Origin of the sequence: Mobilicoccus sp., assembly GCF_032060985.1 — a bacterium.
Lineage (GTDB): Bacteria > Actinomycetota > Actinomycetes > Actinomycetales > Dermatophilaceae > Mobilicoccus.
On record NZ_DAMBGD010000002.1, the window covers coordinates 182,616 to 240,286 of the forward strand.

Genomic DNA, 57,671 nt, shown 5'->3' on the forward strand with positions numbered 1-57,671 from the left:
GGCGGCGACGGAAGCGGCTGGGGAGTCGGAAGAGGTGCCCGAGGCGCATCTTTCCGAGCATCGTCTCGATGCCCACACAGGCCACGACGACGATCGCGGTGAGGAGCACGGGGTAGAGCAGGTCGAACCACAACGAGCCGGCCGTGAGGGTCTTGACGATCGAGAGCGGTCCGAGCTCGACGGCGAAGTGCCACGCGACGATGACGGGCACGTGCATCACGTAGATGCCGAGTGTGCGGCGGCCGATCCACGAGCCCACCGTCTGCCACGGCGCCCACCGACACAGCTGGGCCGAGGCGGTGACCCCGAGGATGCTCGCGGCCAGCTGGAGAAGGAGCGACACGACGGAGTCGCCGAAGGACAACGGAGCCGGGGTCATGATCGTCATCAGGCCGAGGGCCTGGAAGAACGCGACGGTGAGGACCCCGCTCACGAGCAGCACCCACCACGAGCGCGCGTACTTCACGATGACGGGCTTCGCGTGCACCCCGACGACGAAGTACACGACGTACAGCAGGATGCGGGTCCACAACGGCGACTCGACCGTCCATGTCATCCCCGCCCAGATGCTCACGGCCGCAGACCCCGCGAGGACGATCCCGGGCGGCACCCTCCGCAGTGCGGTGAAGACGAGCGTGTAGGCCGCGAGCCCGAACACGAACCACAACGGCGTCCGTGGCTCGACGATCTGGATGACGTAGTCCTCGATGCGCGCCGGCTGGAAGGGCACCACGACCGGCCCCGAGGCGATGAACAGCAGCCCGTAGACCCCGAGCCACACGAGGTAGAGGTAGTAGCTCGTCACCGCCGAGAGGATCGCGTTGCCGTTCGTGAACCCGCGCCGGATCTTGCCCGAGGCGAGCATCCCGGAGACGACGAACAGCAGCGGCATCCGGACGACCGAGATGACCTGGTTGAGGCGATCCCACCGGGCGACGACCCAGTCCTCGGCCTGGGGGAGCCCGTAGTAGTGGCCGATGCTCACGTGCAGAAGCACGACGGTGACGATCGCGAGGCCCCGCGCCGCGTCGATCCACCCCAGGCGAGTGGCGCTCGTGGCGCCGGGGCGGGGGTTGGGGCGGCCGAAATGCTCGAGGCCGCCCGGGGCCTGGTGTCGCCGACGCCGCGACTTGAGCGCCCGCCCCCCGGCGGCCCGTGCGCGCCGCGCGGCCGCGGCGGCGCGGGCCGCGGCGTCCGGTGCGTCCGCGCCGAAGGTACCGGAGGCGACGGCAGCGCGGTCGCCCGTGGAGCCGCGGCGGCTCCGGGCTCCCCGGCCGCGATCGCCGTGCGGCGCGGCGGAGTGGGCGTCGGGCGGCATCGCAGCCTCAGAAGTACCAGGGGAAGGGCGACCAGTCGGGGTCGCGCTTCTCGAGGAACTGGTCGCGGCCCTCGACGGCTTCGTCGGTCATGTAGGCGAGGCGGGTGGCCTCCCCGGCGAACACCTGCTGGCCCATGAGCCCGTCGTCGGCGAGGTTGAACGCGAACTTGAGCATGCGCTGCGCCTGCGGCGACTTGCCCATGATCTCCCTCGCCACCTCGATGGCCGTCGTCTCGAGCTCGGCGTGGTCGGCGATGATGTTGACCGCACCCATGCGGTGCATGTCCTCGGCCGTATAGGCGCGGCCGAGGAAGAAGATCTCGCGGGCGAACTTCTGCCCGACCATCGTCGCGAGGTAGGCGCTGCCGTAGCCGGCGTCGAAGGAGCCCACATCGGCGTCGGTCTGCTTGAACCGGGCGTGTTCGCGGCTCGCGATCGTGAGGTCGCAGACGACGTGGAGGGAGTGCCCGCCACCCGCGGCCCAGCCGGGGACGACCGCGACGACGACCTTCGGCATCGTGCGGATGAGGCGCTGCACCTCGAGGATGTGGAGGCGCCCGCCCTCGGCCTTGACGCGGGCCTCGTCGACGCTGCTGCTGGACTCGTCGCCGCTGCGCTGCGCCGCCTCGCTCGCGTACTGGTAGCCGGAACGGCCACGGATGCGCTGGTCACCTCCGGTGCAGAACGCCCACCCCGCGGTGTCGGGCGACACGCCGTCCCTTGGGTGCGGACCGTTGCCGGTGAGGAGCACGACGCCGACGTCGGCCGAGCGCCGCGCGTGGTCGAGGGCCCGGTACAGCTCGTCGACGGTGTGCGGCCGGAACGCGTTGAGCACCTCCGGTCGGTCGAACGCGATGCGCACCGCGCCGAGGGTGCGTCCCGGCACCGGGCCGGGAAGGACGCACCGGTGGTACGTGATGTCGGTGAAGTCGAACCCGGCGACCTCCTCCCAGGCCTGCGGGTCGAAGGGCTGCGGGGAGCGGGCGCCGGCGTCGGTCATGGGGGAAGGGTACAAAGCCAGGACGCCCCGCACCGGGACGACCCGTGCGACGCCCCGACGCGTCCGTCGTGCGCGTTCCTCCCCGCCGCCCGGTCCCCGCGGCACACCACCCGTAGGGCGCTCGCGGTGTCGGGGCGGGCATCCGGGACGTTCGGGCCCGTCGGACGGCGACGCGACCGCGCGGGCGTACCGTTCCCGGCGACGGGGCGTCGTTCCCGCGGGGAGGGCGCGTCGCATCAGCGGATGCACAGCGAGGAGACGGCAGATGAGTCCGGTACCCACGAACGAGGACCTCCGCACCGAGGGATGGCCGCCGCCGGCGGTCGACCCGGAGATCCGTGAGGCGCACGACCGCGCCTGGCCCGTGTCGAAGATCCTCACGTGGTCGGTCGTCGCCCTCGTCGGCGGCGTCGCGTGGGTGATGCTCGCACTCGTACGCGGAGAGAGCGTCAACGCGATCTGGTTCGTCTTCGCAGCGCTCGCGACGTACGCGATCGCCTACCGCTTCTACGCGACGTACATCGAGGACACGCTCACCAGGCCCGACGACCGGCGCGCCACCCCGGCGGAGTACGCCGCCGACGGCAAGGACTTCGTCCGCACCGACCGCCGCGTCCTGTTCGGTCACCACTTCGCCGCGATCGCGGGTGCCGGGCCGCTCGTCGGCCCCATCCTCGCCGCGCAGATGGGCTACCTGCCGAGCACGTTGTGGATCATCGTCGGCGTCATCCTCGCCGGGGCCGTGCAGGACTACCTCGTCCTCTTCTTCTCCATGCGGCGCGGCGGTCGGTCCATCGGCCAGATGGCCAAGGACGAGCTCGGCACCGTCGGCGGTGCGGCCGCCCTCGTCGCGACGCTGACGATCATGCTCATCATCGTCGCGATCCTCGCGCTCGTCGTCGTCAACTCCCTCGGCGACAGCCCGTGGGGCGTGTTCAGCGTCGGCATGACGATCCCGATCGCGCTCGTCATGGGCGTCTACATGCGGTTCCTCCGCCCGGGCCACGTCGGTGAGGTCTCGGCCATCGGCGTCGTCCTCCTCCTGCTCGCGATCGTCGCGGGCGGGTGGATCAACGCGAACCCGGCGCTCGCGTCGATGTTCCACCTCTCGCGCGGCACCCTCGCGTGGGCCGTCATCGTCTACGGGTTCGTCGCGGCCGTGCTGCCGGTGTGGATCCTCCTCACCCCGCGCGACTACCTCTCGACGTTCATGAAGATCGGCACGATCGCGCTGCTCGCGGTCGGCATCGTCGTCGTCCGCCCCGAGATCCACACGCCCGCGTTCACCGAGCTCGCGTTCCGTGCCGACGGGCCGGTGTTCTCCGGGCCGCTGTTCCCGTTCCTCTTCGTGACGATCGCGTGCGGTGCGCTCTCGGGCTTCCACGCGACGATCGCCTCGGGCACGACGCCGAAGCTCCTCGAGAAGGAACGTCAGGCCAAGATGGTCGGCTACGCGGGCATGCTCGCCGAATCGTTCGTCGCCGTCATGGCCCTCGTGTGCGCCGTGTCCATCGACCGCGGCCTCTACTTCGCGATGAACTCCTCGCCCGCCGTCACACAGGGCACCGTCGAGGGCGCGGCCGCGTTCGTCAACAACCTCGGACTCGTGGGCGTCCACACGACGCCCGACGCGCTCGCCGCCACCGCGCAGGCCGTCGGGGAGTCGTCCGTCGTCTCCCGCACGGGTGGCGCACCGACGATGGCGATCGGACTCGCGCACATCATGCACCAGTTCCTCGGTGGCTCCGGCCTCATGGGCTTCTGGTACCACTTCGCGATCATGTTCGAGGCGCTGTTCATCCTCACGAGCGTCGACGCCGGCACCCGCGTCGCGCGGTTCATGCTCCAGGATGCCCTCGGCAACGTGTGGCCCAAGTTCGGCGACCTCGATTGGACCCTCGGCAAGTGGCTGTGCACCGCGGTGATGGTCGCCGGGTGGGGCTCGATCCTCCTCCTCGGCGTGCACGACCCGCTCGGCGGCATCAACACGTTCTTCCCGCTGTTCGGCATCGCGAACCAGCTCCTCGCCGCGATCGCGCTCGCCGTCTGCCTCGCCATCGCCGCGCACATGGGCCGTCGCCGGTCGCTGTGGATCATCGCCGCACCGCTCGCGTTCGTGTCCGCGGTGACGATCACCGGCTCGTTCTACAAGATCTTCAGCTCCGTCCCCGCCATCGGCTACTGGGCGCAGCACCGGGCGTTCAAGGACGCCCTCGCCGCGGGCAAGACGCAGCTCGGCACGGCGAAGACGCCCGAGGCGATGGAGGCCGTCGTCCGCAACACGTTCGTGCAGGGCAGTCTGTCGATCCTCTTCGTCGTCCTCGCGATCGTCGTCATCGTCATCGCGGTGATCCGCACCCTGCAGGCGCTGCGGGCTGCGTCGCGGGTCGACACGGAGGACCCGTACGTCGCGTCGCGGGTGTTCGCCCCGGCCGGGTTCGTCGCCACCCCGCCCGAGAAGGAGCTGGAGCGGGAGTGGGAGGCGTTCTACGAGGAGCACCCCGACATCGCCCTCGCCCACCGCACGGGGCACTGATGGCCGACGTCCCGCCCGGCACGACCCTCGCCGCCCGCACCCGGGCCCTCACCGGCCGGGCGCGGGCGGCGGGGCGTCTGGCGTGGGCGACGTGGCGATCGATCGTCGGCGCCGACCGCTACGACCGCTACCTCGCCCACCACCGCGCCGCCCACCCCGACGAGCCGCCGATGGGGGAGAAGGAGTTCTGGCGCGAGCACTACCACTCCCTCGACCGCGACACCGGTGCCCGCTGCTGCTGACCGGCGCGAGGACGGAAGACCGACCACCCCCGCCATGCGCTGATGACGGCACCTGCAGTGGAGGTGTCGTCGTGTGCACAGGGGATCGGTCCTGGTCGTCAGGGTCGTCGAGCCGAGCCCGCACGAGGGGACGCGCCCGCCGGTCAGAGCCCCGCCGAGGGGGTATCGACACCCGTCCGGACGGCTTCACGGGGGTGGCTGTCGCCGGCGTCGCATCGCCGCCGCGGCCCCGGTTCCCGTGCAGCGCGGCGTCCGCGGTGGGGACCTTGCGGGTGTCGGGGGTGGCGTCGAGGGGCCTCGGGTCGGCGCCGACGGGATCATGCTCCGCCCGGGTTCGACGCGATGGTGGTCCGTGGGGTCGGGGAGAGAGAGGAGCTCATCGTGGCCCGGCGCAGGGGCCAGGACGGGTGCGGCGGCGACGGTCCCGGCCGTCCTAGGGTGGGTCGCATGCCGATTCCCCCGCACGTCGCCGAGCTGCGCCGCCACCTCGGCCACGACCCCCTGTGGCTCACGGGGGTGACGGCGATCGTCCTCCGCGACGACCCCGAGCGTCCCGACGGCCCGCCGCAGGCGCTCCTCGTCAAGCGCAGCGACGACGGCCGCTACACGCCGGTGAGCGGCATCGTCGACCCGCGCGAGCACCCCGCCGACACGGCCGTACGCGAGGCGATGGAGGAGACGTGCGTGCAGATCGCCGTCGAGCGCCTCATCGCGGTGCGGGTCGTCGGCCCCATCACGTACCCGAACGGCGACGTGTCGGACTACGTGGACCACACGTTCCGCTGCCGGTGGGTCGCGGGCGAGCCGCGCGTCGGTGACGACGAGGCCACCGAGGCCGCCTGGTGGCCCACCGACGCCCTGCCCCCGATGGGGGACGACCACGTGCGCCTCGTGGAGCGCGCCGTCGCGGGCGAGGTCGACCCCTACCTCGGCCCGACGAGCTGAGAACCGCCGACACGGATCCCCTCCGACCGACCCTCGGGTGCGTGTCCACCTCACGGCGGCCGATCACGGTGGTCGGTGAACCTCGTGCGGCCGGGGCGGTCGACGCCCCGCCCGGCTAGCGTGACGGGGTGGATTCAGTGCCGTCGCCCGACCTGCCCGACCTTGCCACCCTGCTCGACGCCGCCCACGTAGTGCGCATCCCCATGCGCACCCGGTTCCGCGGCCTCACCGCCCGAGAGGCGGTCGTGTTCGAGGGGCCCTGCGGGTGGGGTGAGTTCGGCGCCTTCGGTGAGTACGGCGACGCGGAGGCGTCCCGCTGGCTCGCGGCGGGGATCGAGGCCGCCTGGTGGGGTCACCCCGAGCCGGTGCGGGACTCGGTACCGGTCAACGCGACCGTCCCGGCGGTCGAGGCCGCCCGCGTGCCCGAGATCGTCGCCCGCTTCGGGGGCGCGACGACGGCGAAGGTCAAGGTCGCCGAGCGTGGTCAGCGCCTCGCCGACGACGTCGACCGCGTCGCGGCCGTCCGGGACGTGCTCGGGCCCTCGGGGCGGGTGCGCGTCGACGCGAACGGCGGATGGAGCGTGGACGAGGCACTCGAGGCGCTCGCCGCCCTCGCCCCGTACGGGGTGGAGTACGTCGAACAGCCCTGCGCGACCGTCGAGGATCTCGCGCGGGTCCGGGTCGGACTCGCGCGGAGGGGCATCGACATCCCGGTCGCCGCCGACGAGTCGATCAGGCGGGCCGAGGACCCCGAACGCGTCCGGGACCTCGACGCCGCCGACGTCATGGTCGTCAAGGTCGCCCCGCTCGGCGGGGTGCGCGCGGCGATCGAGGTCATCGACCGGGTCGGCCTGCCCGCCGCCGTCTCGAGCGCGATCGACACCTCGGTCGGCATCGAGGCCGGCGTCGCTCTCGCGGCCGCACTGCCCGAGCTCCCGTTCGCGTGCGGGCTGGGCACCGTCGCCCTCCTCGCAGGGGATGTCGTCCCGACGCCGTCGGTCCCGCAGGACGGCGCGCTCCCCGTCCGCGGGGTCGCGAGCCTCGACGTCGACCCCGACCTGCTCGACCGACACCGGGCACCCGCCGACCGGGAGACCTGGTGGCTCGACCGCCTCGGCCGCTGCCACGCCCTCCTCGCCGACGGGCGGTACCCGTGAGCCGGGGCGCACGCCCCGCTGATCGCCCTTCCGATCGACGGCCGGTGGGGAGGGCTACTGTCGAGCCGTGTCCCGACGTCTCTTCGATCTCACGTCCTGGCCTGCGCCGCAGCCGTACCGGCTCCTCACGGCGCTCGTCGTGCCGCGGCCGATCGCCTGGGTCAGCACCGTCGATGCGAGCGGGGTGGCCAACCTCGCCCCGCACTCGTTCTTCACGGTCGCCTCGGCCGATCCGCCCGTCGTGCAGTTCACCTCCGTCGGCCGCAAGGACACGCTGCGCAACATCGAGGCGACGGGCGAGTTCGTCGTCAACCTCGCGACGCGCGCGCTCCTCGAGCCGATGAACGCCACGTCCGCCTCGGTCGCGCCGGAGGTCGACGAGTTCGACGTCGCCGGCCTCCGCACCGAGGCCGCGGAGCGGGTCCGACCTCCCCGGGTCGCGCAGTCGCCGGCGGCACTCGAGTGCGAACTCCACGACGTCGTCCCCGTGGGGAACTCGTTCATCGTCCTCGGCCGGGTGCTCCTCGCCGCGGTCGACGAATCGGTCCTCGACGGCGACCGCCCTGCCGAATGGCTGCTCGACCCGGTCGCGCGGCTCAGCGGCTCGCGGTACGTCACCTACGGGGAGACCGTGTCGCTGAGCCGCCCGGAGTGAGGCGCGGACGACATGCCCGATCACCTCGGGGGCGGGAAGCGGACGGATGACGGGAGAGGCCCCGGCGGGGGCGCGGCAGCACCGCGCGAATCGTCTCCGCGCACGCGCCGCCCGTCGCCAACGCCCGACTCGGACTCCGCGGGGGCGTCGGTGGTGTCCCGGTCCACGGCGATGTCGGTGAGTGCTCCTCAGACCCCGGTCGGTGAGGAGACGGGGGGCGGACGAGCGCGGGCGCCGGAGTCGGCGGAGCGGTGGTCCCGTCGGTCGGTGGCCGCCCGGATCGCCCCATGGTCGTGCCTGGTCGTGTTCGTCGCGACGGTGCTCCAACTCGGTGCCGCGGCGGTCCTGCCCGGACTGCCGCAGTTCGCGGGCAAGGCGTTCGGGGCGCGGGCGGTGCTCTATCCGGTGCTCATGCTGTCTGTGCCGGCGTGGTGGTTCCTGCGGCGGCGACGCCCGGCACCCCCGGCGACACCGAGGGACGTCCCGTGGGGTGCGTTCACCCTGGTGATGCTCCCGTTCCTCGTCGACGTCACCGGCAACACACTCGACCTGTACGACCGCGTCGGCTGGTTCGACGACGTCTGCCACCTCGCCAACTGGGCGCTCATGTGTGGCGGTCTCGGCCTCCTCACGGACCCCGAGGGGCGGGCCTCGCGCGGCCTGCGCGCGCTCGCGATCGCCGGGCTCGGAGCACTGCTCGCGATCGTGTGGGAGCTGGGGGAGTGGTGGACGTTCATGCGGTTCGGCACCGAACTCGACGGTGCCTATCTCGACACCCTCGGCGATCTCGCGCTCGGCTCGCTCGGCGGCCTCCTCGCCGCCGTCCTCGTCGTCATGTTCCCGCCCCGACACGTCCCACGGGAGGCGGAGGACCCGGCGCGTCGACCGTCCCGCCCGAGGGGCCGGTGACGTCGCCGTCCTGTCTCGATGCGACCCGCGCCGCCGCACCCATCCCTGCGTCGGGGGCGAGGATGGCCTCAAGTCGAATGGGCACGAGAGGCCCCGGAGCGGAGGCTGGTCTCATGACGGTCGAGACGAGGACGCCCGACACCGGGCGCGAGGTGTCCATCATCGGACGCGAGGTCGCCCTGCAGGCGGCGGGTTTCGTCGGCGGTGTCGTGGTCGCGCTCGGGTCGCTGCTCCTCCTGCACGCGGCCGGGCTGCGGCCCTCGCTCTCGTCGGTCATGGTCACGTTCACCCTGGTTCCGGCGCTGCTGTCGTTGACGGTGGGGGCATGGCTCCTGCGCCGACGGTCGGGGGCGGCCGACGCGGTCGGGCTGCGACGTCCCCGGCCAGGGCTCGGATGGCTGCTCCTCGCGTTCCCGGTGATGGTGCTCGGCGCCGTGGCGTTCGCCGTGGGGGTGGCGCTCGTGTTCTTCGGGGGTGAGCCACCCAAGACCGCAGGGGCCTCCGACATCGTCGGACTGCCGCCGGCCACCGCCGTCGTCACCGCCATCGGTGTCGTCGTCATCGTCCCGATGGCCGAGGAGCTGCTGTTCCGCGGGTTCCTCCTCACGTGGCTGCGCGGGCGGTTCGGCCCGGGACGGGGTCCGGGGGTGGCCGCCGCCGTCGTGTCGGCGGCGATCTTCGCGGTGTGCCACGTGGCCCCGCCGGTCATGGCGTACGTCTTCGTCGTCGGGCTCGTCCTCGCCTGGGCGCGCCTGCGCTTCGACTCCCTCCTCCCGGGGTTCCTCCTCCACGCGGCCAACAACGCCCTCGTCGTCGTCGGGGCGTTCAGCGCGCTCTGAGGCGTCGGTCCGCCATCGAGGACGCAGGCAAGGATGCGGTGTCGTGGCTGCCAGGGCGACCACCCGGCTGCGTCCTCGGCTGCGTCCTCGGGTCGAGGGCGGACATACTCGACGGCGACTGTGCCGCCGGCTGGAAGGGTGGCGTGACCGGCCGTCGGAGGCGGCCGTTACGTTGAGACCACGGGCGCGGCGGGCCGTCGTGACCCGCGTGCCGTCGTCGCGAAAGGCCGCCCATGAAGCTCACGATCCTCGGTGGCGGGGGATTCCGGGTCCCCCTCGTCCACGGAGCCCTGCTGCGCGACACCCACCCCGGGCGGGTGGAGGAGGTCGTGCTCCACGACACGTCGTCGGACCGCCTCGCGGTGATGTCGGCCGTGCTCCGCGAGCAGGCCGCGGAGGCGCGCCGGGAACACGGGGCGACCCCTCCGTCCCTCCACGCGACGACGGACCTCCGCGAGGCCGTCACGGACACCGACGTCGTCTTCTCCGCGATCAGGGTCGGCGGGGCGCAGGGTCGCACCTGCGACGAGCGGGTCGCGCTCGACCTCGGGCTCCTCGGCCAGGAGACGACCGGTCCGGGCGGCATCGCCTACGGCCTCCGCACGATTCCCGTCGTCATGGACATCGCTCGCACGGTGGCGGAGGTCGCTCCGCGGGCGTACGTCATCAACTTCACCAACCCCGCCGGCATGATCACGCAGGCGATGCAGCAGGTGCTCGGCGACCGGGTCGTCGGCATCTGTGACTCTCCGATCGGCCTCGGCCGACGTGCCGCCGCCGCGCTCGGGCTCGACCCGGCCCGCACCTCGTTCGACTACGCCGGCCTCAACCACCTCGGGTGGCTGCGGGGGCTGCGATACGACGGTCGGGACGTCCTCCCCGACCTCCTCGCCGACCCGGCCCGGCTCGTGCGCACGGAGGAGGGGCGCCTCTTCGGACCCGAGTGGCTCGCCACGATCGGGGCCATCCCCAATGAATACGTCTACTACTACGACTTCACCCGCGAGGCGATCGCGTCGATCACCGGCGCCACGCAGACGCGCGGGGAGTTCCTCCTCCGTCAGCAGTCCGCCTACTACGCGGCTGCGCTCGCCGACCCCGACGGCGCGTGGCGGCGGTGGCGTGAGGTCCGCGCCGAGCGGGAGGAGACCTACATGGCCGAGGCCCGCGCCGAGGGGGAGGAGCGCGACCTCACCGACGTCGGAGCCGAGGGGTACGAGCAGGTCGCGCTGTCGCTCATGCGGGCGATCTCCCGGGGGGAGCGGGGACTCATGATCCTCAACGTCCGCAACGGCACGACCCTGCCCGGTCTGCCCGCCGACGCGGTCGTCGAGGTGCCCTGCGCCGTCGATGCCTCCGGCCCCCGACCGCTCGCGACCGCCCCCCTCACCGGCCGGATGCTCGGCCTCACCGCCCAGGTCAAGCACGCCGAGGAACTCACGATCGAGGCAGCCCTCACCGGCTCCCGGCAGCGCGCGGTGCAAGCCTTCGCGTCCCACCCCCTCGTCGACTCGGTCGCCCTCGCCCGGCACCTGCTCGACGGCTACCGTGCCCGGATCCCCGGAGTCGCCGACGCCGTCGGCTGACGGTGTCGGGCCTGGGGTGTCAGGTCGCAGCCCGCCCCGGCGGTAGCTCGACAGGCGGCCGCACGTCGGAGCAGCGTGCCCGTGAGAGGTGCCCCGTGAGGGGCGGCCCGTGCCTGCGCCGCGTGGCGGGTGGGCGACCTCAGTACCCCGTCCGACCGTCGACGCATTCCCGCAACAGGTCCATGTGGCCGAGGTGGCGGGCGTACTCCTCGATGAGGTGGGTGAGGATCCACCGCAGACTGACGTCACGGCCGTGCCGCTGCCGCCGAGCGACGGCGTCGAGCTCCCATCGCGCGGTGGCCTCCCGGGCGCGGTCGACCTCCGCGAGGTAGGCCGCGACGTCGTCCTGTGCCCTCGCCGGGTCCGTGAGATCCCAATCCCCCTCGGGCTGCTCGCGCGTGGAGAACATGTCGGGAACGTCCTGGCCGTCGAGCACCGCCCGCAGCCAGGAGGCCTCGACCTCGGTGAGGTGGCGGACGGCGCCGAGCAGGCTCATCGTCGAGGGCGGCACCGAGCGCCGACACAGCTGCTCGGCGTCGAGCCCCTCGACCTTGAGGAGCACGGCCGCGCGGGAGGAGTCGAGCCAGTGCTCGAGCGTCTCGCGCTCGCCACCGGTCATGGGGCCGTCGGTGCGGGTGTCGGTCACACCGATGACCACGGGTGTCGTCATGAGAGGAGTCTGAGCGGAGGCGGGACGCGACCGGTAGTGGTTTTCCCGACGCCCCGGGGCGCGGCACACGGGCCGGAGGGGCGGTGCCTCGGACCGCCCACCGCCGCCGAGATCCTCCCCGGCGGTCGAGAACGGACCCGGGCGGGATCCCGAGGCGGGGTGCCTCCCTTTGCGCGAAGGCAGGATCGGGGACCTTCGGCCCGGATCGAGCCGACCCGGCCGCGCGGCGGCCCCTGTTGAGCCCGAAATCGGCCGTCATGCGCGATGATTCTGTGCACCCCGTCACATCTCACGGTTGGGGGCGGGTCAGACTGGGCCCGCCGTTCTCGGCCGAGACCACTCCTGCGACAAGAAAGCACCACCATGGCAGCGAGCCCCGCACAGGAGATCGTCGACAGTGTCGGCGGTCCATCGAACATCGTCAGCCTGACGCATTGCGCCACGCGTCTCCGATTCCAACTCCGCGACGCCTCCGCCGTCGACAACGCCCGCGTCGAGGCCGCCCCCGGCGTCATGGGCGCCGTCCCTCAGTCCGGCGACCGCTACCAGGTCGTCATCGGCGGGGCCGTGCAGAACGTCTACAACGACATCATGGCGCTGCCGTCGATGTCGTCGTCCTCCGCACCTGCGACGACCGGGCCCAAGTCCGACGACGACCTCAAGGCCGAGCTGCGCGCCGGCGGCCCGCGCGGTGGCCGCGCCTGGCTCGACAACTTCTTCGAGTTCCTCTCCGACTCCTTCCGCCCGATCCTCGGCGCGCTGCTCGGTGCCTCGCTGTTCATCACCTTCATGGCGTTGATGGCGACGCTCGGCGTCATCGGCAACTGGGCCGACCCGCGCGTCACCCTCACCGGCGGCTGGGCGTTCATCAACCTGCTGTGGCAGGGCGTGTTCTACTTCCTGCCGCTGATGGTCGCCTACAACGCCTCGAAGAAGCTCGATGCCGACCCGTGGGTCGGCTTCGCGATCATGGGCGTCCTCATGCTTCCCGGCTTCACGGGGCTCGGTGACGCCGCGACCACGACGACGGTGTTCAACTCCGAGGTCAAGATCTACGACGTGTTCGGGCTGCCGCTGACGATCTTCAACTACGGCTCGACGGTGTTCCCGCCGCTGCTCATGGCCGTCGTGCTCGGCCCGCTCTACAAGGTCCTGAAGAAGATCATCCCGTCGAACGTGCACCTCATCTTCGTGCCGTTCTTCGCGATGCTCATCATGATCCCGCTGACCGCCTTCCTCATCGGCCCCATCGGGGTGTACGTGGGCGCCGGTCTCGGGGCGTTCCTCAAGTCGATCAACGACTTCAACCCGCTCATCTTCGCCATCGTCATCCCGCTGGCCTACCCGTTCATGGTGCCTCTCGGGCTGCACTGGCCGATCAACGCGATCATGCTCGCCAACATCAGCACCCTCGGCTACGACTTCATCCAGGGCCCCATGGGTGCCTGGAACTTCGCGTGCTTCGGCGCCACGGCCGGTGTCCTCTTCCACGCGTGGAAGGACCGTGACATCGCCATGCGGCAGACCGCGACCGGCGCGCTCGCCGCGGGTCTCCTCGGCGGCATCTCCGAACCGTCCCTCTACGGTATCCACCTTCGCTTCAAGAAGATCTACCCACGGATGCTCGTCGGATGTCTCGTCGGTGGTGTGATCATCGGCCTCGGCGGCGGCGTGAACACCCGCGCCTTCGTGTTCACCTCGCTCCTCACCATCCCGGCGTTCGACAACCTCCCGCTCTACGGCGGGGCCGTGGCCGCGGCGTTCTTCACCGCGATGATCCTCGTCATCGTCAGCGACTACCGCACCCCCGAGCAGAAGCTCGCCGCGCGCGCGGCCGCCACCGCGACGACCGACACCGCCATCCCCGCCCAGGACCCCGTCGCCGACGAGGCCATCACCATGCGCACCGACGACCGCATGGCCCACGCCGCGACCCCCGTCTCCGCCGCCGGGACCTCCGGCACCCCCACGGCGACGACCGGCACGACGGGTGCGGGAGTGGGCTCGACGGGCACCGCCGGGGCCACTGCCGCCGGTGCGACCGCCGCCGGCGCAGGTGCGGGAGCGGCCGGTGCCGCCGCGGCCTCCGGGACGGACGCCGCCACGGCGGGCGTCGTGGAGATCGGCGCTCCGGTCGACGGCACCCTCGTGCCCCTCGCCGAGGTGCCGGACAAGGTGTTCAGTGCCGGTCTCGTCGGACCGGGCGTGGGCATCGACCCGGCCGACGACACCATCTGCGCCCCCGCCGCGGGCAAGGTCATGGTCGCCCAGGCCACCGGCCACGCCTTCGGTCTCGCCCTCGACGGCGGCGTGGAGCTCCTCATCCACGTCGGCATCGACACGGTCAACCTCGACGGGAAGGGCTTCGACGTGCACGTCCAGGCAGGCGACACGGTCGAGGCGGGCACCCCGCTCGTCACGGTCGACCGCCGCGTCGTCGAGGAGGCGGGCTACTCGCTCATCACCCCGGTGCTCGTGACGAACTCCTTCGCCACCGGTGCCATCGAGCCCGTCGGCTCCGGGCGCGTCGAGCGTGGCCGCACCATCCTCACCGTGGCGCCCAAGGCCTGATCCTCGGCCCGGTCTCCACGTTCTCCCCGTCGACCCCCGTCTCCACCCGGAGGCGGGGGTCGACGCCTCTCCGGCCGAGATCGCAGGCGACGTCGCAGCCAAGGATGCGGTCGGGGGGCTGCGATGACGACCTCGTCGCGGCATCGTTGGCTGCGATCTCGGGGGAGGGAGACTCCCGCGTCGTCAGGTCACCGCCTCGAGAACGAGGGCGACGGGGCCGTTCGCGGCGACGGTGAGCAGGAGGGTCGCCTGGTCGCCACCACGCGTGGGGAGTCCGAGGCGACGGCGGAGGTCCTCGGGGTCCAGGCGGCCACCACGGCGCTTGATCGTGAGCCCGGTGAGGCCCGCCCGGCGCAGCCAGGCCTTCACCGCCTTGGCGTTGGCGGGGAGGACCTCGGCGACGCGGTGACGCCGGGCGAACGGCACCTCCACCTCGGTGTCCGAGACGACATACCCCATCCCGGGCGCGATCTCGGCGCCCTCGACGGAGCGTGCGAGGGCGCCCGTGAGTCCGGCCTGCAGGACCGCGAGATCGGGCTCGTGGAGCACGCTGCCGGCGCGCACGGGGCGCGACCCCGCGGGAGGGGCGCCGTGGGCGTCGTCCTCACTGACGACGACGGGATCGGCGCCGGGGCGGAGGAGTGTCGCGGTCCGGCCGGGGTGGGCGACGAGGGGGCCCCACCACAGGGCGCACTCGACGAGATCACCGGCATGCGACACCCACTCCGCCTGCGCCCCGTGAGGGGTCTCACGCGCGGGGAACGCCGGGGAGAGCTTGGCCCCCGTCGCCGGGATCCGTGCCGCCGTGGCGAGGACGAGCGGCCACGGCGGGGTCATGTCCTCGAGGCGGAAGGTGCGGCGGGTCCGGCCGGTCGCGTCGGTCCGGCCCGGCGTCCGGCGCGCGGGGTCGAACCAGACCCCCTCGGTCGACACGGGGTCGGCATCCTCCGCCCGGCCCCGTTCTGCGCTCGACCCCGTGCCGGCGTCGAGTGTCGCGAGGTTGTGGGCCGCGAGGAGGGCCGTCGCCTCGTCCACGTCCACGCCCCGCGCGGTGATCCCGGCGCGGACCAGGCCGAGGGCGTCGGCGCCGAGGCCACATCCGAGGTCGTGGACGACGGTGAGACCGGCCGCCGCGAACCGCGCCGCGTGGTGATCGGCGACGTCGCGTCTCGTCGCCTGCTCGAGACCGTCCCTGGTGAAGAGCATGCGGTCGGCGTCGGCGCCGAACTTGACCCGTCCGCGCGCCCGCAGCTCGGCCTGGGTGAGGACGGCGGCGACGAGGTCCGGGTCCAGTCCCTCCCGCCGCAGTCGGGTCCCGACCACGAGAGCCTGCGCCTCCTCGTACTCGGGCAGGTCGTCGAGAATCTCCAGACCCCGGTCGAGCAGCAGCCTGGCGGTGTCGACGTCCATGAGCGACGACGCTACCCGCCCGGAGGGCGGCGCCACCCGCCCCCGCCCCGAGCCGCCGTGACACACGCGCTCATGCCGGAGGGTGGGTCTCGAACGGGACGCCATAGGGTCGGTCTCGGACCCACCGTGCGGTCCGAGGTGAGGGACGGCGGGGATGGGGCGAGACTGAGGTCCCGTACCCGTTGAGGAGAGTCATGCCGAAGATCCCGTTCCTCGCCACCGACACGACCGAGGCCGCCGAGCGACTGGCCGGGACGACCGTGCTCGTCACGGGCGCGTCGTCCGGCATCGGCGAAGCCCTCGCTCGGGAGGCCGCTGCCGTCGCCGGCACGATCGTCCTCTCCGCGCGCCGCCGCGAGCGCCTCGAGGAGCTGGCCGCGCGGCTGCTCACCGTCACCCGCCCCGGGCGTGACCCCCTGCGTGTCGAGGTCCTCCCCGCCGACCTGTCGAGTCCCGAGGGCGTGCAGGGTCTCGTCGACGACGTTGCCGCGGCGGGTCTCACGGTCGACGTCCTCGTCAACAACGCCGGTTTCGGTGACTACGTCCTGTTCGAGGATGAGGACCCCGACGTGATCACCCGGATGGTCGCCGTCAACGTCACCGCCCCCACCCTCCTCGCCCGCGCCTTCACCCCCGCGATGATCGAACGTGGTCACGGCGCGATCCTCATGGTCGGGTCCGGCGCCGGCCGTCACCCCAGCCCGGGCGCCGCGGTGTACGCGGCGACGAAGCACTACGTCGACGGCCTGTCCGAGAGCCTGCGCGGCGAGCTGGCCGGGACCGGGGTCACGCTCACCCAGCTCCAGCCGGGCCCGGTCGCGACCGAGTTCGACGCCGTCTCGGGCATGGGGCCGCTGACCGACGCCATCGGCCTGGCGCGCATCAGCGCCGAACAATGTGCCCGCGAGGCCTGGGACGGGCTCGTCACCGGCCAGGCCACGGTCTACCCCGGAGCGATCCTGCGCACGATGATGATGGCCTCCTCGTTCACCCCGCGGACGGCGATGCGCCCGGCGCTCGCGGCACTGGGGCGTCGCCTCCGGGAGGAGTCCCGTGCCTGAGGACGCTGCGGACCGGACGGCCCCGGCGCAGCGCGGGGCGGGGCGCTCCGAGGCGGTCGTGCGGTTCTGGCTCGACGAGGAGGGGTGGGGAGTCGTCGACTGCGCCGACACCCCCGGCGGGTGCTGGGTGCACTTCACCGTCATCCAGGCCGACGGCTACCGGTCCCCTCATCGACGGGGAGACCGTCGAGGTCGACTGGGAGCAGCCCGGATTCGACCAGGACGGATTCGCCTTCCGTGCCCTGTCGGTGTGGCTGCGCCCGCGGTGAGCCCAGGCCCGTCCGGACGCGGACCGCGGCGCGCCGACGCCGCCCTTGCGCCGCGTTGGCAGTCGAGTTGACCGAGTGCTAATCGCGGGCCTAGATTCGGATTGGCACTCGGCGGTCTCAAGTGCCAATCGCGGACTCCGCGAGGCACGAGGCCGCCCGGGAGATCACAGAACGCCAGACGCCTCGGAACACCGGGCCGACCCCCGCGACGGCGGCCCGTCGACCGGGCGTCTGCACCGAACGTCACGCGCCCACGGGCGCCTTAGCGAAAGGTCGAACCGTGTCGGTGAACATCAAGCCGCTCGAGGACCGGATCGTCGTCAAGTCCAGCGAGGCCGAGCAGACCACGGCCTCCGGTCTCGTCATCCCGGACACCGCCAAGGAGAAGCCCCAGGAGGGCGAGGTCCTGGCCATCGGTCCGGGTCGTGTCGACGACAACGGCAACCGCATCCCGCTCGACGTCGCCGTGGGCGACAAGGTCATCTACAGCAAGTACGGCGGCACCGAGGTCAAGTACGCCGGCGAGGAGTACCTCATCCTCTCCGCTCGTGACGTGCTGGCCGTCGTCACCAAGTGACTTCGACGAGCTGACGTGGGGTGAGACCGGAGGCAGGAGCGGAACGCAGTGAGCATCCTGCCGTAGGTCGAGCCCGAGGAAGCTCGTCCATCCGCACGAGCTGACGTGGGGTGAGACCGGAGGCAGGAGCGGAACGCAGTGAGCATCCTGCCGTAGGTCGAGCCCGAGGAAGCTCGTCATCGATATGCGACGCGCCCCGGCCGCCTGAGCAAGGCGCAGGCCGGGGCGTCGTCGTCCGACCTGACATACAGGAGTACGAATGGCCAAGGAGCTGGAGTTCAACGACTCCGCACGCAAGGCGCTGGAGCGCGGCGTCGATGCGCTCGCGAACACGGTCAAGGTGACGCTCGGTCCGCGCGGCCGCAACGTCGTCATCGACAAGTCGTGGGGCGCCCCCACGATCACCAACGACGGTGTCACCATCGCTCGCGAGGTCGAGCTGGAGGACGCTTACGAGAACCTCGGCGCGCAGCTCGCCAAGGAGGTCGCCACCAAGACCAACGACATCGCCGGTGACGGCACGACGACCGCGACGGTCCTCGCGCAGGCGATGGTCAAGGAGGGTCTGCGCAACGTCGCCGCGGGTGCGGCGCCGGCGGGCCTCAAGCGCGGCATGGAGAAGGCCGTCGAGGCGCTCGACGCCACGCTGCTCGAGGGCGCCCGTGAGGTCGAGGGCAAGGACGAGATCGCCCAGGTCGCGTCGCTGTCGGCGCAGGACCGCGAGATCGGCGAGCTCATCGCCGAGGCGTTCGACAAGGTCGGCAAGGACGGGGTCATCACCGTCGAGGAGAGCAACACCGCCTCCACCGACCTCGAGTTCACCGAGGGCATGCAGTTCGACAAGGGCTACCTCTCGCCGTACTTCGTCACCGACCCCGAGCGCATGGAGGCCGTCCTCGAGGACGCCTACGTGCTCGTCAACTCCGGCAAGATCAGCGCGGTCGCCGACGTCCTGCCCGTTCTCGAGAAGATCGCGCAGGCCAAGAAGCCGTTGCTCATCATCGCCGAGGATGTCGACGGGGAGGCCCTCTCGACCCTCGTCGTCAACCGGATGCGGGAGATCCTCAAGGTCGTCGCCGTCAAGGCGCCCGGCTTCGGTGACCGACGCAAGGCGATGCTGCAGGACATCGCGATCCTCACGGGCGCGACGGTCGTCTCCGAGGAGGTCGGCCTCAAGCTCGAGAACGTCGACCTCGACATGCTCGGCCAGGCCCGCCGCGTCGTCGTCACCAAGGAGAACACGACGCTCGTCGACGGTGCGGGTGCGGCCGACGAGGTCGACGGCCGGGTCGCCCAGATCAAGGCCGAGATCGAGCGCACCGACTCCGACTGGGACCGCGAGAAGCTCCAGGAGCGCCTCGCCAAGCTCGCCGGTGGTGTCTGCGTCATCAAGGTCGGCGCGCACACCGAGGTCGAGCTCAAGGAGAAGAAGCACCGCATCGAGGACGCGATCTCCGCGACCCGCGCGGCCATCGAGGAGGGCATCGTCGCCGGTGGCGGCTCCGCTCTCGTCCACGCCTCCACCGCGGTCGACTCCCTCTCGCTGGACGGTGACGAGGCCACCGGTGCGCAGATCGTGCGCAAGGCCGCGGCGGAGCCGCTGCGCTGGATCGCCGAGAACGCGGGCCTGCAGGGCTACGTCGCCGTCGCCAAGGTCGCCGAGGCCGGCCCCGGCACGGGCCTCGACGCCGCGACGGGCGAGTACGGCGACCTCGTCGGCAAGGGCATCATCGACCCCGTCAAGGTGACCCGTTCCGCGCTGCGGAACGCGGCCTCGATCGCGGCGATGGTCCTCACGACCGACACCCTCGTCGTCGAGAAGAAGGTCGAAGAGGACCCGGCGGCCGGCCACGGCCACGGGCACTGAGTCACTTCTGCGACACCGCATGACAGGACGGGCCCCGCTTCGGCGGGGCCCGTCCTGTCATGCGTGGTGGCGTCGTGCGTGAGGGGCACACGCCGCCACCCCGTGTCGTGCACCTCCGGAACACCGCAGCGCCGCAGCAGGGCGGGGCCGCCCGGGTACAGGGCAGCGCCGGTCGCCGCGCGCGGCGCGTACGGTCAGAGATCGACGTGCGGAGGCGGCACCTGGGTGGCGCGTTGCCCGGGGTCGGCCTGGGGGTCGGTCGGCGCGGGCCCACCGACGGTCGTGGCCGCACCGAAGGGCGGAGTCCCGCCCTCGGAGTCCTCGACGAGGGGACCGTAGGTGCGTTTGGCCTTCTCGAGGGCGGAGACGTAACCGGCGCGGGCGTAGGCGGTGGTCTCGACGTCGGTCGGCACGGCGAGCAGCCCCCGGACGTCCGTGACGGAGGAGAATCCCTTGCGGCTCATCCACGACGCGAGCCCGTCGACGAGCTGGTGGGCGTACCCCGGTCCACGACGCACCAGCGACGACGTCGTCATCGCGACGTCCGCCCCGGCGAGGAGGTACTTGACGACGTCGTCGGCGGTGTCGACGCCGGTCGTCCCGGCGAGGGAGATGGACATGCGGCGACGCAGCGCCGCGATCCACGTCCGCGGCAACCGGGCCTCGAAGGGGGTGCTGAGTTCGAGACCCGAGACGACCTCGAGACCTTCGATGTCGACGTCCGGCTGGACGAACCGGTTGAACATGACGAGCCCGTCCGCGCCCTCCTCCGCGAGGCGCAGCGCGAGTTCCCCGAGTGAGGAGACGAACGGGCTCAGTTTGACCGCGACCGGGACGGTGACGGCCTCCTTGACCGAGGTGAGGATCGCGACGTGGGCGTCCTCGACGTCGCGGCCGGCGTTCGTGTCGCCGGGCACGAGGTAGATGTTGAGCTCGATCGCAGCGGCGCCCGCGTCCTGCATGGCCCGCGCGGCCTCTGTCCACGTGCCGATGCTCGACCCGTTGAGGCTTGCGATGACGGGCACGTCCACCGCGGCGGCGGCGCGTTCGACGAGCGAGTAGTAGCTGCGCGAGAGCACGTCCCGCCCGCCCGGAGGCGTGGGGAAGTAGGTGAGCGACTCGGCGAAGCTCTCCTCGTGCAGCTCCTCGAGCATGACGTCGCGGGCGGCCTCGTGGCGGATCTGCTCCTCGAACAGTGAGTAGAGGACGACCGCGCCGACGCCCCCGTCGGCGAGTTCCCGCACCCCCTCGACCGTCTGCGACAAGGGTCCTGCGGAGGCGACCACGGGGTTGCGCAGGTCGAGACCGAGGTAGGAGGTGCGCAGATCGACGTCGGTGCCGGTCGCCGACCGCTCGTGCGCAGCGGCGACACCCGACGTCCCGATACCCGAGGTCCCGAGATCGGCGCCTGCTGCTCGTCCTCCGACGGTGCCGACTCCGCCGCCGGCCCATCCGGCACCGGCACCCGTGGGGGTGAACGACGTCGTCATCTCAGGCATCCCTTCGTGCGTCGGCGGCGAAGTACTCCGCGGCGCGGGTCGCCATCTGTTCGTAGTCCTGCCACCGGCGCAGCACCTGTTCCTGGCCGAGTTCGAGGAGGCGTTCGGCCTCCGCGGGGTCCGCCCCGGCGAGCATCCTGAACCGCAGCTCGTTCTGGTGGTAGTCCTTGAGCGCGATGCGGGGCCGCGGGCTGTCGAGGAGGAACGGGTTCTGCCCGCGCATCCGCAGGATCGGGTTGAACCGCATGAGCGGCCAGTGCCCGGAGTTCACGGCCCGGTACTGCTGGTCGAGACCCTTGCGCATGTCGATGCCATGGGCGATGCAGTGGCTGTAGGCGATGATGAGGCTCGGTCCCTCGTACCGCTCGGCCTCGCGGAAGGCCTTGAGCGTCTGCTGCGGGTCGGCTCCCATCGCGATGCGGGCGACGTACACGTGCCCGTAGGCCGTGGCCTGCAGGGCGAGGTCCTTCTTGTTCGTTGTCTTGCCCGCGGCGGCGAACTTGGCCACGGCCCCGAGCGGGGTCGACTTGCTCGACTGTCCTCCGGTGTTGGAGTAGACCTCGGTGTCCATGACGAGGACGTTGACGTCGCGTCCGCTCGCGAGGACGTGGTCGAGGCCGCCGGAGCCGATGTCGTAGGCCCAGCCGTCGCCGCCGACGATCCACACCGAGCGCCGCACGAGGTGGTCGACGACGTTGCGCATGTCGTCCAGCGTCGCGGCCTCGACCTGTCCGTCGAGCTCGTCGAGGCGAGCGCGCAGGGACGTGACCCGGGCCTGCTGGGCCTGGATCTCCGACTCCCGCGCCTGTGGCGCCTCGAGGATCGCGTCGACGAGGTCGGGCCCGATGACGTCACGCAGGCCGGTGAGACGGGTGCGGGCGAGCTCGGCCTGGAGATCGGCCGCCAGCCGCATGCCGAGGCCGAACTCCGCGTTGTCCTCGAAGAGGGAGTTGCTCCACGCCGGTCCTCGCCCGTCGGCGTTCTTGGTCCACGGCGTCGTGGGCAGGTTGCCGCCGTAGATCGAGCTGCAGCCCGTCGCATTGGCGATCATCGCGCGGTCGCCGAACAACTGGGTGAGCAGCTTGAGGTACGGGGTCTCGCCGCACCCGGCGCAAGCGCCGGAGAACTCGAACAGCGGCTCGAGGTACTGGATGCCGCGCACCGTGCCGAAGTCGACCTTGGTGCGGTTGTTGACCGGGATCGTCTCGAAGAACGCGACGTTGCGCTTCGGCTCCTCCCGTTCCCGGACCGGTTCCAGGTTGATGGCCTTGCGGTGCGGCTGGCCGACCGGGTGCACCGGGCAGGCCTCGACGCACAGACCGCAGCCCGTGCAGTCCTCGGCGTAGATCTGGAGCGTGTACTTCTCCCCGGGGATGCCGGCGGCATTGAGGGGCATGTGCTCGAAGCCCTCCGGCGCCCCCTCGAGCCGAGGGCTGCGGTAGCGCTTGGTGCGGATGACGGCGTGCGGGCACACCATCGAGCAGTTGCCGCACTGGATGCAGGAGTCGGGGTCCCAGACGGCGATGATCTCGGAGATGTTGCGCTTCTCGTAGCTCGTCGTGCCGCTGGGGTACGTGCCGTCGTCCGGCAGGGCGCTCACGGGCAGCGCGTCGCCCCGACCTGCGAGCATCTCGGCGGTGACGGCGCGGACGAATTCCGGCGCGTGGTCCGGGACCGGGGCGAGCAGGTCCGTCGTGGCGTCGGCGACGCCGGGGATCTCGACCTCGTGGAGGCGGGAGACCGACGCGTCGACGGCGGCCTCGTTCTTCTGGACGACCTCGGCGCCGCGACGGCCGTACGTCTTGCGGATCGCCTCCTTGACCGCCGTGATCGCCTCGTCGCGCGGCATGACCCCGGAGATCGCGAAGAAGCACGTCTGCAGGATGGTGTTCGTGCGGTTGCCGAGACCGACGACGCGGGCGACGGCGGTCGCGTCGATCGTGTAGAGGCGCAGCCCCTTGTCGAGGATGCCCTGCTGGAGGGAGCGCGGCAGGTGCGCCCACAGTTCGTCCGGGCCGTAGGGGCTGTTGAGCAACAGCGTCGCTCCCGGCGCGGCGAACTCGAGCACGTCGACGCGTTCGAGGATCGACATGTGGTGGCATCCGACGAAGGTCGCCGCCGAGATGAGGTAGGGCGCCTCGATCGGCCCCGGACCGAACCTCAGGTGCGACACCGTACGTGAGCCGGACTTCTTGGAGTCGTAGACGAAGTAGCCCTGCGCGAAGGTGTCGGGGCGATGGCCGATGATCTTGATCGTGTTCTTGTTGGCGCCGACCGTGCCGTCGGAGCCCAGGCCGTAGAACACCGCGCCGACCGTGCCCTCGGGAAGCACGGAGAACTCCTCGCCGACCGGCAGCGACAGGTGCGTGACGTCGTCGGTGATGCCGACGGTGAACCGGGGTCGTGGGGATTCCCCGGCGAGTTCGGTGAACACGGCCTTGGCCTGTGCGGGCGTGAAGTTCTTGCTCGAGAGGCCGTAGCGACCGCCGATGACGACGGGCATGCGGGGCCGGGTGCCGCGGGCGTAGGCCTCACCGAGCGCGGAGGACACGTCGAGGAACAGTGGTTCGCCCCCGGCCCCGGGTTCCTTCGTGCGATCGAGGACGGCGACGTGCGTGACGCTCTCGGGCAGCGCCGCGAGGAGTTCCTCGGCGGGGAAGGGGCGGTACAGGCGCACCTGGAGCATCCCGATCTTCGCGCCCTGGGCGACCTCGTGGTCGACGACTCCGCCGACGACCTCGGCGCCCGAGCCCATGACGACGACGACGTGGGTCGCGTCGGGTGCGCCGCGGTAGTCGACGAGGTGGTAGCCGCGTCCGGTGAGGTCGGCGAAGGAGTCCATCGCCTCCTGGACGACGCCGGGCACCGCGAGGTAGTACCGGTTGGAGGTCTCGCGGGACTGGAAGTAGGTGTCGGGGTTCTGCGCCGTGCCACGGATGAACGGGTTGGCGGGGGAGAGGGCCCGGTCGCGGTGGGCGCGCACGAGCTCGGCGGGCACGAAGGCCCGCAGGTCGTCGTCGGAGAGCATCTCGAGGGTGTTGAGCTCGTGGCTCGTGCGGAACCCGTCGAAGAAGTGGACGAACGGGATGCGGGAGGTGAGCGAGGCGAGCTGGGAGATCGCCGCCATGTCGTGCGCCTCCTGCACCGAGGCGCTCGCGAGCAGGGCCCACCCCGTCTGCCGCACGGCCATGACGTCCTGGTGGTCTCCGAAGATCGACAGCCCTTGGGTGGCGAGGGAGCGGGCGGCGACGTGGATCGTCGCGCTCGTGAGCTCACCGGCGATCTTGTACATGTTGGGGATCATGAGGAGCAGGCCTTGGCTGGCCGTGAACGTCGTGCTGAGGGCCCCGGCCTGGAGGGCGCCGTGCGTGGCGCCCGCGGCGCCGCCCTCGGACTGCATCTCCATGACCGAGGGCACCGTGCCCCACACGTTCGGGCGTCCGTGGGCGGCCCACTCGTCGGCGAGTTCGGCCATCGTCGAGCTCGGGGTGATGGGGTAGATGCTGCAGAGTTCGTTGAGGCGGTACGCGACCGAGGCGGCGGCTTCGTTGCCGTCGATGATGGCCTTCATCAGAGGAGCCCTCCCAGGCGGACGTCGTCGGCCTTCTCCGAGCCCTGGGCCGGGCCGGTGAGCGGAATGTCGGGTCGCCCCTCGGCCACCATGTCGATGGCGTGGACGGGGCACTGGTCGTAGCACGTGCCGCAGCCCGTGCACTTGGCGTAGTCGAAGCGGTACCGGTGGCCGCGGCCGAGCTTGATGACCGCGTCCTCCGGGCAGGAACCGAGGCAGCCGTCGCACTCGAAGCAGTTGCCGCACGAGAGGCACCGGGCGGCCTCGACCATCGCCGCCTCGGCGTCGAGGCCGCTGACGACCTCCTCGAACGCGGCGATGCGCTCCTCCGGGTCGAGCTCGACGTGCTGGCGGCGGGCGTAGTCGCCGAAGTACCACAGGTGGAGGTCGTCGAACCCGACGACCGGGTGCTTGGGCGGCCGCATGTCGACGCCGGAGTTGAGCCAGGCGTCGATGTTGCGGGCCGCCCGCTTGCCGTGGCCGACGCCGACCGTGACGGTGCGTTCGCTGGGCACGGCGTCGCCGCCCGCGAACAGGCCGGGCACGTCGGTCATGAGGGTCGAGGGGTCGACGCGCACGACGTCGCCGTCGAAGTTCAACCCCGGGACGCCGTGGAGGAAGGCGGTGTCGGCCTCCTGCCCGAGGGCGAGGATGACGGTGTCGGCGGCGAGCTTCTCGAACCGGCCGGTGCCGCGCGGGCGTCCGGCCTCGTCGAGTTCCATGATCTCGACGGTGAGCTCGTCGTCGACCTCGGTGATCGTCCGCAGCCAGTTCATCGTGACGCCCTCGCGCTCGGCGTCCTCCCGTTCCTCCAGATGCGCCGGCATCTGGGCGGCGGTGCGGCGGTACACGACCATCGCCTCGTCGACGCCGAGACGCCGGGCGACGCGCGCGGCGTCCATGGCGGTGTTGCCGCCGCCGTAGACCGCGACCCGACGCCCGAGCACGGGGCGCCCGCCGCCGGCGACGTCGCGGAGGAAACTGACGGCGTCGACGATCTTGCCCGCGTCGCGCGCAGGGATGTCGACGCGCTTCGACAGGTGGGCGCCGATGGCGACGAACACCGCGTCGAATCCCTCGGCCCGCTGCTCGGCGACGAGGTCGGTGACCGTGTAGTCGGTGACGATGCGGACCCCGAGGTCGACGAGGCGCGCGATCTCGGCGTCGAGGATGTTGCGGGGAAGTCGGTACTCGGGGATGCCGTAGCGCATCATGCCGCCGGGTTCGCTGCCACCGTCACGGATCTCGACGTCGTGCCCGAGGCGGGCGAGGTGGTAGGCGGCCGACAGGCCGGAGGGGCCGGCGCCGACGACGAGGACCCGGCGACCCGTGCGGAGCCGGGGCTTCTCGAAGGCCCAGCCGTGTTCGAGGGCGAGGTCCCCGAGGTGCCGTTCGACGCTGTGGATCGAGACCGCGGAATCGAGTTCGGCGCGGTTGCAGCTCGTCTCGCACGGGTGGTAGCAGACCCGGCCGTGGATGGCCGGGAACGGGTTGTCGGCGGTGAGCTGACGCCACGCGGACTCGGCGTCACCGGCCTTGATGAGGCGCAGCCACTCCTGGATGTTCTCCCCGGCCGGACACGCCGCGTTGCACGGCGGGAGGAGGTCGACGTAGACGGGCATCCGCGAGCGGACGGGTCCCACACGTCCCGTCCCCTCGGCGAGATCGGGAAGGCTTGTCATGTCCCTGCGGTCGCTGTTCACGGCAGCTCCCTCTCGTCCGACAACGGTGTCCCGTTCAGGTTAGGCGGATCGGGTGCTCCAGGCGTCGACTCCGGCCCATACCGTTTTCCGCGCCCTGCGCCGACACAAATGTCACCGCCCCTCGGCGGACCGCCGAACGTCCGAAGCAGACGGCGGGCGTGGCGGTGAGGGTGCGGCGATCGGTGCGGGTCGGCGACCCGCAGGTGGCGCAGAGGCGCGGCGCAGCGCCTCGCAGAGTCCAGGTGCGAGAGGGGCACGTGCCCGGTGCACGCCGACGTGGGCCCTCGGACCGCGTGTCTCACGTCCGGTCGTGACACCTCTCGTCGTGACACCTCTCGTCGTCACACGTCACGCCTGGCACGTCACCCATGACACCTCTCGTGCCGGCGCCACGATAGGCCGCCGGTGGGCACCGCCGCTGCGAGCCTGACGCGGTGAGCCCGGCGCGGGAGCCCAGTGCAGCGGGAGATCACGCAGCGGCCGGATCAGGGCCCCGCACGAGGCCGTCGGTGACCGGTGCGGTTCAGCAGGCGAGTTCGGCCGCGGCGTAGTGGGCTTCGCGCTCGTCCTCGGTCATTCCGCCCCACACGCCGTACGGTTCGCGGACGGCGAGGGCGTGCTCACGGCACTCCAGCAGGACGGGGCAGCCGGCGCACACGAGCTTGGCGGCGGCGTCGCGGGACCGACGACGCGACCCGCGCTCGCCCTCGGGGTGGAAGAACGTCTCCGGGCCGGTGTCACGGCAGGCGCCCTGGTACTGCCATTCCCAGAGGTCGGCCTGCGGGCCGGGGAGGCGGGAGATCTCCGCCATGAGGTCCTCCTGGTGTGCCGAGGGTCAGCCCTCCGGGTTGCCGCATCGTCGTCGATGGGGCACTCTCGGGACGGGGTGTCGTGTCGAAACCCCGATGGGCGCGTCACACCCCGATACCCGTTACTCCGGGGTTCAAACCGCCGATGTGTCCGAGTCGTCCGATTGCTCGGGTCTTCCCACTCCGACAGGGCCCGGGGTGGACGATGATGGGGGAGGGGCCCGCCGTACACCCATGGGTCCGGGCCTGACGAGGAGGAGCTGGAATGACCGTTCCGATGCGGCCCGTGACGTCTGCGAATGCGGGCGTCGGCGACGTAACGAACGACCGTTCCGAGGCGATGTCCTCCATGAACGCCGCATCACCCCTGGCGGATCTGGCCCAGTCGGCCATGGCCGGGGACACCGCGGCGTTGGAGGGACTCATGCTCGCCGTGCGCGAGCGGGCCTTCCGCTATGCCCGAGCCCGGTTGGGGCGGTTCTCGCACGCAGCGGGCGCCGCCGAGGATGCAGCGCAGGAGGTGTGTATTGCGGTGCTCACATCGTTGTCGCGGTACGACGAGCGCGGCGTCCCGTTCGAGGCGTACGTGTATTCGATCTGTGCCCGCAAGGTGGCCGACGTGCAGCGGGCGATGTTCCGCCAGCCGGTACCCACCGACGGGATGCCCGACCGCCCCGATCTCGAGGCGGGGCCGGAAGAACTCGTCGTGGCCGGTTCCCAGGCCGACGAGGCGTGGGCGCTGATGCAGCAGTTGCCCGACCACCAGCGCGAGCTCCTCACGCTCCGCGTCGCGGTCGGGCTGTCCGCCGAGGAGACGGCCACGTCCCTCGGCATGACGGCGGGGGCCGTCCGGGTCGCGCAGCACCGCGCGCTGACCCGGCTTCGGGAGATGTTCAACAAGCGCCAGGGGGATTCGTGATGTCCGCGGGACTCGATTTCGGGCCGATCCGCGACGACGACGAGCTGCTCGACCGATTGGGGTCGAGGCGGGTCGTCGACGACGCCTCCGTCGAGAACGACTCGGTGACGGCCATGCTCGCCGCCTGGACCGCCGAGATCGACGCCGACGAGCGTGAGCACGCCGCCGACGTCGGTCCCCTCGGGCTGCGTCGCGTCCCCGGTCTGGGTGAGGCGACTCCGCGCGTCAAGGTGGTCCAGGTGCGTCGCGCTCGCGCGGTCGGTGTGCTCGGCGCGCTCGCGCTCACCGTCTCCGGCGGTGGCGTCGCCGCCGCACTCACCAACGGTGACATCGTCCCGGTCCGCGAGGCCGTGGCCAAGGTGGCCGCCAAGATGGTGCGGGTCGAGCCCACCGTCACACAGACCGCGGCGGCCGCCCCGGCCGCGGCCCTCCCCCAGGTCGTGGACAGCATCGAGGAGGCCGTGGACAACCGCGACTACCCCCGTGCGCGGGGGATGATCGACGTGCTGCGCCGGGTCATGCCGAGCGATCCTGCCAGCCCGCAGATCACGCAGCAGGTGGAGGCGCTCGCCGAGCGCATCGACGTCGAGGAGCCGCGCACGGGCGTGGCCTCCCCGATCAAGAAGGAGGTCACCGCGACCACGGCGACCGCCAAGATCGACCCGACCTCACCGTCGACGACCCTGCCGGCGCCGGCCACGACCGGACCCACGGCGAGCGCGCCCGTCTCCACGGCGCCCACGACGCCCGACAAGACCGGCGACAAGACCACGGACAAGCCCACCGCCAAGCCCGCGCCCGACACGGATCACCCCACGACGCCGGAGACGGCGCAGCCGGTGCCCACCACGACGCCCGGGGTCGGGAACGCCGGTGGCGGGCAGTCGGCCGGAACGGGCACGAGCACCAGCACGTCACCGGCCAAGAGCCCGCACATCAGCCCCTCGGCCACCGGTGGTTCCGCCGGTGCCACCGCGGGGACGCCGACGTCGACACGCACGGCGTCTGCGACGTCCTCGGCGACGAGTCACGCCGGCGCCACCGCCTCCTCGGCGCGCTGACCTGCGGCGCGGCCTCGCGCCGCGGTCGGCGACCGGACCCCGCAAGGCCGCCGCGTACACTTCGGCCATGAGCGACGCGCATCAGGACGGACCCTTCCACTCCGGCGAGGTGCCGGCCCCGTTCGCCCGGCTCGGGCTGACCTTCGACGACGTCCTCCTCCTTCCGGGAGAGACCGAGGTCATCCCCAGCGAGGCCGACACGAGCAGTCGCGTCAGTCGTCGCATCGAGGTCGCCATGCCGATGCTGTCGGCGGCGATGGACACGGTCACCGAGGCGCGGATGGCGATCGCCATGGCCCGTCAGGGCGGCTTGGGAATCCTGCACCGCAACCTCTCGATCGAGGATCAGGCGCACCAGGTCGACGTGGTCAAGCGCAGTGAGAACGGCATGATCTCCGACCCGATCACCACCTCCCCCGACGCCACGCTCGCCGAGGTGGACGAGGTCTGCGGCCAGTTCCGCATCTCGGGGCTGCCCGTGGTCGACGCCGACGGCACGCTCCTCGGCATCATCACCAACCGTGACCTGCGCTTCGAGTCCGACTTCTCGCGTCGGGTACGCGAGGTCATGACCCCCATGCCCCTCGTCACGGCCTCCGTGGGGGTCGACAAGGACGAGGCGCTCGCGCTGCTCGCCAAGAACAAGATCGAGAAGTTGCCGCTGGTCGACGAGCGCGGTCGTCTGCGGGGCCTGTTCACGGTCAAGGACTTCACCAAGACCGAGAAGTACCCCTACGCGACCAAGGACGACGCCGGCCGACTGCGTGTGGGCGCGGCGGTCGGGTTCTGGGGCGACTCGTTCGACCGCGCCGGCGCGCTGGCAGACGCGGGGGTCGACCTGCTCATCGTCGACACCGCGAACGGACACGCCCGCGGCGTCACCGACATGATCCGGCGGCTCAAGTCCGATCCGGCGTTCCGCGACATCGACATCGTCGGCGGCAACGTCGCCACCCGTGAGGGCGCGCAGGCCCTCGTCGACGCCGGCGCCGACGGCATCAAGGTCGGTGTGGGTCCGGGGTCGATCTGCACGACCCGGGTCGTCGCGGGCATCGGCGTCCCGCAGGTCACCGCGATCTACGACGCCGCACTCGCGGCGCGCCCGGCCGGTGTGCCGGTCATCGGCGACGGGGGTCTGCAGTACTCCGGCGACATCGCCAAGGCACTCGTCGCGGGCGCCGACACGGTCATGCTCGGGTCGCTCCTCGCCGGGTGCGAGGAGAGCCCCGGTGAGCTCGTGTTCGTCAACGGCAAGCAGTTCAAGCGCTACCGCGGGATGGGGTCGCTCGGCGCGATGCAGACGCGCGGACGGGGGAAGTCCTACAGCAAGGACCGCTATTTCCAGGGCGACGTCTCCGACGACGACAAGGTCGTCCCCGAGGGCATCGAGGGGCAGGTCGCCTACCGCGGCCCCCTCGGTGCGGTCGCCTACCAGCTCATCGGCGGTCTGCGGCAGTCGATGTTCTACGTCGGGGCCCCCACGATCCCCGAGCTGCAACGGCGCGGACGGTTCGTCCGCATCACCGCCGCGGGGCTCAAGGAGAGCCACCCGCACGACATCCAGATGACCGTCGAGGCCCCGAACTACGCCGGTCGCTCCTGAGCCGTCGCACCCGGCGTGCGCGTCTCCTCGACCGGCGCACCGGCGGTGCCGACGACCCGTCTCGTGACGGCCGGTGACGGTGCCCGGACCCGCGTCGGCGGGGCCGGGCCGGTCAGGCATCGGTGAGGTCGTGCGCCGCCTCCCTGCGTTCCCAGGCGGCGCCTCGGGCACGACTCACCCTCGCCGCGAGCGACGACGGGGCGAACGTGCCGAGGGTGAGCCGCGCCGCCGCGGCCGTGGGGTGGTGACGAAGGTCCTGGAGGAGGACCTGCCGCGCCCGTCCCGTCTCCCCGGCCCGGATGAGGCCGCGCGCCGTCCTCACGGCCACGTGGGTGCGAGCGGTGGCGAGGAGGTCGGGCCGGCGTCGAAGATCGTGTCGGGCCTCCCGTTCGGCGAGGTCGTAGGCGGCCAACGCGCCGAGACCCTGACGGACGGCGCCGGTGTTCGTGTCGCTGTCCGGGTGCAGGCGATACCGCGTCACCGCCCCCGGGGCGTACCAGCCGGGAGCGCCCCGAGCGGCGAGACGCAGCAGGAGGTGCAGGTCGTAGGCCGTGCTCACCGCGTCCGGTACCGGATCGTCGAGGATCTCGCGACGGAACACCGCGCACGCGAGGTTCATCGCTCCGGAGCCGATGACGGCGTCGAGGCCGTGCACGAGCCCCTCGGGCATGAGCGCGCGGCCGCTGTGCCGGTCGAGGGCGCTCGTGCGGGCCGCGAGGTCGTTCCCGTCGTGGTCGACGAGCCGCAACCGGCCGAACGCGACGTCGATGCGTGGATGCCGGGCGAAGGCGGCGGCGAGCAGCGCGAGCGTGCGGGGCTCCATCGCGTCGTCGTCGTCGAGCTTCGTCACGAGGGGGGAGGCGGCCGAGGCGAGTCCGAGGAGGGCGTTGCGGGCGAGCCCGAGGTCGCGGGGCCGTGGGACGTACACGACGCGGGGGTCGCCGAGCTCCGTCACGAGCCGCCTCGTCGCAGGATCGTCCGCGTTGTCGCAGACCAGGACCTCGATGTCGGTGAGCGTCTGGGCACGCACCGAGGCGAGGGCCTCGGTGAGATACCCGAGCCGGCGATACGTCGGGACCACGACGGTCAGCGTGGGCATGCGTCCTCCTGGCTGCGGCAGCCGGACTCAGGACGAGTCGGCCGCACGACCGCCCTGTCGCTGAACCCGCTCCCACACTCTCTCCCCGATCGCACGATCCTGCCACGCTGCCGGGGTTGCATACGAGGGCCACGCCCGGCGCCGCTTCGAGTTGTGCTCGCTCGCAGGCCTGCTCGGCGGCCGTGCGGTGGAGGGCGGCGGGGGCTCGTCCCCGGTCGGCCGGTCGGCGGTGTCGGACGGTTGTATAGTTGGCGCCGGGGAAGAGGCACCGCGGGGGCACGTCGAGCACATCGAACGCGGGGTGCGAGAACCGTTCGCGTTCAGCCGCAGACGAACGCGGCGCGCACCCGAGTGCCACCGCCGTCCTCTCCTCGAGCGGGGTTTCCGCCGACGACGTGCGGGGGCCGATGGAGTGGTCTGGGGGGAACGTCCTGCCGGACGCGAAGGGGCATCGAGCCAGGGGAGGGGCCCGTAGATGAAGGCAGTCATTCTTGCCGGTGGACTGGGGACGCGGTTGAGCGAGGAGACCACGCTCAAGCCGAAGCCGATGGTCGAGGTGGGCGGTCGCCCGATCCTCTGGCACATCATGAGCGAGTATGCGGCCCACGGTGTCGACGAGTTCATCGTGTGCTGCGGTTACAAGGCCGAGTACATCAAGGAGTGGTTCAGCACCTACGCGATGCGCAACTCGGACATGACGTTCGATCTCGCGACGGGGGACGTCGAGATCCACAAGCGCGACGTCGAGGACTGGAAGGTCACGCTCGTCGACACCGGCCTGAACTCGATGACCGGTGGGCGTCTGCGTCGGGTGCGCGACTACATCGGTGACGAGACGTTCTGCTTCACCTACGGTGACGGCGTCTCCGACACCGACATCACGGCGACGATCGAGTTCCACAAGGCCTCGGGTCGTCTCGCCACGATGACCGTCGTGCAGCCGCCCGGCCGCTTCGGTGCGATCAGCCTCGGCGCGAACGAGACGACGATCGAGACGTTCCAGGAGAAGCCCGACGGAGACGGCGCCTGGGTCAACGGCGGCTACTTCGTGTGCGAGCCCGGCGTCATCGACTACATCGACGGCGACGATTCCACGTGGGAGCAGGAGCCGCTGCGCAATCTCGCGCACGCCGGGCAGCTCAACGCGTACAAGCACCCCGGCTTCTGGCAGCCGATGGACACGCTCAACGACAAGAACAAGCTCGAGAAGATGTGGGCCGACGGTTCGGCCCCCTGGAAGGTGTGGAACTGATGAAGGTCCTCGTCACCGGCACCGAGGGATACCTCGGCTGCCTGCTCGCCCCGATGCTCATCGAGGCCGGCCACGACGTCGTCGCGGTCGACTCCGGGTTCTACAAGAACGGCTGGCTGTACAACGGCCTGACGAGCACGGCGCTCACCCTCGAGAAGGACATGCGGCACCTCACCGAGGCCGACTTCGAGGGTGTCGACGCCGTCGTCGCGATGGCCGAGCTGTCCAACGACCCGGTCGGTGACCTCGTCGGTCCGCTCACCTACGAGATCAACCACCTCGGCTCCTCGCACGTGGCCAAGACGGCCAAGGCCGCGGGTGTCGAGCGGTTCGTCTACATGTCGAGCTGCTCGGTGTACGGCGTCGCCGACGGCACCGTCGACGAGACGAGCCCGGTCAACCCGCAGACCGCCTACGGCAAGTGCAAGTACCTCACCGAGCAGGACCTGTGGGAGCTCGCCGACGACGACTTCCACCCGGTCGCGCTCCGCAACGCGACGGCGTTCGGCGCGAGCCCGCGTCAGCGGTTCGACATCGTGCTCAACAACCTGTGCGGCCTCGCCTACACGACGGGCGTCATCGCGATGACCTCCGACGGCACTCCGTGGCGGCCGATGGCGCACGCGCTCGACCTGTGCAAGGGCATCATGACGATGCTCGACGCGCCCGCGGAGAAGATCCACGCGCAGGCCTTCAACTCGGGCTCCAACGACAACAACTACACCGTGCGCCAGATCGCCGAGACCGTCGCCGCCGAGTTCGAGGGCTGCCAGCTCTCCTTCGGGGAGCCGGGCGCCGACAACCGCAGCTACAAGGTCAACTTCGACAAGATCACCGACACCCTCGGCTACACGGCCGACTGGGACCTCGCGATGGGCGCCAAGCAGCTGCACGAGGTGTTCGACGCGATCCAGCTCGACACCGAGACCTTCACGGGCCGCGGGCACACGCGCCTCAAGCAGATCGACTGGCTGCTCAAGACCGGTCAGGTCGACGACAAGCTCTTCTGGAAGGCGAACCACTGATGGAGTTCACGAAGACCGCCGTCGACGGCTGCTGGATCATCGACCTCACCCCCTTCGGTGACGAGCGTGGCGGGTTCGCCCGCACGTTCTGCGCCAAGGAGATGGCCGAGCACGGCATCGACACGACCGTCGCCCAGGCCAACATGAGCTGGAACGCCAAGAAGGGCACGCTGCGCGGCATGCACCGCCAGATCGCGCCCGCCGCCGAGGGCAAGCTCGTGCGGGCCACCCGCGGGACGATCGTCGATGCCTGCCTCGATCTGCGCGAGGACTCCCCGACGTTCGGCGAGCACGTCATGGTCGAGCTCAGCGCCGAGAACCGTCGCGCGCTGTGGATCCCGCCGTACTGCGGCCACGGGTACCTCACGATGACTGACGACACCGAGGTCACCTACCAGGTGTCCGGGTTCTACAGCCCCGAGCACGAGCGTGGCCAGCGCTACGACGACCCCGCGTTCGGGCTGGAGTGGCCGGGCGAGGTCACCGTCATCAGCGACAAGGACAAGGCGTGGGCCGACTGGGACGGTAAGGAGATCAAGCGTTGATCATCACCGACACCCTGCTGCAGGGGCGCGCCGAGGACCCGGTGAGGGTCGGCATCGCCGGCCCGGGGTTCATGGCCAGGGGCCTCATCAACCACATCATGAACACGACGACCGGCATGAGCGTCGCCGTCGTCTACGCGCGCACCCCCGAGAAGGGCGTCGCCGCGCTGGAGAACGCCGGCATCGCTGCGGAGCAGATCGTCGTCGTCGAGACCGCCGAGGACATCGACGCCGCGGGCGGCCGGGGCCAGGTCGCCGTCACGGCGAACCACGAGGCGATGACCGCGTGCTCCGTCGTCGAGTGCGTCGTCGACTGCACGGGTTCGGTGGAGTTCGGCGCACACCTCGCCCTTGCGACGCTCGAAGGGCGCAAGCACCTCGTCCTCATGAACGCCGAGGTCGACGCGACGATCGGCGTCATCCTCAACAAGAAGTTCACCGACGCGGGCCTCGTCTACACCGGGTGCGACGGCGACCAGCCGGGCGTGCAGATGAACCTCATCCGGTTCGTCCGCGGCCTCGGATGCACGCCGCTGGTCGCGGGCAACATCAAGGGCCTCCAGGACCCCTACCGCAACCCCACCACGCAGGAGGGGTTCGCGCGTCAGTGGGGCCAGGACCCGCACATGGTGACGAGCTTCGCGGACGGCACCAAGGTGAGCGTCGAGCAGGCGCTCGTCGCCAACGCCGCCGGGCTCTCGGTGCACCGGCGCGGCTGCCTTCAGCGCGACCACCGCGGGCACGTCGACGAGCTCACCTCGATGTACGACGTCGAGGAGCTCAAGGAGCTGGGCGGCGCGGTCGACTACGTCGTCGGCTCCAAGCCCGGCCCCGGCGTGTACGTCCTCGCGACGCACGACGACCCCAAGCAGCAGCACTACCTCAACCTCTACAAGCTGGGCGAGGGGCCGCTGTACAGCTTCTACACGCCCTACCACCTGTGCCACTTCGAGGTGCCGACGACCGTCGCCCGGGCCGTCCTACTCGGTGACGCGACGATCGCGCCGCTGCTCACGGCTCCCAAGGTCGAGGTCATCACCGTCGCCAAGAAGGACCTCAAGGCGGGCGAGAGGCTCGACGCGCTCGGCGGGTACACGTACTACGGCGAGTGTGAGAAGGCGCCGGTCGCGGCGGCCGAGCGGCTCGTGCCCGTCGGCCTCGCCGAGGGCTGCGTCCTCACCCGCGACATCGCGAAGGACGAGGCGATCTCCTACGCCGACGTCACCGTTCCCGAGGGTCGCCTGTGCGACGAGCTGCGCCGGGCGCAGGACGAGACCTTCCCGCAGGAGGTGTGAGTCGTGGCGAACGACCGTCCCCAGGACGACCCGAGCCTCGCCGGGCCCGGTCTCGACGGGTCCGCGATGGACGGCGGGGTCGAACCCGTCTCGGCGCAGGCCGGTGCGGGTGTCGGCGCGAGTGACGCGACGCCGGAGCTGTACGACTTCGCCGTCGTCGGCGGTGGCATCGTCGGTCTCGCGACCGCGATGAAGCTCCTCGTCGAGCGTCCGGGCGCGAGCCTCGTCGTCATCGAGAAGGAGGACCGCGTCGCGGCCCACCAGACCGGTCACAACAGCGGCGTCATCCACGCGGGCATCTACTACAAGCCCGGCTCGCACAAGGCGATCCTGTGCAAGGAGGGGGCGCAGCGCACGCGGCAGTTCTGCGACGAGCACGGCATCCCCTACCGCAACACGGGCAAGCTCATCGTCGCGACCAACGACGCCGAGCTCGAGCGCATGAACGCCCTCTACGAGCGTGCACTCGTCAACGAGCTCGACGTCGAACTGATCGACGCGGCCGAGCTCAAGCGGCGCGAGCCGGCGATCACCGGGATCGGCGCGATCTTCCTCAAGACCACGGGCATCGTCGACTACACGCGCGTGTGCGAGAAGATGGCCGAGGTCATCGAGTCCACCGGCGGCACGATCCGTCTGGGCACGAAGGTCACCGACATCACCGAGTCGCTCTCGGAGGTGCGGATCGACGTCGAGGGCGGGGCGCCGTCGGGGCGCCACGGCGGGGCAGGAGTGGCGCAGACCCTCTACGCCAGGCAGCTCGTCGTGTGCGGCGGCATCCAGGCCGACCGGCTCGCGCGCATGGCCGGGATCGACGTCGACTTCCAGATGGTGCCGTTCCGGGGCGAGTACTACCGGCTCGACCCCAAGCACAACGACATCGTCGACACGCTCATCTACCCGGTGCCCGACCCCGACCTGCCCTTCCTCGGTGTGCACCTCACGCTGATGATGGACGGGGGCGTCACCGTCGGCCCGAACGCCGTCATGGGCTTCTCCCGCGAGGGCTATCCCAAGTGGTCGATGAACGCGAAGGACATGCGGGACTTCGTCACGTTCCCCGGGTTCTGGCAGATCGCCAAGAGCCAGCTCAAGACGGGCATCGTCGAGCAGTGGAACAGCATGTACAAGCCGGGGTACCTCGAGCTCGTGCGCAAGTACTGCCCGCAGTTGACGACGGCCGACCTCACGCCCGAGCCCGCGGGGATCCGTGCGCAGGCGGTGCGCAAGGACGGCTCGATGGTCGAGGACTTCCTCTTCTACGAGACCCCACGCATGACCCACGTGTGCAACGCCCCGAGCCCTGCGGCCACGAGCGCCATGCCCATCGGCGACCTCATCGCCGGCAAGGTGCTGGCCCGCGCCTGACGCGCCTCGAACCGGAGGGGAGTGTTCGGACCGGAGGGAATGTCCTCAGGTCCGAACACTCCCCTCCGGTGTGAGAGACCGGAGCCCTCAGCCTCCGGTGTCGACGCCCGCCTCCGGTGCGAGGGGGTGGGCGGCGACCATGCGCAGGGCCAGGGTGGTGAGGTGGTCGGCGAGGGCCTCCGGGGTCCAGGAGCCTTCGTCGCTCCACCAACGGGCGACGTCGACGCCCAGGGAGATGAGCGCGGCGACCGTCATCCTGGGGCGGTCGGTGGCGAACTCGCCCGTGGCGACGCCGGCCGTGACGACGTCGCGGAAGACCGTCGTGATCTCACGTCGCACGACGCTCACCTCGGCGAGGTGCTCGGGGGTGAGGGCGTCGATCTCGTAGTTGACGATCCGCGACATCGTGTGGAGCTCGGCGTGGAGGCGCACCCACGTGTGCATGAGAGCGCGCAGTCGCGCGGTGGGGGAGTCGGCCGACCCCGCCGCCTCCCGGGCGAGGGCGAGCACCTGCTCGTGACCCTCGAGCGAGAGCTCGTGCAGGAGCGACTCCTTGCTCGGGTGATGCACGTAGACCGCCGCGGGGCTCATGCCGGCCGCCGCGGCGATGTCGCGCGTCGTGGTCGCGTGGAACCCCTTGTCGGCGAACGACTCCGCCGCGGCGAGCTTGAGGCGGTCGCGAGTGGTGGGTGCGACGTCCTTCGGCATCTCGACCTCCCCTGGTTGTGGTGCACCTGACAGGCACGATCGCTTGACCCCGACCACGCTCGTCGGAGAGTCTCGTCACAAGAGTGCACTGAGCAAGCGCTTAGTCAAGAGTAGTCGAGCGAGGAGACGGCATGCAGCGCAGCATCTACGACGAGGACCACGAAGCATTCCGCGAGTCGGTACGGGAGTTCGTCGAGCGCACCCTGGCCCCCCGCGCCGAGGAGATGATCCGGGAGAAGACCATCCCGCGCGACATCTGGCTCAAGGCCGGTGAGCAGGGCTTCTTCGGACTCAGCATCCCCGAGGAGTACGGCGGCGCCGGCGTCGACGACTACCGTTTCAACGCCGTCCTCGGCGAGGAGGTCGCGAAGTTCACCAACGCGGTCGCCTCCTGTTTCGGCATCCACGCCGACATCACGGCCCCCTACCTCGTGCACCTCGGCACCGAGGAGCAGAAGCAGCGGTGGCTCCCCGACGTCGCCGCCGGGCGCAAGATCATGGCCATCGGCATGACCGAGCCCTCCGGCGGGTCCGACCTCGCCGCGCTCAAGACCACCGCGGTCCGCGAGGGCGACGAGTGGGTCATCAACGGCTCCAAGACGTTCATCACCAACGGTTACCAGTGCGACCTCGCCGTCGTGGCCGTGCGCACCGACCCCACCAAGGGCGCCAAGGGCATCAGCCTCTTCGTCCTCGAGGCCGGCACGCCGGGCTTCACCAAGGGCAACAAGCTCGACAAGGTGGGCCAGGAGGAGTCCGACACCGCCGAGCTGTTCTTCGAGAACGTCCGCGTGGGCGACGACCACCTCCTCGGCGCCCCCGGTATGGGGTTCATCGAGATGATGAAGCACCTGCCGCAGGAGCGCCTCGGCGACGCCGTCGGCTGCCTCGCCAATGCTCGCCAGATCCTCGCCGAGACGCTCCAGTACACCAAGGACCGCAAGGCGTTCGGCCAGCCCATCGGCTCGTTCCAGCACAACAAGTTCAAGCTCGCGGAGATGGTCACCAAGGCCGAGGTCACCCAGGCGTTCCTCGACCAGTGCGTCGTCGCCCACGCCAAGGGCGAACTCACCGCCGTCGACGCGGCCAAGGCCAAGTGGTGGGCCGCCGAGATGCAGAGCCAGATCCTCGACGAGTGCGTCCAGCTCCACGGCGGATACGGCTTCATGAACGAGTACCGCGTCGCCCGTGCGTGGCGCGACGCCCGCGTGCACAAGATCTGGGCCGGAAGCAACGAGATCATGAAGGAACTCATCGGCCGCGACCTGGGCCTCTGACGGACACACGGGTGGGGTGGGTGCCGTGCGCACCCACCCCACACCGGCACCACCGGCGGAATCGACGACGATCCGCATTCGATCACCACATCGATGACCCTTCCCCACCCCTCACTCTCCAAGGACGCAGATGAACAGGTTCGAAGGCAAGGTCGGCATCGTCACGGGTGCCTCCCGCGGGATCGGGCTCGCGGTGGCCCGACGGCTGATCGACGAGGGGGCGAAGGTCGTCATCACGGCGCGCAAGCCCGACGCTCTCGCCGCCGCCGTGGAGCAGCTCGGCGGTGAGGAGCACGCGATCGCCGTGCCGGGCAACGCCGCCGACACGACGCACCAGGGCGAGGCCGTCCGCACTGCGATCGAGCGGTTCGGCTCCCTCGATCTGCTCGTCAACAACACGGGCATCAACCCCGCCTACGGGCCGCTCATGAAGCTCGACCTCGACATGGCCCGCAAGATCATGGACACCAACGTCGTCGCCGCCCTCTCGTGGGTGCAGCAGTCCCACGCGGCCTGGATGGGCGAGCACGGCGGTGCGATCGTCAACATCGGCTCCGTCGCCGGTCTGCGCGCCGCCCCGGGCATCGCGTTCTACGGAGCGAGCAAGGCCGCGCTCATCCACCTCACCGAGGAACTCGCCGTCGAGCTCGGCCCCGCGATCCGCGTCAACGCCGTCGCGCCCGCCGTCGTCAAGACCGACTTCGCCAAGGCGCTCTACGAGGGCCGCGAGGAGAAGGCCGCCCGCGGGTACGCGATGAAGCGCCTCGGTGTCCCCGGTGACATCGCTGGCGCGGTCGCGCACCTCCTCTCGGAGGACGCCGCCTGGACCACCGGCGTCACCATGGTGCTCGACGGCGGCGCCACTCTCGTCGACGGATCGGCGATCAGCGGGTGACGGCGTGGGCTGACACCCGCGTCGTGGTCACGGGCGCGGCCGGAGGCATCGGCCGCGCCCTCGCCGCGCGTGCGGTGGGCGAGGGGGCCCGGGTCGTGGTCAGCGATGTCGACGAGGCCCGCCTCCGCGCCACCGCGACCGAACTCGGGGCCCACCCCGTCGTCGCCGATCTCGCCACCGACGAGGGCGTCACCGCCCTCGTCGGCGCCGCGGTCGCCCATCTCGGCGACATCGACACGTGGATCGGGAACGCCGGCATCCAGGGTGGTCTCGGCCTCGAGACCCCCGATGCGACATGGCAGCTCGCCCACGAGATCAACGTCATGGCGCACGTGCGCGCCGCCCGCCTCCTCGTCCCGCGGTGGCTGGAGCGCGATCCGGGGGTGGGCGCGGGCACCGAGGCAGGACCGCACGCGGACGCGGGAACAGGCACGGACCCCGACGCCCCCCGACGGCCGCGCGGGCGGTTCGTCGTCACGGCCTCCGCGGCCGGGCTGCTCACGATGCTCGGCGCGGCACCGTACTCCGTCAGCAAGCACGGGGCCGTGGCGTTCGCCGAGTGGATCGCCGCCACGTACGGTCACCGCGGCATCGACGTCCACATCCTCGCTCCGCAGGGAGTCGAGACCGACATCTACCACTCGGCAGGACCGGTGCAGGGCCTGCTGACGATCGACGGGCTCCTCCAGCCCGAGGACGTCGCCGCCGCCCTGTTCGACGCCGTCGAGCAGGGCCTCATGCTCGTCCTACCCCACCCCCGGGTCGCCGAGTACTACCGCGCCCGCGCCGAGAACCCCGACAGGTGGGTCCGGGGCATGCAGCGACTGCAGCGTCATCTCGACGACGCCGCGTCCACCGCGACCGGGTCCGACACGACCCGTTCGACGACCGATCCGACGACCCACCCCCACCCCGACTCCGAGGAGCTGCGATGAAGGCCTGGCAGGTCACCCGACTCGGCGAACCGGCCGACGTTCTCTCCCTCGAGGAGGTCGAGGCGCCCGCGCCCGGCCCCGGCGAGGTCCGCGTCCGCGTCCGTGCCACCGCCGCGAACTTCCCCGACGTCCTCATGATCCGAGGCCAGTACCAGGTGCAGCCGCCGCTGCCCTTCGTCCCCGGCGTCGAGATCTGCGGCGACGTCGTCGCCATCGGTGAGGGCCTGACCCACCTCGAGGTGGGTCAGCGCGTCGCCGGCATGGCCTCGATGCCTCACGGGGGCTTCGCCGAGGAGGCACTGCTGCAGGGACTGTTCGCGATGCCGGTGCCCGAGAAGGTCAGCGACGAGCACGCGGCGAGCCTCACGATCGCCTACCAGACCGGCTGGTTCGGACTCCACCGTCGCGCCCACCTCCAGGAGGGGGAGTGGCTCCTCGTCCACGCCGCCGCGGGCGGGGTGGGCAGCGCAGCGGTCCAGCTCGGCAAGGCTGCGGGGGCGCGCGTCATCGGCGTCGTCGGCGGACCCGACAAGGTCGAGGTCGCCCGCCGCCTCGGCTGCGACGAGGTCGTCGACCGGCGCAGTGAGGACGTCATCGCGCGCGTCAAGGAGATCACCGGCGGCAAGGGCGTCGACGTCGTGTACGACCCGGTCGGTGGCGAGGCCTACCAGCAGTCGACCAAGTGCGTCGCGTTCGAAGGCCGCATCGTCGTCGTCGGGTTCGCCTCGGGCGAGATCCCCTCCCCGTCGCTCAATCACGCCCTCGTCAAGAACTACTCGATCCTCGGGCTCCACTGGGGCCTGTACGCCTCGAAGGACCCGATGTCGTTGCTCGAATGCCATCAGGAACTCGTGCGGATGCTCGAGGCGGGCACGATCGAGCCGCTCGTCAGCGAGACCGTTCCGCTCGAGGACCTGCCCGACGCCCTCACCCGCCTCGGCGCCGGCGAGACGACGGGCCGGGTCGTCCTCGTCCCCTGACACCGGCCCGACGCCGCCCCGACCGCCATGCGGCGGTGGGGGCGGCGTCGTCGTGGGTGGGGTGCGGCCGATCAGCCCTCGACGGTGGGGAGCTCGCGCTTGAGGATCTTGCCGGTCGCGCCCTTGGGCAGGCCCTCGACGAACCTGATGACGCGGGGGTACTTGTAGCCGGCGAGACGGTCCTTGCAGAACGCGCGGAGTTCGTCGGCGGCCTCGTCACCGGCGCTGAGCTCGGACTCGGGACGCAGCGCGACGAACGCCGCGATCTCCTCGCCGTAGTGCTCGTGCGGGACGCCGACGACGGCGGCCTCCATCACGGCGGGGTGTTCGTAGAGCACCTCCTCGACCTCGCGCGGGTACACGTTGTAGCCGCCGCGGATGATCATGTCCTTCGCACGGTCGACGATGAAGTAGTACCCGTCCTCGTCGCGGCGGGCGAGGTCGCCGGAGCGGAACCACCCGTCGGCGTCGATGGCCTCGGCGGTGGCGTCGGGGCGGTTCCAGTAGCCACGCATGATCCCCTCGCCGCGGATGACGATCTCGCCGATCTCGTCGCTGCCTTCTTCGATGTCGCGGCCGGTGGCGTCGCGCAGTCCCATCTCCACGCCACGGATCGGGGTGCCGATGGAGCCGGGCTTGCGGTCGCGGTCGGGGTGGTTGAACGAGACGACGGGGGAGGTCTCGGAGAGGCCGTAGCCCTCGAGGATCATCGCGTCGAACGTGGACTCGAAGGCACGGAGCACCTCGACGGGGAGCGACGCGCCACCGGAGACGCACACCCGCAGCGAGGACAGGTCGGGTACGGGCTCGCCGCGGCCCTCGAGCGCGCGGGCGGTCTGCAGCATCGCCGCGTACATCGTGGGGACGCCCTCGAAGACCGTCGCCCTGTCGCGCTCGATGACGCGCAGGGCCTCCTCGGCGGAGAACCGGGGCACGAGGGTGAGCGTGACGCCGGAGACGATCGCCGCGTTCATCGCCGAGGTCATGCCGAAGACGTGGAACAAGGGCAGGCAGCCGACGATCGTGTCGTCGGGGTTCAGGTGCACGAGGGTGTCGACGACGGTGGCGGCGTTGGAGCGCAGGTTGCGATGCCGCAGCTCGGCGCCCTTGGGGCGACCGGTCGTGCCGGAGGTGTAGAGGATCACCGCGGCGTCCTCGTCGTCCCGGGGCGTGACCTCGGTGAGCGGCTCGGCCGAGAGGATGCGCTCCATGAGTTCCTGTGGGGAGAGGCACGTGGCGCCGGCCTGGCGTGCGCCCTCCTCCGCCTCCGGGGTCATGCCGATGATGAGGCGGGCTCCGGAGTCGGTGAGGTAGTACTCGATCTCGCGGGGCCGGAACATCGGGTTCATGGGGACCACGACGGCCCCGGCCTTGAGGATCGCGTAGTACGCGACGACGAAGGCGCGGATGTTCGGGAGACTGAGGACGACGGTGTCGCCCGGGGCGATGCCCTCGGACCGAAGCCAACCGGCACCGAGTGCGGTGAGCCGGTCGAGGTCGGCGTAGGTGAGTTCGTCCTCGCCCTCACGCACGGCGACATGGTCGGGACGGCGGCGGGCGGACTCGGTGAGGAAATCGGCGAGGTTGGCCATGTGTGGCTCCTAGGGCGTCGTTGCACTCGGGCTGTACTGAAGAGTAGTTCCGAGAGTGCCCTGGTGGGAGCCCCTGACCGACTCGCGGACCTCCCCGCTCCGGACGGTGCGGGGCGGGCGTGCGCAAAAGACCCGACACGTGGGCAGGATCACGGTCGGGGCGGGCGAGGGCGTGGACGGTGACGTGATCCACCCCACGCATGGCCGGGATCACGGTGGGGCAGAGTACGGCCATGGATGAACAACGTGATCTGGATGTCATCGTCTTCGGTGCGACGGGCTTCGTGGGACGGCTCATCGCCGCCCACCTCGCACGGCATGCGCCCGCGGAGGTGCGGATCGGGCTCGCCGGCCGGTCCGAGGAGCGCCTGGTGGACGCTCGCCGCGAGCTCCCCGCCCGGGCGGCCGACTGGCCACTCGTCGTCGCCGACTCCTCCGACCCCTCCTCGCTCAGCGCGCTCGCCGGGCGGGCACGGGTCGTCCTCACGACCGTCGGCCCGTATGCCCGCCACGGTCTTCCGCTCGTGGGCGCCTGCGCCGAGGCCGGGACCGATTACGTCGACCTCACGGGTGAGACCCTCTTCGTCCGTGCCTCGGCCGATCAGTTCCACGAGATCGCGGGGCGAGCGGGCGCCCGCATCGTCCACTCCTGCGGATTCGACTCCGTGCCCTCCGACCTCGCGACACTGCTCACGGCGACGGCGGCCCGCGAGGACGGGGAGGGCGAACTCGCCACGACCACCCTGCACGTGCGCAAGATGCGCGGTGGCTTCAGCGGCGGCACGCTCGACTCGATGCGCGGCCAGGTCGACGAGGTGAAGGGCGACCGCGACAAGGTGCGCGTCGTCCTCGATCCCTACGGTCTGAGTCCTGCTCGCGACGCCGAGCCCGAGGCCCGCGGCCGCACCGGCCAGGTCGTGCTCGCCCGCAGCGGCGACACCCGCTCCTGGACGGCGCCCTTCTTCATGGGCGCCTACAACGGGCAGATCGTCCGCCGCAGCAACGCGCTGCAGAACTGGGCCTACGGCCGCGGGTTCCGGTACGGGGAGGTCGTCGACACCGGCCGCTCCCGCACCGCCCCACTCATGGCGCTCGCGATGGCGTCGATGATGCCCGCCCTCTCGACGGCCTTCGCCACGCCCGGGCTGCGGCGGCTCACCGACCGCGTGCTGCCCTCACCCGGCGAAGGGCCCTCGGAGAAGACCCGGCAGAAGGGCGAATTCGTCATGGAGACCCACGCGGCGACGACGTCGGGCGCCCACTACGTGACGACGGTCTCGGCACCCTTCGACCCTGGCTACGACGGCACGGCGATCATGATCGGCGAGGCCGCGCTCGCGCTCGTCCTCGACCGCGACCGCCTGCCCGAGCACGCCGGCGTCCTCACCCCCGCGACCGGAATCGGTCACGTCCTCGCCGACCGTCTCCGCGCCCAGGGCTTCACGATCGAGACCCGCAAGCGCTGAGCCGTCGGGCCTCGCCCCGACCCCGAGTGGCCGGGCTCGACGTCGCGGCCCGGGCGACGTCGCAGCCGAGGATGCCCTAGGGCGGTCGCCATGACGACCCCCTCACGGCATCCTCGCCTGCGACCCCGCGTGCCCGGTGGGGCGCCAGGACGGAGGCCGCGGCTGTGGAGGCGTCGCAGCCGGAGTCGGCGGCGTCGAGGTGCGGGTCCGGCGATCGTCGGGCGCGTCGCTCCCGCGGGCCGTTCGGTGAGGAGCCGGTTCAGCGCTTACGGTTCGACGCATGACTTCGCATCAGGTGGTGGCCGTCATGGGGCGGGGCGTGCTGGAGGCCGCCGAGCCGGTGGCGAGCGGTGACGACGTCGGACTCACCCGGGGTGACGGGTGCTTCGACGCGACCCTCGTCGCCTGGGACGGGGAGGGGTGGCTCGTCCACGACCTCGACGACCACCTCGCGCGCCTGCGGCGCTCGGCGACCGCCCTGGAGATCGAGGCACCGGACGACGAGGCATGGATCGAGCTCATCGGCGACGCGCTCGAGCGATGGACCGGCGGTAACGTCGCGCTCAAGCTCGTCCTCACCCGCGGCGAGGAGCATCGTGGCGAGGGGCCGCTCGCCTTCCTCAGCCTCACGGCACTCGACGAGAAGACCGTCGCCCAGCGCGAGGGCATCCGGGTCGTGACGCTCCCGCGCGGCTACCCCAGCGACGCGTTCGCCGCGGCGCCGTGGCTCCTCGGCGGGGTGAAGACGCTGTCGTATGCGGTGAACACGTCAGCCCGCCGCGAGGCCGCACGGCGGGGCGCGGAGGATGCGCTCTTCGTCTCCGCGGACGGGTACGCCCTCGAGGGGCCGACCTCGGCCGTGTTGTGGCTGCGCGGAGGCACCCTCGCGACGACGCCCGTGGGGGCGACGGGCATCCTCGACTCGATCAGCCGCCGGACGATCTGGGCGGCCGACCTGCCGTGGTCCCTCGCCGAGGAGCTCGTGACGATCCCCGAGCTGCTCGCCTGCGAGGGTGTGTGGTTCGTGTCCTCGGTGCGCGGGCTCGCGCCCGTCGTCGAACTCGACGGACACGCGCTCACGCCGCCCGCGGACGCGACCGCCCTGCTACGGGCGGCCATCGGCTTCTGAGCCCGGATGCCCGCTGCCGGCGCCTCAGCGACCCAGGAGCGTGGCGGTGCCGTTGCCGAGGGCCACGAGGAGCAGGAGGACGCCGAACGCGCGGCTCAGGATCTCGGGCTCGGCGCGTCGCGAGGCGCGGGTCCCGAGGAGGCCCCCGACCATCGACGCCCCGGCGAAGAGCAGGGGGATCGGCCAGTCGACGTGGGCGATCGTGTCCCACCGCGCCCCGAGGGCCGCGCCCGCGGACAGCATCATGACGAGCAACGACGTCCCTGAGGCCGTTCGCATCCCGATGCCGAGGACGAGCGTGAGCGCGGGGACGACGGCGAATCCGCCTCCGACGCCGAAGAACCCGGTGAGCAGGCCCGCCGCCGTCGCCGCGCCGGCCACCGCTGCGAACGAGGCGTGGTGCACCGCGGTCGAGGCGGCGGGGTCGGCGGCGCTCTGCGGGGGGTCGGCGACGTCGACGGTGCCGTGGTGGCGCAGCATCGCGATCCCGACCCCGACGAGAAGGACGGTGAACGCCGCCATGAGCACCGTCGGGTCGACGCGTACCGAGAGCCGGGAGCCGACGACCGACCCGAGGATGCTGAGGACTCCGAACACGAGCCCGTCGCGCCAGCGCACGTCGTGGGCACGGGCGCGGGCCGGCAGCGCGGTGAGCGCGGTGAGGATGACGAGGACGAGGGAGCCCGTCGCCGCGTCGTGCGGCTCCTGCCCGAGCAGGTGCACGAGCACCGGCACCGCGAGGATCCCGCCTCCGGCGCCGAGGGCCCCGACGACGATGCCGACGGCCACGCCGATGACGACGGGCAGGACGAGGCTCACAGCGTCATCGTGCCAAGGATGACGACGGGATCGCAGCCGGACGGTCGTGATGGCGACCGGATCGCCGCACCCCCGGATGCGTCGTCGGCTACCTCCTCGCCTGCGCCCGATGAGGTGCGGGGGACCCGCCTGTCCCGTGGCGGCCCGGGCCCCTGCCGGCACCGTGGGAGGGGCAGGCGTGGCAGGAAGACACCCGTGCCCGCGGCGCCGGGGGCGTCGCGGGCACGGGGGACGTCGTCACGACGTCGACAGGGGGAACCCACCTCGGGGGACGAGCACGGCGCCGCACATCACGGGGGCGCGTGCGGAACGGTCAGAGCCTGACGAGCATCTTGCCGGTGTTGGCGCCACGGAGCAGGTCGATGAACGCCTGCGGGGCGTTCTCGAGGCCCTCGCGGATGGTCTCGTCGAACTGCACCGAACCGTCGGCGAGCCAGCCACCCATCTTGTCGGCGTACTCGCCCATCTTGTCGGCGTAGGGGCCGACGAGGAACCCCTGGATGCGGAGCTGCTTGCCGATCGCGAGGGCGAGGTTGCGCGGGGCGGCGGGAGGCTCGGTCTCGTTGTACTGGGCGATCGCGCCGCACATCGCGATGCGTCCACCGGGGTTGAGCACGGTGATCGCGGCCTCGAGGTGGTCGGCGCCGACGTTGTCGAAGTACACGTCGATGCCGTCGGGCGCGGCCTCGCGAAGCTGGTCGACGACACGGCCGTCGTGATAGTCGAACGCGGCGTCGAAGCCGAGCTCCTTGAGGCGGGCGACCTTCTCGGGCGAGCCGGCGCTCCCGATGACACGGGACGCGCCGAGCGCCTTGGCGATCTGGCCGACCATCGAGCCCACGGCCCCGGCGGCGCCGGAGACGAACACGACGTCGCCCTCGTGGAAGTCGGCCGCGTAGACGAGCCCGGCGTAGGCGGTGAGACCCGTCATGCCGAGCGCACCGAGGTAGGTCGATTCGCCGATCTGGCCGGCGTCGACGACACGGACGGAGCCGGCGTCGAGGACGGCGTACTCACGCCAGCCGAGCCCGTGGAGCACGGTGGCGCCCACCGGCACCGAGTCCGCCGAGGAGGCGACGACCTCGCCGATCGCGCCACCGTCGAGGGGCTTGCCGATGGCGAACGGCGGCACGTAGGACTTGACGTCGTTCATCCGGCCCCGCATGTAGGGGTCGACGGACATGTAGTGGTTCTTCACGAGCACCTGGCCGTCGGCGAGCGCCGGCAGGTCGACCTCGACGAGGTCGAAGTTCTCCGGCGTCGGCCACCCCTCGGGGCGGGAGGCGAGGTGGATCTCGCGGGTCGTGGTGGGGATGTCGTTCGTCATGTGGGGTCTTCCAGAGAGAGGGTGAGTCGGGTGGCGAGGAGACGGAGGGTGTCCGCCTCGTCGGGGGTGAGGCGCACGCGGCAGGCGACCTCGCGCTGGGCCTCGAGGACGGGTCCGGCCTTGGCCACGCCTGCGGGGGTGAGCCACACCTCCACGCGACGTTCGTCGGTCGAGCAACGACGCCGCTCGAGGAGCCCCATCCCCTCCATGCGCTTGAGCAGGGGGGAGAGGGTGCTGTTGTCGAGACGGAGTCGTTCGCCCAGCTCACCCATCCCCATGCCGTCGCGCTCCCACAGGGCGAGGAGCGTGACGAACTGGGGGTAGGTGAGGCCGATCCTCGCCAGGTGGTCGCGGTAGGCGTTGACCGTGGCGCGGCTCGCGGCGTAGAGCGCGAAGCAGAGCTGGTCGTCCAGGCGGGGCGCGTCGGCCGGGGACATGTCAGGCCTTGGGGCTCCGCGTGGGGGACACCCGCACGAGGCGACGGTTGGCGAACTCCTCGATGCCGTAGGCGCCGAGCTCGCGGCCGAAACCGGAGCGCTTGACGCCGCCGAAGGGGAGGCCGGCCAGGGTGGTGCCGTGCTCGTTGACGTAGGCCATGCCGACGTCGAGACGGCGCGCGGTGGCCTCGGCGAGGTCGAGGTCGTCGGTCCACACCGAGCCCGACAGGCCGAAGGAGGAGGAGTTCGCGAGTTCCACGGCCTCGTCGACGTCCTTGACCTTGTGGACGACCGCGACCGGGCCGAAGAGCTCTTCGGCGAAGGCACGCATCTCGGGGGTGACGTCGGTGAGCACGGTGGGGGCGAAGAACGCGCCCGCACGGTCGAGGCGGGTGCCGCCGGTGCGCACCGCGACCCCCTTCTCGCGAGCGTCGTCGACGAGTTCGGCGAGGGTGTCGACGGCCTCGCCGGAGGACAACGGGCCCATCGCCGTGGACTCCTCGCTCGGGTCGCCGACGGCGGTGGCCTCGACGTTCTTCACGAGGTTCTCGACGAAGGCGTCGTAGTGCTCCTCGAGGACGATCATGCGCTTCGGGGAGTTGCACGCCTGGCCGGCGTTGGAGAGTCGGGCCCGGGCCGCGACCTTGGCGACGCGCTCCATGTCGCCGCCGAGGACGATCATCGCGTCGGAGCCGCCGAGCTCGAGGACGGACTTCTTGAGGTGCTCGCCCGCGCCCTTGGCGACCGCGGCGCCCGCGGCCTCGCTGCCGGTGAGGGACACGCCCTGCACGCGGTCGTCGGCGATGACGTCCTGGATCTGGTCGCGGTCGATGAGCACGGTGCGGTAGGCCGCGCCGGGCAGGCCCGACTCACGAAGGATGTCCTCGACGAGGGTCGCGGAGGCCGCGCAGATGCCCGCGGGCTTGAGCAGCATGGTGTTGCCGAGCAGCAGGTTGGGCGCGATGAACCGCACCAGCTGGTAGTAGGGGAAGTTCCACGGCATGACGCCGAGGAGGACTCCCAGGGGTTCCTTCTCGACGAAGGTGCGCTGGGCGCCGAGGGCGGGGAGCTCGTCGAGGGCCAGCAGTTCGCCCGCGTGCTCGGCGTACCAGCGCAGGATCGAGGCCGAGAGCTGCACCTCACCGACACCCTGGGCGAGCGGCTTGCCCATCTCACGGGCGATGAGCGCGGCCATCTCGTCGGCACGCTCCTCGAAGGTGTCGGCGGCGCGCGCAAGCACCGCCGCCCGGGTCTCGAGCGGCTCCCGTCGCCACGTGGCGTACGCCTCGTGGGCGCCTGCGATGATCTCCTGCAGCTGCTCGTCGGTGGTGGGGTCGAAGGTCTGTTCCACCTCGCCGGTGGCGGGGTTCTCAAGGCGATACGAGGCCATGTCGTGCTCCTTCGGGTCGATACGGGGGAATGCCGGGAGGGTTCAGACGCGGGCGAGCGTCGGGTAGTCGGTGTACCCGTGGGCGCCGCCGCCGTAGAAGGTCGACGAGTCGGGCTCGTTGAGCTCGGCGCCCGTCTCCCACCGTTCCACGAGGTCGGGGTTCGCGAGCAGCGGGCGTCCCACGGCGACCGCGTCGGCGAGCCCGGCGGAGAGGATCTCCTGCGCCGACTCACGCGTCGTGACCTCCTGGAACCCGGAGTTGAGGATCACCGTACCGCCGAAGCGGCGGCGCAGGTCCTGGGTGAGTTCGCCCGCCGGGTCGGCGAGGATGCTGAGGTAGGCGAGGCCGAGCGGCGCGATGGCGTCGACGAGCGTCTCGTACGTCTCGCGGGTGGCCTGCGGGTCCTTCTCGAGGACGTCCTGCACGTTGTGCGCGGGCGAGATCCGCACGCCGACACGGTCGGCGCCGATCGCCTCGGCGACCGCGGTGACGACCTCGATCGTCAGCCTGGCGCGGGCCGCGGGCGAGCCGCCGTAGGCGTCGGTGCGCTCGTTGCTCGACGGGGCGAGGAACTGGTGCAGCAGGTATCCGTTGGCCGAGTGGATCTCGACGCCGTCGAGTCCGGCCTCGACCGCGTTCTTCGCGGCGTGGACGAATTCCTCGACGATTCCGGGGATCTCGTCGGTCTCCAGGGCCCGCGGGGTGACGTAGGGCTGCGTGCCGTTCGCGGTGACGACCTTGCCCGACAGGGCGATCGCCGACGGGGCGACGGTCTCGAGGCCATCCTTGTTGTCCGGGTGGGCCACGCGCCCGGCGTGCATGAGCTGGACGAAGATGTGGCCGCCGCGCTCGTGGACGGCCTCGGCGACGCCGCGCCATCCCTCGACCTGGGACGCCGAGTGCACGCCCGGGGTGTCGAGGTAGCCCTGGCCGACGGCGCTGGGCTGGCTGCCCTCGCTGATGATGAGCCCGGCGCTCGCACGCTGCGCGTAGTAGGTCGCGTTGAGTTCGGTGGGGGCGTGGTCCCCGGGCGTGCGGTTGCGCGTCAGGGGGGCCATGACGACACGGTTGGGCAGGTCCATGCGACCGATGCGGATCGGGTCGGACAGGGTGGACATGGTGCGCTCCTCGGTTGCTGACGAGTGTTCGTCCGTTCGCAACCGTGTCGTGCACGACAGTATTTCCCGTTCGATGGAGAAATCTTCGCGAGGGCGTCTCGGCAGGCTCAGGGTGTGCTGCATGCCACACGACGGCAGGGGGGCGGCCCTGCGGGGCGACGCTCCGCCACGACGTCCGAGAGGAGGGTCATGGTCACCTCCGTGGCCGAGGCGGCGGCTAGGCTGACCGGGTGACTGAGATCGAGATCGGCCGAGGTAAGCGGGGACGCCGCGCCTACTCCTTCGACGACATCGCCATCGTGCCCAGCAGGCGCACGCGCGATCCCGAGGAGGTCTCGATCAGCTGGCAGATCGACGCGTACCAGTTCGATCTCCCGTTCCTCGCCGCGCCGATGGACTCCGTGATGTCGCCGGACACGGCGATCTCGTTCGGCCGTCTCGGCGGACTCGGGGTGCTCGACCTCGAGGGCCTGTGGACGCGGTACGAGGATCCGACCACGCAGCTCGCCGAGATCGCCTCGCTCGACGCGACCGCGGTCACCGGCCGTATGCAGGAGCTATACGCCGAGCCGATCAAGCCCGAGCTCATCACCGCCCGGCTCACCCAGATGCGCGAGGCCGGGGTCACGGTCGCCGGTGCGCTCTCGCCGCAGCGCACCCAGGAGCACTGGCGCACGGTGGTCGACGCGGGCGTCGACCTGTTCGTCATCCGCGGCACGACGGTCTCGGCGGAGCACGTGAGCAGCCACGTCGAACCCCTCAACCTCAAGCGCTTCATCTACGAGCTCGACGTCCCGGTCATCGTCGGCGGCGCCGGCACCTACACCGCGGCCCTGCACCTCATGCGCACCGGCGCGGCGGGCGTCCTCGTCGGATTCGGTGGCGGCGCGGCCCACACGACCCGCCAGACCCTCGGGATCCAGACCCCGATGGCCACCGCGATCGCCGACGTGGCCGCGGCCCGTCGCGACTACCTTGACGAGTCCGGCGGCCGGTACGTCCACGTCATCGCGGACGGCGGCATGGGCCGCTCCGGCGACGTCGTCAAGGCGATCGCCTGCGGATCCGACGCGGTGATGATCGGCGCGGCCCTCGCCCGCGCGGTCGAGGCGCCCGGTCGCGGCTTCCACTGGGGTCCGGAGGCCCACCACCCAGAACTCCCGCGCGGGGAGCGCGTGCAGGTCGGGGCGCTCGCCCCCCTCGAGGAGATCCTTCACGGCCCCGGCCGTTCGGCCGACGGCATGACGAACTTCGTCGGGGCCCTGCGTCGGGCGATGGCGACGACCGGGTACTCCGAGCTCAAGGAGTTCCAGCGTGTCGAGGTCGTCGTGTCTCCCTACTCCCCGGGCTGATCCATCACGTCCCGTGACACAGGCCGCCCTTCCCGTCGCCGGGCAGGGCGGCCTGCGCGTGTCGAGGCGACGCGCCATGCACCCAGACCCACCGGTGGCAGCCGCCGGGCCCTGCGCCGAGGCGCGACGGGGGGCACGGGCGGCACGGGCGGGGCACGCACCGGGGCAAGGCACGGACGCCGACCGCGGTGGCGCGGACGGTGTGGCGTCGAGTTCGTGTCGACTCGCCGGACGTCGGCATGCGCGGGGAGGTCTCGGCGGGGACGGCTCCAGGCCGGACGTCGCGACGGCGACCTCGAGGCGGGGACGGACCGGGCGGCCGTCAGGGTGGTGGCCTAGCCTGGAGGCGTGATCCGGACGGCGTTGAGACCCAAATGGCTAGCCCTGCTGGGGCTGGTGGTCCTCGTCGTCGTCGGGTTCGGGTGGCTCGGGCTGTGGCAGCTCGACGTCGCTCAGCACACCTCGCAGCGCGAGGCCGCCGAGAAGATCGAACAGACGCCGGAGGCGCCGATCGACGAGGTCATGCCGCCGCAGACGTCGATCACCGGACACCACGTCGGCCGGGCCGTGCGCGCCACGGGGCGCTACGACGAGACCCACCAGGTGCTCGTCGTCGAGCGCCGTCTCGGTGACCGGGTCGGGTCGTGGGTCCTCACTCCGATGATCGTCGACTCCAGCGGTGCGCGGCTGGCCGTCGTGCGGGGATTCGTCGACGAGGGCGCCCCGCCGCCCCCGGCGCCCACCGGCACGGTCACGGTCCACGGCGCCCTGCAGCCGCAGGAGGGTCCGCCCGAGAAGCCGACGCGGCCGGAGCCGGGACGCGTGCAGACGGTCGACCTCGCGAGCGGGATCAACGCGTGGGGCGGCGACATCTACAACGCCTTCATGTTCGCCGAGGACGAGGTGCCGGCCGCGACCGGGGCGTCAGCGCAGCTCACGCGGGTGCCGCCCCCGCCGGTGCGCACCGAGGGCGTCAACTGGCGCAACGCCGCCTACGCGGTGCAGTGGTGGATCTTCGCCGGCTTCGTCGTCTACATCTGGTGGCGGGCCGTGCGGGACGAGCACGAGCTCCGCGCCGCGGCCGCCCTGGCCGCCGGTCCCGGCCCCGGCGGGGACCCCGACGGCGACTCGGGGCCCGGCGCCGGGCACGACGCCACGAGGGACGCCACCCTCGACCGCGACTCCGGCGCCGAGGGCGACGTGCACCGTGACGTTGCGGCGGCCTCCGCGACCGGCACCACCGGCTCGACCGACACGACCACGACCCCCTCAGGAGGAAGCACCCGATGACCGTCACCCCGCCCCGCGGATTCGACCCGGCCAAGACCGCCAAGGCGCTCACGCCGTTCAAGATCATGGCGTTCGTCGTCGGTGTGGGGCTTCTCGTGCTCGTGGCCGAGATGTGGATGGCCTACGGCATGGGGATGAGCAAGGAGGAGAACCCGCTCGGGTGGTGGCCCGGGCCGCACGGGTTCATCTACATGATCTACCTCGCGGCCACGGCCAACCTCGGCTTCGCGGCGCGATGGAGCCTGCCGAAGATGGTCGGCGTCATGCTCGCCGGATGCGTGCCGTTCCTGTCGTTCTACGTGGAGCGTCGCGTCGCCAAGCAGGTCGAGGCTCACCTCGGGGCAGCGGGTGGGGAGCAGACGCCGACCGGGGTGAACGTCGTCCACTGACGAGGTCGCCTGCGCATCGGTCTCGACCTCGACGTGCAGGTGAGGGAGCGTGCGGCGGGTTGCTCGGGGCCGTCGGTCGGTCCGGCTGGGTAGCGCCCGGAAAGGGTTGTCGGAGCGCGCCGGTAGCCTGTGTTCGTTCCCCACGAACGCCTCGAAAGGCTACCGCATGCCTGCCACGCACGAGTTCGCCCTCACGACGTTCGAGGGCGGATCCGCACTGTCGCCGTTCCGTGCCCGCGCCCTCCGCGCGCGGCTGCGCGCCGTGTCTTCGCGCATCGGGGCCGTGGACGCCCGGTTCGTGCACTGGGTGGCCTCGGAGGAGGCGCTGGACGCGGCGACGGAGCAGGTGCTCGGGGCGATCCTCACCTACGGTGAGCCGTACGACGGTCCCCAGCCGGGGAACGTCTCGGCGACGGAGCACGCGGCGGGCGTCGTCGAACGCGTCGTCGTCGCGCCGCGGCTCGGCACGATCTCGCCGTGGGCGTCCAAGGCGACCGACATCGTCCACAACTGCGGCATCGACATCCGCCGTGTGGAGCGGGTGACCGAGTACGCGATCACCGTGGAGGCGGGGCCGGGCGGCGGTCTCGACGCGGACGAACGGCGTGCCGTCGCGGCCGCGTTGCACGACCGCATGACCGAGACGACCTTCGACGCCCGCGAGGCCGGGGCGCAGCTCTTCGCCGAACGACACCCCGAGCCCATGGCCCACGTCGACGTGCTCGGGCGGGGTGAGGCGGCGCTCGTCGAGGCGAACCGCGACTTCGGTCTCGCGCTGTCGGAGGACGAGATCACCTACCTCGTCGAGGCGTTCAGCGGGTTGCGGCGCAACCCCACCGACGTCGAGCTCATGATGTTCGCGCAGGCCAACTCCGAACACTGCCGTCACAAGATCTTCAACGCGGACTTCGTCGTCGACGGCGCACCGCAGGCCCGGTCGCTGTTCGGCATGATCCGCCACACCGAGCAGGTCGCGGGCGGCCCCGAGAACGGCACCGTCGTCGCCTACAAGGACAACGCGTCGATCATGACGGGCGGCGCGATCACGGCCTTCGCCCCCGAGGGCGCCGGCGGCGGTCCGGGCCGGTACGTCGGGCGGACGCAGGACGTCCACGTGCTCATGAAGGTCGAGACCCACAACCACCCCACCGCGATCTCCCCGTTCCCCGGCGCCGCGACGGGTGCCGGTGGTGAGATCCGCGACGAAGGTGCCACGGGGCGCGGCTCGGCGCCCAAGGCCGGGCTCACGGGGTTCGTCGTGTCCGACCTGCATCTGTCCGAGGAGAACGAGCCGTGGGAGGCGCCGCGCGAGCACTTCCCCGGTCACATCGCGAGCCCGCTCGACATCATGATCGAGGGGCCCATCGGGGCGGCGGCGTTCAACAACGAGTTCGGGCGCCCGGGCCTCGGCGGGTTCTTCCGTGTCTACGAACAGGTCGTCGACGGGGTGCACCGCGGCTACCACAAGCCGATCATGAGCGCGGGTGGGCTCGGCTCCATCGCCGCGGACGCCACCGAGAAGATCGCCTTCGGTGCCGGCACCCTCCTCGTGCAGCTCGGCGGACCGGGCATGCGCATCGGCATGGGGGGTGGCGCGGCCTCCTCGATGGCGGCGGGGGTCAACGCCGCCGATCTCGACTTCGACTCCGTGCAGCGCGGCAACCCCGAGATCGAACGGCGCGCGCAGGAGGTCATCAACCACTGCCGCAGTCTCGGTGAGGACAACCCGATCCTCGCGATCCACGACGTCGGCGCCGGTGGTCTCTCCAACGCCTTCCCCGAGCTCGTCGACGACGCGGGGATGGGCGCCCGGTTCGACCTCACGGCGGTGCCGCTCGAGGAGTCCGGTCTCGCGCCCAAGGAGATCTGGTGCAACGAGTCGCAGGAGCGGTACGTGCTCGCGATCGCGCCGGAGTCCCTGCCGCGGTTCGCCGACCTCGCTCGCCGCGAGCGGTGCCCCTACGCCGTCGTCGGGGTGGCGCGCGCCGACGGGCAGCTCGTCCTCGCCCCCGGCGACGACGACTCGACCGACGCGAGCGCCGACCTGCCCATCGACATGCCGATGGAGGTGCTGCTCGGCAAGCCTCCGCGCATGACCCGTGACGTCGCCCGCGTCGAGCGGTCGACGCCCGACCTCGATCTCGTCGGTCTGGAGGGCGAGGCGCTGCGCGAGGCGGCCTACGCCGTCCTGCGGCACCCGAGCGTCGCGAGCAAGCGGTTCCTCGTGACGATCGGCGACCGCACCGTCGGTGGCCTTACCCATCGTGACCAGATGGTCGGTCCGTACCAGGTGCCCGTCGCCGACGTCGCAGTCACGCTCTCGGATCACAGCGGCTTCGCGGGTCAGGCGATGAGCAGTGGCGAGCGCACCCCGCTGGCCTCGGTCGATGCCCCGGCCTCGGGACGCATGGCGGTCGCCGAGGCGCTCACCAACCTCCTCGCCGCGCCCGTGCGGCTGCGCGAGGTCAAGCTCTCGTGCAACTGGATGGCCGCGTGCGGTGAGCCCGGCGAGGACGCCGCGCTCTACGACACGGTCGAGGCGGTCGCGATGGAGCTCTGCCCGGCACTCGGCATCTCGGTCCCCGTGGGCAAGGACTCGCTGTCGATGCGCACCCGGTGGGCGGACGACGCCGGCGAGCCACGTCAGGTCATCTCGCCGGTCTCGCTCGTCGTGTCCGCGTTCGCCTCGCTCCCGGATGTGCGGGGGACGCTCACCCCTGTCGTGTCCGCGGGTGAGGAGCTCGTGCTCGTCGATCTGGGGGCCGGCGCCGACCGTCTCGGCGGATCGATCCTCGCGCAGGTGCAGGGGGAGTTCGGCGGCCGGGTGCCCGATCTCGACGACCCGCAGCGGCTCGTCGGTCTCGCCGACGCCCTCGCCGCGCTGCGGGAGCAGGGTCTCGTCACGGCCTACCACGACCGCTCCGACGGCGGACTGTGGACGACCCTCGCCGAGATGGCGTTCGCCGGGGGTGTCGGCGTCGAGGCCGAGGTCGAGTCGCTTGCGGCGCTCTTCACCGAGGAGCTCGGTGTCGTCCTCGGGGTCACCGATGCCGACGCCGCGCTGGCCGTCCTCACCGAACACGGGCTCGGCGACCTCGCCCGGCGTGTCGGGTGCACGACGCCGGAGCGTCGTCTCGTCGTCCACGCCGAGGGGGAGGAACTGCTTGCGGAGTCCGTCCGCGACCTCGCGCAGGCGTGGGACGAG

Annotated in this window: 46 protein-coding genes (2 of these 46 cut by a window edge); 30 read left to right on the forward strand and 16 right to left on the reverse strand. The window is 71.5% G+C overall.

All coding sequences use genetic code 11. The features are described 5' to 3' along the window. Both RT054_RS02585 and RT054_RS02590 read right to left on the reverse strand, forming a co-directional pair. Positions 1–1,318, reverse strand: partial view of an acyltransferase family protein gene (locus RT054_RS02585; RefSeq protein ID WP_313022054.1) — the 5' portion only. Its footprint begins 14 nt before the window's first position; the window shows 1,318 of its 1,332 coding nt (coding positions 1–1,318); it begins with the start codon at positions 1,316–1,318; its stop codon lies off the left edge, out of view. Positions 1,319–1,325: 7 nt separating this feature from the next. Continuing rightward, positions 1,326–2,318 (reverse strand): 1,4-dihydroxy-2-naphthoyl-CoA synthase, encoded by a 993-nt coding sequence (locus tag RT054_RS02590; protein WP_313022055.1) that lies wholly within the window; start codon positions 2,316–2,318, stop codon positions 1,326–1,328. A gap of 265 nt (positions 2,319–2,583) precedes the next feature. Between RT054_RS02590 and RT054_RS02595 the strand changes: the two genes are divergently transcribed. The 8 genes from RT054_RS02595 (at position 2,584) to RT054_RS02630 (ending at position 11,187) form a co-directional block, all read left to right on the forward strand. Beyond that, positions 2,584–4,854 carry a carbon starvation CstA family protein gene (locus RT054_RS02595; RefSeq protein ID WP_312720763.1) on the forward strand — a complete coding sequence of 757 codons (2,271 nt, stop codon included), beginning with the start codon at positions 2,584–2,586 and terminating at the stop codon, positions 4,852–4,854. After that, positions 4,854–5,096 carry a YbdD/YjiX family protein gene (locus RT054_RS02600; protein WP_313022056.1) on the forward strand — a complete coding sequence of 81 codons (243 nt, stop codon included), beginning with the start codon at positions 4,854–4,856 and terminating at the stop codon, positions 5,094–5,096. The genes RT054_RS02595 and RT054_RS02600 overlap by 1 nt, the downstream gene beginning before the upstream one ends. A 447-nt stretch (positions 5,097–5,543) precedes the next feature. Beyond that, a complete protein-coding gene (locus RT054_RS02605; RefSeq protein WP_313022057.1) occupies positions 5,544–6,041 on the forward strand; it encodes an NUDIX domain-containing protein in 498 nt (165 codons plus the stop codon). 128 nt (positions 6,042–6,169) lie between these two features. Then, positions 6,170–7,198 carry an o-succinylbenzoate synthase gene (locus RT054_RS02610; RefSeq protein WP_313022058.1) on the forward strand — a complete coding sequence of 343 codons (1,029 nt, stop codon included), beginning with the start codon at positions 6,170–6,172 and terminating at the stop codon, positions 7,196–7,198. A gap of 67 nt (positions 7,199–7,265) precedes the next feature. Next, entirely contained in the window at positions 7,266–7,853 is a 588-nt protein-coding gene (locus RT054_RS02615) for a flavin reductase family protein (RefSeq protein ID WP_312720770.1), read from the forward strand. A gap of 267 nt (positions 7,854–8,120) precedes the next feature. Next, complete coding sequence (locus RT054_RS02620; RefSeq protein WP_312720772.1) at positions 8,121–8,762, forward strand: hypothetical protein; 642 nt, start codon at positions 8,121–8,123, stop codon at positions 8,760–8,762. Positions 8,763–8,875: 113 nt separating this feature from the next. Further along, the gene (locus tag RT054_RS02625) at positions 8,876–9,601 is read left to right on the forward strand and encodes a CPBP family intramembrane glutamic endopeptidase (protein WP_313022059.1); all 726 of its coding nucleotides are present in this window, start codon (positions 8,876–8,878) and stop codon (positions 9,599–9,601) included. 233 nt (positions 9,602–9,834) lie between these two features. Beyond that, positions 9,835–11,187: a 6-phospho-beta-glucosidase gene (locus tag RT054_RS02630; protein ID WP_312720776.1), complete on the forward strand. Its 1,353-nt coding sequence runs from the start codon at positions 9,835–9,837 to the stop codon at positions 11,185–11,187. Between the two features lie 139 nt (positions 11,188–11,326). On the opposite strand, the gene RT054_RS02635 is transcribed toward RT054_RS02630, so the two are convergent. Further along, a complete protein-coding gene (locus RT054_RS02635; RefSeq protein ID WP_313022060.1) occupies positions 11,327–11,857 on the reverse strand; it encodes a DinB family protein in 531 nt (176 codons plus the stop codon). 363 nt (positions 11,858–12,220) lie between these two features. On the opposite strand from RT054_RS02635, the gene RT054_RS02640 reads away from it, so the two are divergent. Then, the gene (locus RT054_RS02640) at positions 12,221–14,428 is read left to right on the forward strand and encodes a glucose PTS transporter subunit IIA (RefSeq protein WP_313022061.1); all 2,208 of its coding nucleotides are present in this window, start codon (positions 12,221–12,223) and stop codon (positions 14,426–14,428) included. A gap of 183 nt (positions 14,429–14,611) precedes the next feature. On the opposite strand, the gene RT054_RS02645 is transcribed toward RT054_RS02640, so the two are convergent. Further along, positions 14,612–15,838 (reverse strand): THUMP-like domain-containing protein, encoded by a 1,227-nt coding sequence (locus tag RT054_RS02645; protein WP_313022062.1) that lies wholly within the window; start codon positions 15,836–15,838, stop codon positions 14,612–14,614. Positions 15,839–16,032: 194 nt separating this feature from the next. Between RT054_RS02645 and RT054_RS02650 the strand changes: the two genes are divergently transcribed. From RT054_RS02650 to groL, 3 genes are all read left to right on the forward strand, one after another. Beyond that, positions 16,033–16,899 (forward strand): SDR family oxidoreductase, encoded by an 867-nt coding sequence (locus tag RT054_RS02650; protein WP_312720784.1) that lies wholly within the window; start codon positions 16,033–16,035, stop codon positions 16,897–16,899. Between the two features lie 549 nt (positions 16,900–17,448). Further along, positions 17,449–17,745, forward strand: coding sequence for a co-chaperone GroES (gene groES / locus RT054_RS02655; protein WP_312720787.1), 297 nt, complete (start codon positions 17,449–17,451; stop codon positions 17,743–17,745). Between the two features lie 259 nt (positions 17,746–18,004). After that, positions 18,005–19,612: a chaperonin GroEL gene (gene groL, locus RT054_RS02660; RefSeq protein ID WP_312720788.1), complete on the forward strand. Its 1,608-nt coding sequence runs from the start codon at positions 18,005–18,007 to the stop codon at positions 19,610–19,612. Positions 19,613–19,806: 194 nt separating this feature from the next. Here groL and RT054_RS02665 read toward each other — a convergent pair whose 3' ends face one another. The 4 genes from RT054_RS02665 to RT054_RS02680 form a co-directional block, all read right to left on the reverse strand. Continuing rightward, positions 19,807–21,102: a dihydroorotate dehydrogenase-like protein gene (locus RT054_RS02665; protein ID WP_313022063.1), complete on the reverse strand. Its 1,296-nt coding sequence runs from the start codon at positions 21,100–21,102 to the stop codon at positions 19,807–19,809. A gap of 1 nt (position 21,103) precedes the next feature. After that, the gene (gene nifJ, locus RT054_RS02670) at positions 21,104–24,682 is read right to left on the reverse strand and encodes a pyruvate:ferredoxin (flavodoxin) oxidoreductase (protein WP_313022064.1); all 3,579 of its coding nucleotides are present in this window, start codon (positions 24,680–24,682) and stop codon (positions 21,104–21,106) included. Continuing rightward, on the reverse strand, positions 24,682–26,385 hold the full coding sequence (locus RT054_RS02675) for an NAD(P)-binding protein (protein ID WP_313022065.1): 1,704 nt from the start codon (positions 26,383–26,385) through the stop codon (positions 24,682–24,684). Before RT054_RS02675 ends, nifJ begins: the two co-directional genes overlap by 1 nt. 523 nt (positions 26,386–26,908) lie before the next feature. Then, entirely contained in the window at positions 26,909–27,196 is a 288-nt protein-coding gene (locus RT054_RS02680; RefSeq protein ID WP_312722575.1) for a WhiB family transcriptional regulator, read from the reverse strand. Between the two features lie 338 nt (positions 27,197–27,534). Between RT054_RS02680 and shbA the strand changes: the two genes are divergently transcribed. From shbA to guaB, 3 genes are all read left to right on the forward strand, one after another. Then, positions 27,535–28,113 (forward strand): RNA polymerase sigma factor ShbA, encoded by a 579-nt coding sequence (gene shbA, locus RT054_RS02685; protein WP_312722573.1) that lies wholly within the window; start codon positions 27,535–27,537, stop codon positions 28,111–28,113. Beyond that, on the forward strand, positions 28,113–29,174 hold the full coding sequence (locus tag RT054_RS02690) for a hypothetical protein (RefSeq protein ID WP_313022067.1): 1,062 nt from the start codon (positions 28,113–28,115) through the stop codon (positions 29,172–29,174). The genes shbA and RT054_RS02690 overlap by 1 nt, the downstream gene beginning before the upstream one ends. A gap of 67 nt (positions 29,175–29,241) precedes the next feature. After that, positions 29,242–30,777 (forward strand): IMP dehydrogenase, encoded by a 1,536-nt coding sequence (gene guaB, locus RT054_RS02695; protein WP_313022068.1) that lies wholly within the window; start codon positions 29,242–29,244, stop codon positions 30,775–30,777. A 112-nt stretch (positions 30,778–30,889) separates the two neighbouring features. Here the strand turns inward: guaB and RT054_RS02700 are convergent, their stop codons facing one another. Beyond that, a complete protein-coding gene (locus tag RT054_RS02700; protein WP_313022069.1) occupies positions 30,890–31,876 on the reverse strand; it encodes a glycosyltransferase family 2 protein in 987 nt (328 codons plus the stop codon). 475 nt (positions 31,877–32,351) lie between these two features. On the opposite strand from RT054_RS02700, the gene rfbF reads away from it, so the two are divergent. Genes rfbF through lhgO form a run of 5 tightly spaced genes read left to right on the forward strand, consistent with a single transcriptional unit; the run spans position 32,352 to position 37,361 of the window. Next, complete coding sequence (gene rfbF, locus RT054_RS02705) at positions 32,352–33,128, forward strand: glucose-1-phosphate cytidylyltransferase (RefSeq protein WP_313022070.1); 777 nt, start codon at positions 32,352–32,354, stop codon at positions 33,126–33,128. After that, a complete protein-coding gene (locus RT054_RS02710; protein WP_312722337.1) occupies positions 33,128–34,153 on the forward strand; it encodes an SDR family oxidoreductase in 1,026 nt (341 codons plus the stop codon). The genes rfbF and RT054_RS02710 overlap by 1 nt, the downstream gene beginning before the upstream one ends. Continuing rightward, a complete protein-coding gene (rfbC, locus tag RT054_RS02715; protein WP_312722336.1) occupies positions 34,153–34,698 on the forward strand; it encodes a dTDP-4-dehydrorhamnose 3,5-epimerase in 546 nt (181 codons plus the stop codon). The genes RT054_RS02710 and rfbC overlap by 1 nt, the downstream gene beginning before the upstream one ends. Then, a complete protein-coding gene (locus RT054_RS02720) occupies positions 34,695–35,993 on the forward strand; it encodes an SAF domain-containing protein (RefSeq protein ID WP_313022071.1) in 1,299 nt (432 codons plus the stop codon). The genes rfbC and RT054_RS02720 overlap by 4 nt, the downstream gene beginning before the upstream one ends. A gap of 3 nt (positions 35,994–35,996) precedes the next feature. Next, complete coding sequence (gene lhgO, locus RT054_RS02725; RefSeq protein ID WP_313022072.1) at positions 35,997–37,361, forward strand: L-2-hydroxyglutarate oxidase; 1,365 nt, start codon at positions 35,997–35,999, stop codon at positions 37,359–37,361. Between the two features lie 87 nt (positions 37,362–37,448). On the opposite strand, the gene RT054_RS02730 is transcribed toward lhgO, so the two are convergent. Continuing rightward, complete coding sequence (locus tag RT054_RS02730; protein WP_313022073.1) at positions 37,449–38,069, reverse strand: TetR/AcrR family transcriptional regulator; 621 nt, start codon at positions 38,067–38,069, stop codon at positions 37,449–37,451. Between the two features lie 131 nt (positions 38,070–38,200). Here RT054_RS02730 and RT054_RS02735 point away from each other — a divergent pair, with 131 nt between their 5' ends. The 4 genes from RT054_RS02735 to RT054_RS02750 all read left to right on the forward strand — a co-directional run bounded on the left by RT054_RS02735 (position 38,201) and on the right by RT054_RS02750 (position 42,156). After that, positions 38,201–39,346, forward strand: a complete 1,146-nt coding sequence (locus RT054_RS02735) for an acyl-CoA dehydrogenase family protein (protein WP_313022074.1) — start codon at positions 38,201–38,203, stop codon at positions 39,344–39,346. Between the two features lie 130 nt (positions 39,347–39,476). Continuing rightward, complete coding sequence (locus RT054_RS02740) at positions 39,477–40,241, forward strand: SDR family oxidoreductase (RefSeq protein ID WP_312722327.1); 765 nt, start codon at positions 39,477–39,479, stop codon at positions 40,239–40,241. Continuing rightward, a complete protein-coding gene (locus tag RT054_RS02745; RefSeq protein WP_313022075.1) occupies positions 40,238–41,176 on the forward strand; it encodes an SDR family oxidoreductase in 939 nt (312 codons plus the stop codon). The genes RT054_RS02740 and RT054_RS02745 overlap by 4 nt, the downstream gene beginning before the upstream one ends. Beyond that, the gene (locus RT054_RS02750; protein ID WP_312722323.1) at positions 41,173–42,156 is read left to right on the forward strand and encodes an NADPH:quinone oxidoreductase family protein; all 984 of its coding nucleotides are present in this window, start codon (positions 41,173–41,175) and stop codon (positions 42,154–42,156) included. The genes RT054_RS02745 and RT054_RS02750 overlap by 4 nt, the downstream gene beginning before the upstream one ends. A gap of 71 nt (positions 42,157–42,227) precedes the next feature. On the opposite strand, the gene RT054_RS02755 is transcribed toward RT054_RS02750, so the two are convergent. Continuing rightward, complete coding sequence (locus RT054_RS02755) at positions 42,228–43,748, reverse strand: long-chain fatty acid--CoA ligase (RefSeq protein ID WP_313022076.1); 1,521 nt, start codon at positions 43,746–43,748, stop codon at positions 42,228–42,230. 233 nt (positions 43,749–43,981) lie between these two features. On the opposite strand from RT054_RS02755, the gene RT054_RS02760 reads away from it, so the two are divergent. Continuing rightward, a complete protein-coding gene (locus RT054_RS02760; protein WP_313022077.1) occupies positions 43,982–45,214 on the forward strand; it encodes a saccharopine dehydrogenase NADP-binding domain-containing protein in 1,233 nt (410 codons plus the stop codon). A gap of 280 nt (positions 45,215–45,494) precedes the next feature. After that, positions 45,495–46,343 (forward strand): aminotransferase class IV, encoded by an 849-nt coding sequence (locus tag RT054_RS02765; protein WP_312719011.1) that lies wholly within the window; start codon positions 45,495–45,497, stop codon positions 46,341–46,343. A gap of 24 nt (positions 46,344–46,367) precedes the next feature. On the opposite strand, the gene RT054_RS02770 is transcribed toward RT054_RS02765, so the two are convergent. From RT054_RS02770 to RT054_RS02790, 5 genes are all read right to left on the reverse strand, one after another. Beyond that, a complete protein-coding gene (locus RT054_RS02770) occupies positions 46,368–47,162 on the reverse strand; it encodes a sulfite exporter TauE/SafE family protein (protein WP_313022078.1) in 795 nt (264 codons plus the stop codon). A 313-nt stretch (positions 47,163–47,475) separates the two neighbouring features. Beyond that, the gene (locus RT054_RS02775) at positions 47,476–48,489 is read right to left on the reverse strand and encodes an NADP-dependent oxidoreductase (protein ID WP_313022079.1); all 1,014 of its coding nucleotides are present in this window, start codon (positions 48,487–48,489) and stop codon (positions 47,476–47,478) included. Further along, the gene (locus tag RT054_RS02780; RefSeq protein ID WP_313022080.1) at positions 48,486–48,926 is read right to left on the reverse strand and encodes a MarR family transcriptional regulator; all 441 of its coding nucleotides are present in this window, start codon (positions 48,924–48,926) and stop codon (positions 48,486–48,488) included. Before RT054_RS02780 ends, RT054_RS02775 begins: the two co-directional genes overlap by 4 nt. A gap of 1 nt (position 48,927) precedes the next feature. After that, positions 48,928–50,316: an NAD-dependent succinate-semialdehyde dehydrogenase gene (locus tag RT054_RS02785; RefSeq protein WP_313022081.1), complete on the reverse strand. Its 1,389-nt coding sequence runs from the start codon at positions 50,314–50,316 to the stop codon at positions 48,928–48,930. 42 nt (positions 50,317–50,358) lie between these two features. Next, the gene (locus RT054_RS02790; RefSeq protein WP_313022082.1) at positions 50,359–51,435 is read right to left on the reverse strand and encodes an alkene reductase; all 1,077 of its coding nucleotides are present in this window, start codon (positions 51,433–51,435) and stop codon (positions 50,359–50,361) included. A gap of 230 nt (positions 51,436–51,665) precedes the next feature. On the opposite strand from RT054_RS02790, the gene RT054_RS02795 reads away from it, so the two are divergent. The 4 genes from RT054_RS02795 to purL all read left to right on the forward strand — a co-directional run. Further along, the gene (locus RT054_RS02795) at positions 51,666–52,787 is read left to right on the forward strand and encodes a GuaB3 family IMP dehydrogenase-related protein (protein WP_313022083.1); all 1,122 of its coding nucleotides are present in this window, start codon (positions 51,666–51,668) and stop codon (positions 52,785–52,787) included. Positions 52,788–53,135: 348 nt separating this feature from the next. Continuing rightward, positions 53,136–54,077, forward strand: coding sequence for an SURF1 family protein (locus RT054_RS02800; RefSeq protein WP_313022084.1), 942 nt, complete (start codon positions 53,136–53,138; stop codon positions 54,075–54,077). Beyond that, positions 54,074–54,466 (forward strand): DUF3817 domain-containing protein, encoded by a 393-nt coding sequence (locus RT054_RS02805; protein WP_313022085.1) that lies wholly within the window; start codon positions 54,074–54,076, stop codon positions 54,464–54,466. Before RT054_RS02800 ends, RT054_RS02805 begins: the two co-directional genes overlap by 4 nt. A gap of 166 nt (positions 54,467–54,632) precedes the next feature. Continuing rightward, positions 54,633–57,671, forward strand: partial view of a phosphoribosylformylglycinamidine synthase gene (gene purL / locus RT054_RS02810; protein ID WP_313022086.1) — the 5' portion only. The gene runs 912 nt beyond the window's last position; only the first 3,039 of its 3,951 coding nucleotides appear in the window; it begins with the start codon at positions 54,633–54,635; its stop codon lies off the right edge, out of view.

Bases quoted from the DNA above. Each gene is read 5' to 3' on its own strand.
- RT054_RS02590 (WP_313022055.1), bottom strand. From the start codon at position 2,318: ATGACCGACGCCGGCGCCCGCTCCCCGCAGCCCTTCGACCCGCAGGCC.
- RT054_RS02595 (WP_312720763.1), top strand. From the start codon at position 2,584: ATGAGTCCGGTACCCACGAACGAGGACCTCCGCACCGAGGGATGGCCG.
- RT054_RS02600 (WP_313022056.1), top strand. From the start codon at position 4,854: ATGGCCGACGTCCCGCCCGGCACGACCCTCGCCGCCCGCACCCGGGCC.
- RT054_RS02605 (WP_313022057.1), top strand. From the start codon at position 5,544: ATGCCGATTCCCCCGCACGTCGCCGAGCTGCGCCGCCACCTCGGCCAC.
- RT054_RS02625 (WP_313022059.1), top strand. From the start codon at position 8,876: ATGACGGTCGAGACGAGGACGCCCGACACCGGGCGCGAGGTGTCCATC.
- RT054_RS02630 (WP_312720776.1), top strand. From the start codon at position 9,835: ATGAAGCTCACGATCCTCGGTGGCGGGGGATTCCGGGTCCCCCTCGTC.
- RT054_RS02635 (WP_313022060.1), bottom strand. From the start codon at position 11,857: ATGACGACACCCGTGGTCATCGGTGTGACCGACACCCGCACCGACGGC.
- RT054_RS02640 (WP_313022061.1), top strand. From the start codon at position 12,221: ATGGCAGCGAGCCCCGCACAGGAGATCGTCGACAGTGTCGGCGGTCCA.
- RT054_RS02645 (WP_313022062.1), bottom strand. From the start codon at position 15,838: ATGGACGTCGACACCGCCAGGCTGCTGCTCGACCGGGGTCTGGAGATT.
- RT054_RS02650 (WP_312720784.1), top strand. From the start codon at position 16,033: ATGCCGAAGATCCCGTTCCTCGCCACCGACACGACCGAGGCCGCCGAG.
- groL (WP_312720788.1), top strand. From the start codon at position 18,005: ATGGCCAAGGAGCTGGAGTTCAACGACTCCGCACGCAAGGCGCTGGAG.
- RT054_RS02665 (WP_313022063.1), bottom strand. From the start codon at position 21,102: ATGACGACGTCGTTCACCCCCACGGGTGCCGGTGCCGGATGGGCCGGC.
- nifJ (WP_313022064.1), bottom strand. From the start codon at position 24,682: ATGAAGGCCATCATCGACGGCAACGAAGCCGCCGCCTCGGTCGCGTAC.
- RT054_RS02680 (WP_312722575.1), bottom strand. From the start codon at position 27,196: ATGGCGGAGATCTCCCGCCTCCCCGGCCCGCAGGCCGACCTCTGGGAA.
- shbA (WP_312722573.1), top strand. From the start codon at position 27,535: ATGTCCTCCATGAACGCCGCATCACCCCTGGCGGATCTGGCCCAGTCG.
- RT054_RS02690 (WP_313022067.1), top strand. From the start codon at position 28,113: ATGTCCGCGGGACTCGATTTCGGGCCGATCCGCGACGACGACGAGCTG.
- guaB (WP_313022068.1), top strand. From the start codon at position 29,242: ATGAGCGACGCGCATCAGGACGGACCCTTCCACTCCGGCGAGGTGCCG.
- RT054_RS02700 (WP_313022069.1), bottom strand. From the start codon at position 31,876: ATGCCCACGCTGACCGTCGTGGTCCCGACGTATCGCCGGCTCGGGTAT.
- rfbF (WP_313022070.1), top strand. From the start codon at position 32,352: ATGAAGGCAGTCATTCTTGCCGGTGGACTGGGGACGCGGTTGAGCGAG.
- RT054_RS02710 (WP_312722337.1), top strand. From the start codon at position 33,128: ATGAAGGTCCTCGTCACCGGCACCGAGGGATACCTCGGCTGCCTGCTC.
- rfbC (WP_312722336.1), top strand. From the start codon at position 34,153: ATGGAGTTCACGAAGACCGCCGTCGACGGCTGCTGGATCATCGACCTC.
- RT054_RS02730 (WP_313022073.1), bottom strand. From the start codon at position 38,069: ATGCCGAAGGACGTCGCACCCACCACTCGCGACCGCCTCAAGCTCGCC.
- RT054_RS02735 (WP_313022074.1), top strand. From the start codon at position 38,201: ATGCAGCGCAGCATCTACGACGAGGACCACGAAGCATTCCGCGAGTCG.
- RT054_RS02740 (WP_312722327.1), top strand. From the start codon at position 39,477: ATGAACAGGTTCGAAGGCAAGGTCGGCATCGTCACGGGTGCCTCCCGC.
- RT054_RS02750 (WP_312722323.1), top strand. From the start codon at position 41,173: ATGAAGGCCTGGCAGGTCACCCGACTCGGCGAACCGGCCGACGTTCTC.
- RT054_RS02755 (WP_313022076.1), bottom strand. From the start codon at position 43,748: ATGGCCAACCTCGCCGATTTCCTCACCGAGTCCGCCCGCCGCCGTCCC.
- RT054_RS02760 (WP_313022077.1), top strand. From the start codon at position 43,982: ATGGATGAACAACGTGATCTGGATGTCATCGTCTTCGGTGCGACGGGC.
- RT054_RS02765 (WP_312719011.1), top strand. From the start codon at position 45,495: ATGACTTCGCATCAGGTGGTGGCCGTCATGGGGCGGGGCGTGCTGGAG.
- RT054_RS02775 (WP_313022079.1), bottom strand. From the start codon at position 48,489: ATGACGAACGACATCCCCACCACGACCCGCGAGATCCACCTCGCCTCC.
- RT054_RS02780 (WP_313022080.1), bottom strand. From the start codon at position 48,926: ATGTCCCCGGCCGACGCGCCCCGCCTGGACGACCAGCTCTGCTTCGCG.
- RT054_RS02785 (WP_313022081.1), bottom strand. From the start codon at position 50,316: ATGGCCTCGTATCGCCTTGAGAACCCCGCCACCGGCGAGGTGGAACAG.
- RT054_RS02790 (WP_313022082.1), bottom strand. From the start codon at position 51,435: ATGTCCACCCTGTCCGACCCGATCCGCATCGGTCGCATGGACCTGCCC.
- RT054_RS02805 (WP_313022085.1), top strand. From the start codon at position 54,074: ATGACCGTCACCCCGCCCCGCGGATTCGACCCGGCCAAGACCGCCAAG.